Annotated in this window: 42 protein-coding genes, 1 tRNA gene and 1 pseudogene (1 of these 44 running past the window's edge); 13 read left to right on the top strand and 31 right to left on the bottom strand. The window is 43.0% G+C overall.

Annotated elements, in window-relative coordinates; genetic code table 11:
* Positions 1-1317 carry the end of a DUF7948 domain-containing protein gene (locus DN068_RS04985; protein ID WP_110997792.1) on the top strand. Its footprint begins 5823 nt before the window's first position, so only the last 1317 of its 7140 coding nucleotides appear in the window; its start codon lies off the left edge, out of view; its stop codon occupies positions 1315-1317.
* A 99-nt stretch (positions 1318-1416) separates the two neighbouring features.
* Here DN068_RS04985 and DN068_RS04980 read toward each other — a convergent pair whose 3' ends face one another.
* Both DN068_RS04980 and DN068_RS04975 read right to left on the bottom strand, forming a co-directional pair.
* Positions 1417-4149, bottom strand: coding sequence for an outer membrane beta-barrel protein (locus tag DN068_RS04980; RefSeq protein WP_110997791.1), 2733 nt, complete (start codon positions 4147-4149; stop codon positions 1417-1419).
* Between the two features lie 8 nt (positions 4150-4157).
* Positions 4158-4916, bottom strand: coding sequence for a GLPGLI family protein (locus DN068_RS04975; RefSeq protein ID WP_110997790.1), 759 nt, complete (start codon positions 4914-4916; stop codon positions 4158-4160).
* A 141-nt stretch (positions 4917-5057) separates the two neighbouring features.
* On the opposite strand from DN068_RS04975, the gene DN068_RS04970 reads away from it, so the two are divergent.
* Positions 5058-6500 carry a sensor histidine kinase gene (locus DN068_RS04970; protein ID WP_110997789.1) on the top strand — a complete coding sequence of 481 codons (1443 nt, stop codon included), beginning with the start codon at positions 5058-5060 and terminating at the stop codon, positions 6498-6500.
* Positions 6490-7188 (top strand): response regulator transcription factor, encoded by a 699-nt coding sequence (locus tag DN068_RS04965; protein ID WP_110997788.1) that lies wholly within the window; start codon positions 6490-6492, stop codon positions 7186-7188. Before DN068_RS04970 ends, DN068_RS04965 begins: the two co-directional genes overlap by 11 nt.
* A gap of 9 nt (positions 7189-7197) precedes the next feature.
* Here the strand turns inward: DN068_RS04965 and DN068_RS04960 are convergent, their stop codons facing one another.
* Positions 7198-8544 carry an MORN repeat-containing protein gene (locus tag DN068_RS04960; RefSeq protein WP_123985232.1) on the bottom strand — a complete coding sequence of 449 codons (1347 nt, stop codon included), beginning with the start codon at positions 8542-8544 and terminating at the stop codon, positions 7198-7200.
* 200 nt (positions 8545-8744) lie between these two features.
* Here DN068_RS04960 and DN068_RS04955 point away from each other — a divergent pair, with 200 nt between their 5' ends.
* From DN068_RS04955 to DN068_RS04945, 3 genes are all read left to right on the top strand, one after another.
* Positions 8745-10661: a WG repeat-containing protein gene (locus DN068_RS04955; protein ID WP_165836280.1), complete on the top strand. Its 1917-nt coding sequence runs from the start codon at positions 8745-8747 to the stop codon at positions 10659-10661.
* A gap of 128 nt (positions 10662-10789) precedes the next feature.
* Positions 10790-11365, top strand: coding sequence for a Crp/Fnr family transcriptional regulator (locus DN068_RS04950; RefSeq protein WP_110997785.1), 576 nt, complete (start codon positions 10790-10792; stop codon positions 11363-11365).
* 75 nt (positions 11366-11440) lie between these two features.
* On the top strand, positions 11441-12415 hold the full coding sequence (locus DN068_RS04945) for a quinone oxidoreductase family protein (protein ID WP_110997784.1): 975 nt from the start codon (positions 11441-11443) through the stop codon (positions 12413-12415).
* Between the two features lie 189 nt (positions 12416-12604).
* On the opposite strand, the gene DN068_RS04940 is transcribed toward DN068_RS04945, so the two are convergent.
* Positions 12605-12678 (bottom strand) — tRNA-Ala (locus DN068_RS04940).
* 81 nt (positions 12679-12759) lie between these two features.
* On the opposite strand from DN068_RS04940, the gene DN068_RS22045 reads away from it, so the two are divergent.
* The 3 genes from DN068_RS22045 to DN068_RS04930 all read left to right on the top strand — a co-directional run bounded on the left by DN068_RS22045 (position 12760) and on the right by DN068_RS04930 (position 15444).
* Positions 12760-12918 carry a DUF6728 family protein gene (locus tag DN068_RS22045; RefSeq protein ID WP_165836279.1) on the top strand — a complete coding sequence of 53 codons (159 nt, stop codon included), beginning with the start codon at positions 12760-12762 and terminating at the stop codon, positions 12916-12918.
* Positions 12919-13124: 206 nt separating this feature from the next.
* Entirely contained in the window at positions 13125-14162 is a 1038-nt protein-coding gene (locus tag DN068_RS04935; RefSeq protein ID WP_110997783.1) for a dioxygenase family protein, read from the top strand.
* Between the two features lie 400 nt (positions 14163-14562).
* Positions 14563-15444, top strand: a complete 882-nt coding sequence (locus DN068_RS04930; RefSeq protein WP_110997782.1) for an OmpW family outer membrane protein — start codon at positions 14563-14565, stop codon at positions 15442-15444.
* A 43-nt stretch (positions 15445-15487) separates the two neighbouring features.
* On the opposite strand, the gene DN068_RS04925 is transcribed toward DN068_RS04930, so the two are convergent.
* The 25 genes from DN068_RS04925 to DN068_RS04800 form a co-directional block, all read right to left on the bottom strand.
* Entirely contained in the window at positions 15488-15757 is a 270-nt protein-coding gene (locus tag DN068_RS04925; RefSeq protein ID WP_110997781.1) for a hypothetical protein, read from the bottom strand.
* Positions 15758-16067: 310 nt separating this feature from the next.
* A complete protein-coding gene (locus DN068_RS04920; protein ID WP_110997780.1) occupies positions 16068-17219 on the bottom strand; it encodes a DegT/DnrJ/EryC1/StrS family aminotransferase in 1152 nt (383 codons plus the stop codon).
* Positions 17220-17222: 3 nt separating this feature from the next.
* On the bottom strand, positions 17223-18254 hold the full coding sequence (locus DN068_RS04915) for a GNAT family N-acetyltransferase (RefSeq protein ID WP_110997779.1): 1032 nt from the start codon (positions 18252-18254) through the stop codon (positions 17223-17225).
* Between the two features lie 41 nt (positions 18255-18295).
* Positions 18296-19393, bottom strand: coding sequence for a hypothetical protein (locus DN068_RS04910; RefSeq protein ID WP_110997778.1), 1098 nt, complete (start codon positions 19391-19393; stop codon positions 18296-18298).
* Positions 19386-19949 (bottom strand): GNAT family N-acetyltransferase, encoded by a 564-nt coding sequence (locus DN068_RS04905; RefSeq protein ID WP_110997777.1) that lies wholly within the window; start codon positions 19947-19949, stop codon positions 19386-19388. Before DN068_RS04905 ends, DN068_RS04910 begins: the two co-directional genes overlap by 8 nt.
* Before the next feature lie 2 nt (positions 19950-19951).
* Positions 19952-20596 carry a sugar transferase gene (locus DN068_RS04900; RefSeq protein ID WP_317047133.1) on the bottom strand — a complete coding sequence of 215 codons (645 nt, stop codon included), beginning with the start codon at positions 20594-20596 and terminating at the stop codon, positions 19952-19954.
* Positions 20586-21809, bottom strand: a complete 1224-nt coding sequence (locus tag DN068_RS04895) for a glycosyltransferase family 4 protein (RefSeq protein ID WP_110997776.1) — start codon at positions 21807-21809, stop codon at positions 20586-20588. Before DN068_RS04895 ends, DN068_RS04900 begins: the two co-directional genes overlap by 11 nt.
* Positions 21810-21811: 2 nt before the next feature.
* Positions 21812-23065 carry an O-antigen ligase family protein gene (locus tag DN068_RS04890; RefSeq protein WP_110997775.1) on the bottom strand — a complete coding sequence of 418 codons (1254 nt, stop codon included), beginning with the start codon at positions 23063-23065 and terminating at the stop codon, positions 21812-21814.
* On the bottom strand, positions 23049-24266 hold the full coding sequence (locus DN068_RS04885) for a hypothetical protein (protein ID WP_110997774.1): 1218 nt from the start codon (positions 24264-24266) through the stop codon (positions 23049-23051). The genes DN068_RS04890 and DN068_RS04885 overlap by 17 nt, the downstream gene beginning before the upstream one ends.
* A 32-nt stretch (positions 24267-24298) precedes the next feature.
* On the bottom strand, positions 24299-26731 hold the full coding sequence (locus DN068_RS04880; RefSeq protein ID WP_110997773.1) for a GumC family protein: 2433 nt from the start codon (positions 26729-26731) through the stop codon (positions 24299-24301).
* Positions 26732-26770: 39 nt separating this feature from the next.
* On the bottom strand, positions 26771-27616 hold the full coding sequence (locus tag DN068_RS04875; protein WP_207798856.1) for a polysaccharide biosynthesis/export family protein: 846 nt from the start codon (positions 27614-27616) through the stop codon (positions 26771-26773).
* Positions 27617-27639: 23 nt separating this feature from the next.
* Positions 27640-29511 carry a polysaccharide biosynthesis protein gene (locus DN068_RS04870; RefSeq protein WP_243630106.1) on the bottom strand — a complete coding sequence of 624 codons (1872 nt, stop codon included), beginning with the start codon at positions 29509-29511 and terminating at the stop codon, positions 27640-27642.
* Between the two features lie 706 nt (positions 29512-30217).
* Positions 30218-31315, bottom strand: a complete 1098-nt coding sequence (locus DN068_RS04865) for a phytase (RefSeq protein WP_243630103.1) — start codon at positions 31313-31315, stop codon at positions 30218-30220.
* A gap of 55 nt (positions 31316-31370) precedes the next feature.
* Positions 31371-32624 (bottom strand): right-handed parallel beta-helix repeat-containing protein, encoded by a 1254-nt coding sequence (locus tag DN068_RS04860; protein ID WP_110997834.1) that lies wholly within the window; start codon positions 32622-32624, stop codon positions 31371-31373.
* A 34-nt stretch (positions 32625-32658) separates the two neighbouring features.
* Positions 32659-35412, bottom strand: coding sequence for a TonB-dependent receptor (locus DN068_RS04855; protein WP_110997771.1), 2754 nt, complete (start codon positions 35410-35412; stop codon positions 32659-32661).
* A 267-nt stretch (positions 35413-35679) separates the two neighbouring features.
* Positions 35680-37302 carry a tetratricopeptide repeat protein gene (locus DN068_RS04850; RefSeq protein ID WP_110997770.1) on the bottom strand — a complete coding sequence of 541 codons (1623 nt, stop codon included), beginning with the start codon at positions 37300-37302 and terminating at the stop codon, positions 35680-35682.
* Between the two features lie 282 nt (positions 37303-37584).
* Positions 37585-38373, bottom strand: coding sequence for a head GIN domain-containing protein (locus DN068_RS04845; RefSeq protein ID WP_110997769.1), 789 nt, complete (start codon positions 38371-38373; stop codon positions 37585-37587).
* On the bottom strand, positions 38373-39578 hold the full coding sequence (locus DN068_RS04840; RefSeq protein ID WP_110997768.1) for a hypothetical protein: 1206 nt from the start codon (positions 39576-39578) through the stop codon (positions 38373-38375). Before DN068_RS04840 ends, DN068_RS04845 begins: the two co-directional genes overlap by 1 nt.
* A gap of 54 nt (positions 39579-39632) precedes the next feature.
* Entirely contained in the window at positions 39633-41423 is a 1791-nt protein-coding gene (locus DN068_RS04835; protein WP_110997767.1) for an STN domain-containing protein, read from the bottom strand.
* Between the two features lie 22 nt (positions 41424-41445).
* Positions 41446-42414: a FecR domain-containing protein gene (locus tag DN068_RS04830; RefSeq protein ID WP_110997766.1), complete on the bottom strand. Its 969-nt coding sequence runs from the start codon at positions 42412-42414 to the stop codon at positions 41446-41448.
* Positions 42415-42424: 10 nt separating this feature from the next.
* Entirely contained in the window at positions 42425-43024 is a 600-nt protein-coding gene (locus DN068_RS04825) for an RNA polymerase sigma-70 factor (RefSeq protein WP_207798855.1), read from the bottom strand.
* Positions 43025-43303: 279 nt separating this feature from the next.
* Positions 43304-45070: a DUF885 domain-containing protein gene (locus tag DN068_RS04820; protein ID WP_110997764.1), complete on the bottom strand. Its 1767-nt coding sequence runs from the start codon at positions 45068-45070 to the stop codon at positions 43304-43306.
* 1149 nt (positions 45071-46219) lie between these two features.
* Positions 46220-47281: a transposase gene (locus DN068_RS04815; protein WP_110997763.1), complete on the bottom strand. Its 1062-nt coding sequence runs from the start codon at positions 47279-47281 to the stop codon at positions 46220-46222.
* A 477-nt stretch (positions 47282-47758) separates the two neighbouring features.
* The gene (locus DN068_RS04805) at positions 47759-49072 is read right to left on the bottom strand and encodes a T9SS type B sorting domain-containing protein (RefSeq protein WP_110997761.1); all 1314 of its coding nucleotides are present in this window, start codon (positions 49070-49072) and stop codon (positions 47759-47761) included.
* 127 nt (positions 49073-49199) lie between these two features.
* Positions 49200-52019 (bottom strand): DUF7948 domain-containing protein, encoded by a 2820-nt coding sequence (locus DN068_RS04800; protein ID WP_110997760.1) that lies wholly within the window; start codon positions 52017-52019, stop codon positions 49200-49202.
* Positions 52020-52252: 233 nt separating this feature from the next.
* On the opposite strand from DN068_RS04800, the gene DN068_RS04795 reads away from it, so the two are divergent.
* The 3 genes from DN068_RS04795 to DN068_RS04785 all read left to right on the top strand — a co-directional run bounded on the left by DN068_RS04795 (position 52253) and on the right by DN068_RS04785 (position 55679).
* Positions 52253-54298 carry a tetratricopeptide repeat-containing sensor histidine kinase gene (locus tag DN068_RS04795; protein WP_110997759.1) on the top strand — a complete coding sequence of 682 codons (2046 nt, stop codon included), beginning with the start codon at positions 52253-52255 and terminating at the stop codon, positions 54296-54298.
* Between the two features lie 32 nt (positions 54299-54330).
* Entirely contained in the window at positions 54331-54975 is a 645-nt protein-coding gene (locus tag DN068_RS04790) for a response regulator (protein WP_110997758.1), read from the top strand.
* A 113-nt stretch (positions 54976-55088) separates the two neighbouring features.
* Positions 55089-55679 (top strand): hypothetical protein, encoded by a 591-nt coding sequence (locus DN068_RS04785; RefSeq protein ID WP_110997757.1) that lies wholly within the window; start codon positions 55089-55091, stop codon positions 55677-55679.
* 25 nt (positions 55680-55704) lie between these two features.
* On the opposite strand, the gene DN068_RS04780 is transcribed toward DN068_RS04785, so the two are convergent.
* Together DN068_RS04780 and DN068_RS04775 are read right to left on the bottom strand one after the other, a co-directional pair.
* Entirely contained in the window at positions 55705-56268 is a 564-nt protein-coding gene (locus DN068_RS04780) for a DUF1990 family protein (protein ID WP_207798854.1), read from the bottom strand.
* A 260-nt stretch (positions 56269-56528) separates the two neighbouring features.
* A complete protein-coding gene (locus DN068_RS04775; RefSeq protein ID WP_123985231.1) occupies positions 56529-57233 on the bottom strand; it encodes a hypothetical protein in 705 nt (234 codons plus the stop codon).
* A gap of 203 nt (positions 57234-57436) precedes the next feature.
* On the opposite strand from DN068_RS04775, the pseudogene DN068_RS04770 reads away from it, so the two are divergent.
* Positions 57437-57625: pseudogene (locus tag DN068_RS04770) on the top strand (hypothetical protein); the annotation flags it as partial.
* Between the last annotated feature and the right edge of the window lie 46 nt (positions 57626-57671).

Here is a 57671-nt window from a genome sequence, read left to right as displayed (position 1 = left end):
TGGATCGACTTCAACCATGATGGCGACTTTAACGATGCGGGTGAACAATCTGCTGTACTTACAATCCCAAGCAGTACGACAGCAACGAGTCCATTGCTCCAATTTAACGGCTTTAATAATGGCTGTTCTGTTGTCGCGGGTACTTCTTATTTACGTGTACGTCTCACTACCGACACTACAAATGGATGGAATAAAACACCATTACCAACAGGCGTTCGCGCAGATGGTGAGGTAGAGGACTACTCTATTTTAATTACCGGCGCCGACTTTGGTGATGCACCTGCTATTTATCCTGCTGTAAGAGCGCTTGTTTATCCTGATCTCAATAATGACGGAAAACCAGATTCTACGGGTAGTGTGTGGTTAGGCAATCTTGTTGACTATGTGGGTTGTGAATATGTAGCTTCTGCAACAGCTGTTACCGATGATAATACCGGCTTACCGGATGAAGATGGCCTGGACGCAGGTACATTCATGAGTCCTAATGTTACACAAACCTGGAATCTTACGGTTAATAGTCAGGGTCCTGTAAACGGCGTACAATGGGGTATGTGGATTGACTGGGATGGTGATGGCACATTTGATGCATTCTACAATGACAGCGTCAATACTGCATCTCCTGTAGTTGTTCCGATATCTGTTATTTCACCGGCAAACAGCGCCAATTATGTGGTACGTGTTGGTGTAAGAGCAAACACTGCATTTACTGCGGCTGATTTTACAGCACCAATCACCAATGGCGAATGGGAAGATTATATCGCTCCGCTGAATCCGCTGGCTGTATACCTCACTTCATTCACTGCTACGAAAAATGGCAATACAGGTTTGTTGCAATGGACAACAGACAATAATACCGAGGGAGAATACTTCAAAGTGGAAAGAAGTATTGATGGTCAATACTGGGAAGAGCTGGGCCGTGTCAACGCAATTAAGACTGCCGGCGCTATGACTTATCATCTGACCGACAACGCACCGGTACAAGGCCGTAACTACTATCGTCTGCGCATCATTGCTACAGATGGCAGTTATAAACTGAGCCCTGTGCGTCAATTAAACTTTGGTAAGATTCCGGTAACGATCTCGGTATTGCCAAACCCGGCGCATGATATTGCTACTGTAGCATTCAGCGAACCAACAAGTGAAGATTTGTCTATTAATCTGGTAGACGGTCTCGGTCAATTGATTACTACTTACAAGATACCATCAGGTACTACACGCTACGCACTGCCTTCACTGGCCGGATTAGCAAGAGGCGTTTATTATCTCGATGTAAAAGGAAATACAACGCACGATCATTTCAAACTGATCCTGCAATAAATACCTTAGGGGTTGCTTTCGATTACAAAGGCCGTCTTCATTGTAAGACGGCCTTTTTCATAATTAAAATACAAGAAAAAATAGCGATGACGCTTACAACTAAAGGAGACCGGCGCCACCCTTTACTTTATTCAATTTATAACCCAGCGAAAACATTAAATAGCGCCCGATAATATTTGACCTTTGCTGCAACAGGTAGTTCAGCTGACTTGTCTGGTAAATAGCTCTGTTTTGATTCAAAATATCGAAACATCTCAGATTCAGACTGAGTCTGTCATTCTTCATCAGATACCGCGTTAATTCCGCGTTGCAAATAGGAATCGTTACTGCTTGATAAACGCCTTGAACTGTATAATGAGTAACATCGCATGCCAGGGAGATATTCCAGTGCGCCAATGGTCTGTAGTTGCATCTGATAAAACCCGTATAGTTGTAATAATTCGCGTTCTGCTCCTTATTGATCGAATAACTAGTATGGGTAATTTCTGCCCGCACACCCCATCTTACGTCTATCTTATCATTATTGAGATTATTGAAGCTCAACTTCCCGCTGTGTACAAAAGTGTTGTTAGTGTTGTTCACGTTGTTGATTGACGCTATAGACTGATCCCAGGTTTCGGTTAACCCAACAGAAACATTTAATCCTATTTTTTGCACAGGCCGGGCGTATTGCAGATCCAGCCGGGCATTGCAATCGTAACGATTATTTGCCATCACCATGTGCTGACTTAAATCGGGCATTACCGTCTGCGACCATCCAATCTTATCTTTCACATAACTCCCGTTGAGCATTGCGAAAAAAGAAGACATTGTAAACTGATCGAAAATAGTATAGCTGCCATTCAGGTTATGCGCATATTCTGGTTTTAGATTGACATTCCCCTGAGTTACCATCAACGGATTACTATAATCTGCCACAGGCAACATTTGTGCTGCTTGTGGAGCAGAAACGGAAGCATAATAATTCACCGATAACGAGCGGCCGTTTGTACTCTTCTGAAAAAATGCGGACGGTAGTAGATAATAATAATTCCGGTTATACAGTCCGCTGCCATTTAAGTACGGCGCTATCGATATATTTTCTGCCTTTAGCGAGATATAGCTCTGTATATTTTTCCTGTTTCTCTTCAGTTGCAAACCAGCATCTGCAGTCATTGCATTCCGATAGAAGCGTGGACTCAATGAATCTGTGGGACCTTCTGCACCATATAGCAATCCTTGTGTCCGATAATCACACTGCTTTTCAAACCTACCGGCAACAGATGGCACCAGAAAAAAGCCTTTGCCAAATGACCGTACCGCAGAAACTTCTGCCGATGTATTTATTGTCCGCTGTTCATTATTCAAATACTGCTGATCTGTTGCCTGCATGGCTGGCGAAAAGAATTGCGTGATATTGTTCCATTCACTCCTCTCATTCCAGTTAGCATATTTCGCGCTGATCCTTGTTTCAAAAACCGGCCAATGATCATTCACTTTCCGGATCCAATTGAGTGTACCGTCAGCAGATGTTTTGAGCGAGTTATTTTTGGTGTAGCTGCTCAAATAATTTTCTGGCATTCCACCCGCAAGTGTTTGTGTATAGGCTGTTCCAGCGGCATTCGCACTCCCGATCTGACCATGCACATCTAAAGTATACATGTTTTGAGAATCCAGCTGATTGCGCCAATGAAGCGATAGCCGGTTGACCAGATTATTATTGTTTTGCCAGGTATTAGTCACACGTTCGAAAGAACTCCCGGGCACATAATTTTGACTGATGGTCTGTTGATCCAGAAACTTCTTTATCCCATTGCCCATATAGCTAAACGTAAGCCTATTCTGACTTCGCGGCTCTATTGTATAATTAAATGCCGCAGCCCCAGAGGTAATTGCACCGCTTATCGGTTGACCATTATCGATCGGAACTTCATCGCCATTGATATTGATCTGCCCACCGCTTTGCATCATAGAACCCAATCCACCGTTAAAGTTCAGATAGTCTTTAATGCTAAAACCGAACTTATTGATATTATTAAACATGCCCATTGCCGCAAGCTGTTCTGTCTTCCGAAATCGGAATGCTTTTATTGCCCCCTCATATCTTCCATTACTGCCGGCACCGGCAGTCACGTCACCAAAACACCCGAGCTTTTTGTTTTTCTTCAATGTCAGATTGAGGGTTTGCTCACGTGAGCCATCGTCAATACCGGTAAAAAGACTTCCATCCGATCTCTTCTCAAATGCTTGTACTTTATCAATAGCATCGGCAGGCAAATTTTTAGTTGCGAGTAACGGATCATCGTTAAAAAATTCCTTCCCATCCACCAATACTTTCTTTACATCTTTACCCATTGACTTGATGTTTCCATCTTTATCTACCTGAATACCGGGCAGCTTACGCAGTAAATCCTCTACGACTCCGTCGGGCTTTACTTTAAACGAAGAAGCGTTATATTCCAACGTGTCACCTTTTACACGAACGGGCACTCTTTCACCAGAGATCACCACATCATTTAATACATGAGCCGCTTTATTCTCTTCAAGCTTAATGTCCCCCAGAGCGGCGTTCATCCCATCAGCCACAGTGATGGGGCGATATTCGGTATAGTAGCCGAGCGAGGCCACTTGCAGCAGATAAGATCCATTGTTTACATTGTTGATTTCAAACCGGCCTGCAAGATCAGTAATGCCAAACGCGACAAGTGTAGAATCGGCGGGAGCAAGCAGTGATACGGATACAGCGCTCAATGTTCCAACCGAATCTTTTACGACTCCATTAAGCCGATGCGTCCCTGCAATCGCGTTCGAAACCTGGAACAACAAAAAAGCGAAAACCAAAATAGCGCGCATACAAACCTTTAATTTCCAGCGGGCGAAAAAATGACTGTATTACCACTTCCACCACCACCATACTGCTTCCTCAGCTCATCTATTTTCTGTTCTGTAATCTTCTCAAATTCCTCTTCTGTCACTTTTTTCCCCTTAACCGGCGCTTTAATCTTTGCCAGGGTCTTATCATCTGCAGTGGTAACGCTAAGGGCAACGAAATGTACCTGATTCATGGTCATTTCCAGAATCATCCCCGGGAGACCAGCATATACCTGCGGACCAGCATTTACCGGTATAGAAGTAGTAAACCATACCATAACAGAGTCTTTCTTATCCAACGCCACAGCTTCCATGCACGGTAAACCAATAATCGTTTTCTGTCTTCCGGTAAATTTCCATTTCAACACGGGAATGTCCTTATCTATTAAAAATACACGACCCATCAAATCCTCCTGTTCTACTATTTTTTTCGCCTTCAGATCGGTGTAAACAATATGTTCTGCTTCCCCTCCGTTTGTTTGCATCATAACATTGGTGTTACCCTGCGTATATGACATGTTTTTATCCGCTTTCTGAGCACTTGCCTCATAAAGTGAGGCCGTTGGGCTGAAATACAAAATCTTCTCCGACTGTTGTTCCTTGGGCAGCATTGCTTTTAGCGATTCAGGAATATCCTGGCTTTCCAGATTCAGCGAAACCGTCTGTCTGTAAGTAATTATACCCGTGGTCTGCTGCGCCAAAGCTGGCATTGATAAGGCAAGTGCGAATGCCGAAAATATTTTTTTCATTGTGTCGTTTTTATGAAACAAAACTATTGGCTGGCCCTACAGACAAGGGTTAACAAGGCCCCAATTGTGGTTAATTAAGGTTAATGACTCGTATTTGGTACAACTACATTCCCTTTTTTTGCAGTACATTAATGAACACAAGTGGCAGCACGGAAGAAACATAACGGAAGAACAGGCCTGATCGCCGCACTGATGATAGCAAGCGAGTTGATGCTCCTTGTATTGACGATCATGTGGCTCAGATCACAATACGAAGCAACAAAAAAACAGCTCAACGCAGATATCCGGAATGTGTTTGATCGAACAGAAACGAAAATCACGGATAGCGTCGTAGGTAATATGGTAGCACATATTCTGAAAAGCATGCCTGCTTCGCAATTCACGAAGAATCCCACCGTGATGACGCTGCATAGCAACAGCACTATTATTCCGGATAGTGTGACCCACACACAAGAACAAGCCACTGGCTTTATAATTGCCCGGCAAGCTACAGACAGTGCAGCACTGCAAGCTACCGACAGTTTACATCCAGACGACCTGATCAATCAGACAATGCGCGTTGCATTCACAAAGCTGATGGGCGAGCATGGATCAGGCACCACTGAATTACTGGCTGGAGATACACAGCTGCTGAAAAAGAAATTTACTGAAGCATTAGCGCACACCTATCCGCATATCACTGCCGCGTGGCTTCCAGAAAAAAACAACAGCGAAAAAATCTTCAGATACAGATCCGCCAACAATCGTATGACTGTACAACTGACCGGTTACCATTATTATATTTTTCAACGAACCTGGCCGGCATTCGCTTTTGCAGCAGTGTTGGTAACGCTGACAATCGTCGCTTTCGTGCTGGCTTACCGAACTATAAAACATCAGATGAATTTCAGTGTTCAGAAAGATAGCTTCATCAGCAATGTTTCGCACGAGCTAAAAACACCTGTAGCCGCTACACAGGTGGCACTGGAAGCATTGAAAAGTTATGGTGCTCTGCACGATGTTACACGATCAGAAAAATATCTGAACATTGCGGCATGGGAAATGAACCGCTTACGGATACTCATAGATCGTGTAATCGATAACCTGCAAGCCGGAACCGGGCAATTGATATTAGAAAAGAAACCAACAGATGTTGGCATACTACTGCGCGAAGTCACGCAAGCATTGCAACCGGCATTCGCAGAAAAACAAATGGATATTACCTGGAATATCCCGGATATGCCGCTGATCGCAGCTATAGACAATGTCCATTTTACGAACGCTTTGTACAACTTACTCGACAATGCTGTTAAATATGGTGGCAACAAAATAGAAATAACCCTTCGCGGCACGAACGAAGAAATTCAACTAATGATCGCCGACAATGGCCCAGGCATAGCCAGGGAATATCAGCATAAAATATTCGAACAATTTTATCGTGTTCCGCAGGGCGATGTACATAATACCAAAGGGCACGGACTCGGACTCGCTTATGCAAAACATATTGTGCAAATGCACAATGGACAGATAATACTCAAAAGTATACAAGGAACAGGCACCACATTTATTATTTCCATTCCTAAATCAAATCCGAATGAGTTGTAGAGTGCTTTATATAGAAGATGAGGAGCACCTGGCCTGTATCGTTAAAGAAACGATGGAGCTGAAAGGATATGTAGTATTACATAAAAAAGACGGATTAAAAGTGCTGGATGCAATCAATGATTTTCAGCCGGATATCTGTGTGCTTGATGTGATGCTTCCGCATACAGATGGATTTACACTTGGCGCCTCTATCAGAGCAGCACACCCACAATTACCCATCATATTTCTTACCGCAAAAAGTCAGACTAAAGATGTGCTGGACGGCTTTACGGCAGGCGGTACAGACTATATGAAAAAACCATTCAGTATGGAAGAACTAATGGTACGGATCGACAATCAGATGCGGATAACGGGACAGCAGGAGAAGACCGGCAACTCGAAAAGCAAGCCACAAATGCAGCTGGGAAGTTTTATTTACACACCTGAAAAACTGGAACTAAAAGACGGTAATAATATTATCAGGCTATCCGCCAGAGAAGCCGAGATCCTCGATATCTTCTGTACGCATGTAAACACGATCCTCGACAGACATAAATTGATGAAGTTAGTTTGGGGTGACAACTCCTATTTTATCAGCAGAAACCTGGACGTCTATATTCGCAAGCTGCGCGATCATTTCATCACAGGGAGCGGCGTAGAAATCATTACCCTAAAGGGAAAAGGATATCAATTCTCCGTAAACAATTAGAAAAACGAATTAGCGACCAGCAATTCCCAGCATCCATTCCACGCAATCTTTCGGATCTACAATAGACCATGAATGCGGATGTCTTGTGCCATCTACCCTGAAACCCTTTCCCAGTGCAGGAATAAACTCTACTTGCTTATTTCCCTTTTTCATCAGGAAGCTCGTCATTGCTGAGAGATCTGCAGCATTCATATGGTAATAATCGCGGCCTTTGTATTTGAGCTGCCAGAGAATATCCGGGTCACAATACAGTCGCACGGGCACATGTATGAGGAATTTTGCGTTGCCACCGTCTTCCTGATCTCTGGAAAATTCAGAGCCGTCAATATATCGCTGCGGAAACTGCTCCGGAGAACCACCATAAAGTTTATGGAACTCATCTATCAGAAAGCGGTCTTCGGCCAGGGCCACTTTCTTGCTTTCCGCAAGGCTATCACCTTCGCGCTCATATTCTTCCTTCATCGATTTTGCATTGTGGTATAAATTATTCATATCCACCGGCGGATCTACGCCAATTACAGCAATCGGCTTCACATAAGTATCATACCGGTTATTCCTCGATAATTCTGTATAATGCAAAGCATTTTCACCGCCGAGTGAAAGCCCTGATAAAATAAATTTGTCTCGTGGCAATTTATATTTGGTTACCAGCGCCACAAATACCGTTTCAAAAAATCGCATTGCCTGTGCGTCGCTGTCCAAACTATTGTTATAATTAGCACTCACGACCGCTGTCGCAATATGAGCATTATACGAAAGCTGCATCAGTTCTCGGTTACAGCTGATTACATTTTCTACAGACTCACCAGTAGAAGGGAATAGAATTAAAACTGCTTTCACCGTTCCCTCTGGCTTCAATAAATAATAAAATAGCTCGGTGCCAGGATTACCGGCATCATAAATTCTGGTACTATCCTTTAATGCAACTATTTCCTTCTTTAATAGCGGTAAATATTTAGCATCTAAATTCAGAAACTGCCCATTCACAAAATTGCCTACGGTCTTCCCCCCATTTTCAAAATACATGGCGCCCTGTCCATTCAGCGAACCATCCAGAAAATTTCCCTGCATCGTTGCATATCCGGGAATGAGCAGCTTCCCGTTCCCTTCCACATTACCGGCTTTCATCTGACCATTATAAGTCGCGAGCACCTTTCCCTGCTGAGACCAGACCAACGTTCCATTTCCCGATGCAAGGCCATCTTTACAAGCCCCCGACCAGCGAATACTCATGCCAGGCGCATCTTCGTCTGTAACTATCTTACAGCGGGTAACAGAATCCATTAAATACGTCACTTTCTGTGCTATGCAATCTGAAGATATGAGGAGTAAAAAGGAGAAGAGGAGCTTTTTCATAATTCCCATTTAACGGTTGAGGGTATTATTTCAAATTTAGGCGGAAATACGGGGTTTTTAAATAGACACTAAAAAACGGTTCTGTAAAATTTCTATCATAAAAACGGTACAAGCTACGTTATCCGTATCTTTTTGTTTTCCTTCGCAGTAGAATGTTTCGAACGCTTATTCGTTATTTACTGAACCGAAAACCTGACTGTATGCAACACTTATTTTGGGCACTGACTTTTCTTTTGATCACAATCCAATCATCAGCACAAACAAAAAAGCTATTCAAAATAGTGGAGCATGGAAAACTTGGATTTATAGACCAAACCGGCAGGACTGTGATTCCCCCAAAGTATAAAAACGGGGATGACTTTTCGGAAAATCTGGCGAGCGTGCGAATTAATGGAAACTATGGCTTTATCGACACGAACGGTAATTTCGCTATTCCACCGCAATATGATTTCGCAACAGATTTCAAGAATGGAATTGCCCGTGTTTATTCCGAAGGACAACCGATTTTCATTGACAAAAACAACAAACGAATTTTACCTCCCGTTTATAAATCCATTGTATTTATTAGTCCCGAAAAAGCTATCGTACAGACTTCAACAGGGAACAAAGGAATTATAAATTTGAAAACCGGGCAGTTAATTGCGGATACTATTTATTCCCGGCTCGGACCATTTACCAACGGTATTTCGGTTGTAGAAAAAGTAGATAAAAAGGATGAAGACCGGGCACCAGGTTACGCTGTAATCGACACAAACGGAAAATTGATTGTGCCCTTTGACAAATACAGGGACATCAGAAACTTCACAAACGGATATGCCCGGGTAGAAATAAAACACGAAACAGACGATGACTCCGAAAATGGATTTATTGATGCACGGGGCAATTTCATTTTTCAATGTACCCGCAAAAACAAAAGCTATGTTTCCGGCAGTTTCTATGATGGCCTCGCCGTTATATCACTTTACAAATACTGGATTCCTGAAGAAAAAGGTGTTTACATGTCTTCCGACAAAAGCTATCAAGGCTACATAAATCTGAAAGGAGACGTTGTTTTGAACGATGTTTCCAACCGATATGTGTACGATTTCTCTAACGCCCGTGCATTTGTTGAAGATGATAGCAGAAACTTCCGTTTGATTGATACCAAATTTAATACTATTGGGAAGGATACATTTGACGGCGTACAAAACAAAGGCTTTAGAAATGGCTATGCTATTGTAGAAAAAGAAAATGGCTGGGGTATAATTGACACTAATGGAAATTTTGTTGTTGCACCACAATTTCAACGCATCGCGGAATGTGGGATTACCGATAGCTGCTTTTTTTATGCCGTTAGAAAAAAAGATGACGACTTCATGTATGGGATTGCAAACATGGCCGGCAAAATCATCACACAACCTATCATCACAGAATTTGACCATTCAGGTTTTCAAAATGGATTGCTATTGACTACTGTTAATAACAGGCTCACTTATTTTGACAAAGAAGGAAACATCATCTGGCAGGAAAAAAAATATCCTCGGAACACACTCGACACACTGGATATAGACTTTATGAACAGAGGTTATTTCTACGCACATTCCGAGAATTACAAAACAGATATTGGTGGATTCGGCGGTTCCGGCAACAATCCCCACACAGTCTCAACTGAAGACCTGCCAGATGGTTTAAGCATTACCGTAGACACCAAAAAAACGGATACTTTTCAGCATCTCTATGCCGGATTTCATGTAATTCTAGCCAACCGGACAAAAAAGAAAATCCTTTTTAGCGCACAAGACAGCAGACTCTACATGAGGGTACAGGCCAAAGACAAGGACGGAATCTGGAAAGACATCGAATATTTGCCAAGCAGCTGGTGCGGCAATAGCTACCACACTTTAACATTAGCGCCTGATAAATATTGGGAGTTTAGAACGCCGGTGTATTCGGGCGAGTACAAAACAAAAATGAGGATCGCACTTAATTTTAAAAATCCTCGAAGTACATTACTAAGCCCGCGCAAACAGCAAAAAGCCATATATAGTAATGAATATGATGGCAGCATTAATCCCGGGCAGTTTTCTAATAAACGTGCTTACTATCCCGGCGGTCTTATGGACCCTTACAACGACTAATATTTCAACAAAAAATGCCGCTTCGTAAGCGGCATTTTTAATTTCCTGGGACGAATTAATCAAAAACAATCCTGAACGCTTTCAGAAGAACAGCGTTAAATTGCATATGCGGCAAAAGTCCACCGAACATGTTCGAACAATTCAAAGACAAATTCAACCTGGATGAAAGAAAATGGAACGAATACCTAAGCTGTTTCCACAGGATGGAGGTTGCCTCGAAAACAACTTTGCTGGCCGAAGGCAAGGTTTCGAAAAAAATGTTCGTCATTGAAAAAGGTTGTATCCGCGCATGGCTCAACAATAACGGAAAAGATATTACCGCGCAGTTTTTCTTCGAAGGAGAATCAGTTGGCTCTATCGAAAGTTTTATGAAAAACATTCCAAGTCCGATCACTATAGAAACCATTGAACCGAGTATTTTATGGATGATCAACAAAACTGACTTAGACAGAATGCTCAGCGAAATCAAAGAGATTCCTCATCTGCGGGATATGTTCATAAACAAGATCTTCGAGCGGACATTCGATTACATGAAATACTTCTTTTCGTCGATCAGAGACACGCCGCAGCAACGTTACCTTGATCTTATAAAGGATCGTCCGCAAATTGTAAAACGAGTGCCGCAGCATTATATTGCTTCTTATCTGGGCATTACAACTGTGCATTTAAGCCGTATCAAGAGTAAACTGGCTAAAGGCGATTAAGCCGACTTAATTTGATAACAAATGTTATCGTCATCAAGAAAAACACAACATAGCTTTGCTGAAAATTCTATAAAAATGAAGGCAGCTGTTGTATTTCATAAAGGTGAATTGCCAAAGTATGTAGTTGATTTTCCCGCACCGGTCGCACAAAACGAAAACGAGGTACTGATTTCGGTAAAAGCATCCGCCGTAAAAAATCTTGATAAAATGCGCGCCAGCGGCAAGCACTATTCTACGGCTCACGAAGAGTGGACGGCGAAAGTAGTGGGCGGCGATGGTGTTGGTTTACTCGAGGATGGTACACGAATCTATGGAATTGGTGTAACTGGCATGGTAGCAGAAAAAGCGGTGATAGAGAAAGACAGAATGGTGAAACTTCCAGAGGAAATTGATGATGCAACCGCAGCTGCATTACCGAATGCCGTTATGGGATCTGCACTGGCCCTACATTTCAGAGCTGCGCTGAAAAATGGAGAAACCGTTTTAATCAACGGAGCAACTGGAGTAACCGGAAAAATCGCGGTACAGCTCGCGAAACATTATGGCGCTAAAAAGGTAATTGCAACGGGCAGGAATGAACAATCGCTGCAAGACCTTTTGTCAATGGGTGCCGATGAAATTATTTCCCTGAAGCAGGATGATGAAACCTTTATCGCCCGGATCAAAAATGCGCACAAACAAAATCCCATCGATGTTGTAATTGACTACCTCTGGGGACACAGTGCAGAAATGATCTTATCTTCTCTAAAAGGCAATGGCGGATTTTCACATCGCACACGTTACGTAACTGTGGGCGGAATGATGGGTGATAATATCACACTCTCCTCTTCCATTCTGCGCAGTACCGATATTCAGATTTCCGGTTCAGGCATAGGCAGCTGGTCGCGGGATGAAGTAAAAGTGTTAATTACTGATATCCTTCCGGATATGTTCCAGCTAGCTGCTGATGGCAAATTAAAAATTGAAACGGTATTAGTTCCTTTAACAGAAGTGGAACAAATCTGGGATGCTAACATTGATGGAGGAAAGCGATTGGTTATTTTGATTTAGACCTAAAAACATAAGGCTTAAAGCTTTCTCTTATGTAAACTTGAGTAAAGTCTGGAGACTATGCCTGAACTTCTTGTTGAGCGAAGTCTCCGGACTTCGTTCAGCCAGATGCAGTCTCATGGCCGCCACAACAAAAGCTGCAAATTTGTTGTAAAAAGAAAAAGTCACCCGAAGGTGACTTAAAGCTTGTGGAGGATAACGGAGTCGAACCGATGACCTCTTGCATGCCATGCAAGCGCTCTAGCCAGCTGAGCTAATCCCCCCTAGAGTGGGTGCAAATATAATGTTCCTTATTTATAATCTCCAAATTTCTTGGTAACTTTAGTGAAAGGAGATTAAAGATCATGTGGCGTCAGATTCTCACATATTTCTACATTCGCAAACGCGATCCCAACGAACCGACAAATATGAATATCAAGTTTATGCACGGCATGAACCGCATTTCATTATTTATGTTTCTGATTGCGATCATCGTGATGATTATCCGCTTGCTGAGACGCTAGTCTGTTCCTGCATATTTTCAGGCAACATGGATCAGGATCCTTCCGTCAGGCCAAGGATTTCAAGGCCTGCGTTTTCCCTTTTTATCTACTTCCTTCGACCGCTTATCGCAACACATAAAATATACATATATCTGTTGCGTAACTTAGGAAAATACCCCTTGCCACATACAACGGGTCATTCCTTTTTTACCTAAAACAATAATAAGATGGAAAGAAAAGATTTTCTCAAAGGCGTCGGACTACTCGGCATCGGCTCGTTTTTGCCATTCAGCAAATCAAGAGCCGCAGGCACAACCGGCAATGTCCCCACAGGCACCTGCGTGCTTATTCCGCAAGAGACGGAAGGGCCATATCCATTTGATCTCAGCGGCAACAGCGCTATGTACCGGCAAGACATTACAGAAGGAAATTCGGGCACGCCACTTCATCTTACACTTACTATTGTCAACACAAATGATAATTGCAGTCCGGTTACAAATGCCCGTGTAGATATCTGGCATTGCAATAAAGACGGCTACTATTCCGAATACGCCAACCAACCTGGTTATCTGGGCACTCAAAGCCATGTGGGTGAAACATTCTTTCGAGGCATACAGATTACAGACAATAATGGACAGGTGAACTTCACTACCATTTATCCGGGCTGGTACACTGGCCGTACTACGCATATACACTTCCAGATATTTCTCAATTCTGTACTGAGTGCTACGAGTCAGGCCGCATTTCCAGACAGTCTGAACACAACAGTTTATAGCACATCGCTCTATTCTGCACACGGACAAAATACTTCGGTTGCCGCCAATTCAGCCGACAATGTTTTCAGCGACATGACCAACACGCAATATGAGTTGCTTACTGTTACGTCCAATAACAGCACAGGTGGCTATGATGCTTCACTCACAGTTGGTATAGCTGTTCCAACATCTGGCGTCATTAACCTGGAGCCTGAAACCGGCGGTCAGTTCAAGTTATCACAAAACTACCCGAATCCATTCGCAGGGAGCACCTCCATTCCTTTTACGCTCGCCAATACATCTGATGTTTTAATTGAAGTATTTGATCTGGCAGGAAAACGTTTATTGGGCATCATTCGTAAAAGCCTTGGTGCTGGCGATCAGACCATCACATTAGACGCATCGAGTGGAATTAATGCATTAGCCGCAGGAAACTATCTGTATCAATTTTCGGTAACAAATAGTAATGGCACATTCCGACAATGTAAGATGATGGCAGTAACTCGCTGATTTATTCCGTGTTGTTGTATTGCTTAAGTGGTACAGCAGCACGTTTTTTATTTAGGTTTCCGCAAAGAGCATGAAAAGCGGAGATGCTAAGATCTTTTGAATACAAACATCTGATGTTTTACAAACCGTTGTACTAACGCGTTTCTTTTCTCACAGTGCACAACGACGTTGTTTTTAAAAGAACCCACACTACGCGAGATTCTTCCTTCGGCACAGTGATAAACACGACAAACCCCTTTTCAACGTATAAACCCATCTGATGTTTCACCCAAAAACATCTTTCTGTTTCTAGCTTTTAATTTTATTTATCTACGCATAATAATTTCATCACAATAATTTTTACTCTATGTCTATTGAACTTTTACAGGTAGAGTAGTATCTTGTTCTCCAAATCATCACAATGAGAAAGAGCACATTACTAACAATGGCGTTGGCCATGGTTGTGGGGACAACTATGGGTCAAAAAGCCGGCCAGATCAAGGCCCAGAAAAAAGACAAGCGGAGCTACTACATTGAGGCTCCCAAAAAATGGTTTGTAAAAGCGGGGTTGGGTTACAACTTTGCTGCCGAAAGAACACAGCTGGCTGTCAGCGGTATCGCCTATGGAGACGGCGTTTCTACCAAAGTAGTCACTTCCCAGCCTCGTCGCGCTGCCGTAAACGCGGGCCTGCAGGGAACAGTTGGTGTCGGCTACATGTTCAACAAGTACATCGGCGTTTGTGTAAACGTCAATGCGGGCATTGCCAGCAAAAAGTACACGTATGAAAACTCAAGCAGCCTGGCACAACCATTTGGCAATTCAATCTCCCAGACACAGCAGGCGCAAATGCCTGTGCTGGTGACACCATCCTTCTATTTCCAGACAACCAACAAAGACTTTAATCTGTACTCGCGCGTAGGACTTGCATTGCCAGTTTATCAAAAGATCAAAATCACCAGCGAATCAAGTGTAGGAACTACTGAGTACGCTGGAACCACGACGATGAAAACAGATTTTTGTCCTGGCTTCAATGGAGCAGTAGGTGTCGATTACAAGATCAACGACAATTTTCATTTCTGGTCTGAAGTGAGCATGTTGTCGCTTTCACTGTACACGAAAGAATCTACGATTACTTCTTATTCAGTGAACGGCGCCGACCAATTGTCTGCCATCCCGGAAAACAAACGTACAACTAAGTACACCGAGGGTCAGACTACAGCAACCGGACCAAACTACCAGGCAAAATACACAATCCCATTCTCTACGATTGGACTCTTTGCCGGTATTTCATACCATTTCTAAACTTTGATAACAGCGCCTCTGCAACGGGGCGCTTTTTACTGTATTATTTCTTCATCTGTTTCATGCGTTCTATCGCATGACGTACAGAAGCTATTCTGCGTACTTCTCTTTCCTTTTCGTCATCCGAAAGGGTCGCCCATGCTTTTTTATCTGCGATCGATGCAGAAAGCTTTTTGATACGTGCATCAATGGCACGGTTACGGAATATGGCGAAAACCTGCTCTTTCAGGCTATCAAATACTGTTTTCGTTTTGTAGGTCATGGTCGATGAAGATGACATACGGTCCTCGTAGGGAGTTGCAATTTCGATCATAGTGTGCAGTTTTTTACGTCCGTATTTATGATACAATATTATTTTCTTCTTTTGGTTTGGGTAGTTAAGCAGTTGCTAATGATCCAAAATGGCGGAAAATAATTAACTCCATAATCACATGTACGGCAATATGATAGTTTTGGTTTTGACGGAACAGCACTTTTCTTTCGCTTCTTTTATAAATTTAACCACATTTTTATATTAATATTTCATCAATTATATCATACCAAAAATCATGCCAACAAAAAAAGCCGGGACCAAAAAATAGTCCCGGCCCTAGCCATATTTGCAAATCTGCTGATATGCCCCTCTAAATCAAAGCAGGTTCCTGCATCAGTACATTATCCAGTACCACGCTAATTCTTCCCAGATCTTCTGTCGTAAGATTCGATCCCGACGGCAGACAAAGACCCTGATTAAATAATTTTTCAGAAGTACCATCTCCGTAAAATGGTGCTCCGGCAAATACCGGCTGCATATGCATCGGTTTCCACAATGGTCTTGATTCAATATTCTCTTTATCAAAAGCCGCCCAGAGCACCTCACGAGTCAACCCGCCGGCCTGCTCCGTATCGATAAGAATTGTAGTCAGCCAGCGGTTGCTAAAAAATCCTTCCGGCTCTGCGACCAGAGTAATTCCTTTTTTATCAGCAAAATACTTTTGATAGAATGCGTATACTTTTCTACGTTCTGATACACGTTGTGGCAAAACTTCCATTTGTCCCCGACCAATGCCCGCACAAATATTGCTCATGCGATAGTTATACCCAACCTGAGAATGCTGATAGTGTGGCGCTGCATCGCGCGCCTGCGTTGCAAGAAAAGTTGCCTTGTCTGCATATTCCTTGTTTCCAGAAACTAAAGCCCCGCCACCAGAAGTTGTAATAATCTTATTTCCATTAAACGAAAGAATAGCAATATCACCAAAAGTACCACAACGACGGCCGGCGATTGAAGAACCCAACGCTTCTGCCGCATCTTCCAGCACCGGAATTTCATAACGGCGCGCAATCTCCATCACTGCAAACATATTCACAGGCATACCATAAAGGTGAACCGGAATAATTGCCTTTGGCTTCTTCCCTTTGGCCAAACGATCCTTGATTGCTTCCTCCAGCCAGTATGGAGACATATTCCAGGTGCCTGGTTCGCTATCTACAAAAACCGGTATGGCCCCAAGATATTTGATTGGATTAGCAGAAGCGGAAAAGGTCATGCTCTGACAAATTACTTCATCGCCGGCCTGCACACCTAATAAAATAAGTCCCAGATGCAGTGCTGCAGTACCGGAGCTCAATGCAGCCACAGACACATCATTGCCGAGGTATGCTGCCAAATCAGCTTCCATACCATTTACATTCGGACCTAAAGGCGCTACCCAGTTTGTATCAAAAGCTTCTTTTACAAAAGTTTGTTCTTTACCGCCCATGTGCGGAGACGACAACCATATTTTTGAATTCATGTGTTAACCTCTGTAGAGTGGAAAATAATTAGGATTGAGTGTTTTCTCTTTTTGCTTTTGGGCAACCAGCTCTTCATACACTGGTTGATTGGCAACAAGCTGCCAGACTCTGTATGTAAAATTCAAATCGGAAAAACCTGCTTTGAAAAGGAATAAAGAATCGTCATCGCTACCGCCAACACCACCACCCAGATGCAGATATTGCAGACCCATCTCAGATCCTATCAGACGGGCCTCGTCAATCACGAGCTTCATCGGGGCATCCAGAATATAGGTCTCACTCGTGCCGGCGAGATGATATTGCATAATATTGCGCGTGGCCGTAAAAATAGCACCGGCGGCAACTTCACCATCTTTATATGCTAACAGCAAAAACGATGTGAAGTCTTCAGAGTTCAGAAAATTCCGGAAATAATCTTCATCGAAATAATAAGACTCTTGCGCATTTACACGATCCATTGTCTGTGTATAAATGTCCACAAAGGCTTTTATTTCAGAAGCGGTATCTGCTTTTTTAACTGTGTATCCACTGCGACGCAACACGTTCAGTCTATACTTAAATGCTTTACGATATTGCTGCCGCTGCAAATCTACCGGCAATGAAAGATCGATTGCAACAGTCTTGTTCAGCTGGATCACTTTTCCTAACGGATCCAGGAAACTATCCTGCTCAATAATAGGATGCATGCGCGTAAACGCTGCAACAATCTTTTCTTTACTCACAAACACTTTCAGCTCTTCCTGAAAGTCGATCAAAAGCTGTGGCGGCAATGACTCTGGTGGCTTACTACTAATAGGTCCAGCATATCCATACACCGATGTGCAGTCATAATATTGCGTTCCGGGAATCGGTCGCTTTACCAATGGGAATGCGATAAAATCATCCGCTTCATTGGCAACGACAAACAAAAAAGGTGTTCCCGAATGTTCTAATTCATGATAAGAATGGCAGTGATGGAAATCATAGCTGATAGAACGATCAACAAGCTCCTTCCATTTTGCTTTATCCGTTAATTGAATCGTGTAACTACTCATAATTAAATTCGTTTTTCAGGATGTATAATATCATGATGTCCCTAAAGACTGATAGTGGCATTTTGTATTTCTGATTTAAAAAGATCCGATTGAGCCCAGTGCTGTAATGTCTTTGCCATATACGCTATATCATTTGCATCATAGCGTATATCAACATGCAACAGCAACATGCTATCAGAAAAGTCCCGCCCCTGTGCGGTTGGTTGATTGGGCCACAAGACTGCCGTATAAATATTCCGTGCTGCGAGATAGGCCCTCAACCGATCTCTGATTTCCTTTGATTCGTTTAGAATAATCAAGCCCAATGGCACCTCATCAATTTGATATCCCTGCACGGTTTCAAAATCTACATCGATCAGTTCCTGAAGCAATTTCAAATTCCTGGTTTTAGTTTCGATCAAACTATTTACAGGAACGTAATTGATCATCCGAAAACCAAATTCAGGCAATGGTCCCTGGATCCTGATGTCGGAATACATCGATTCGGATTCGATAAATAAATCTCTAAAATCTTGTTTAGCCACATTCCCGCCATTTAAATATTCCGCCTTCAATACCATTGCTGACAGATTCATGAAAAAACAGGAATTGACAAATGAACGTTCATCGCCCACGTTGACGGGCAACTGCTTTCTTTTTGGAGACCACAACAAACCGCCGGCAGGAATCGGCATCGTCTTTCTTAGTGAAGCGATACAAAAATCTGCGCTGCTTCGTAATGCCCATGCTGAAACAGGATTGTGTGTATGATCTTCTATCACCACTGCTTTCTCAACATTCAATACTTTGGTTTTTTGACACCCGAAATAATTAACGATGAAAATAGCGGTATCTGCAGTATCGAACGCGGCAAACTGGCTAGAATCGAATTCAGCAACATACGGCCCGTCGTTGTAGTATAACACATCAATATCCAAACGTCTGATGTAATCAATCACACCATGACAGAAATATTCGGGAAAACAGATGCGTTTCCATCCTAGATTTTCGATCCCGTTTTTGATAAGGCTATACAACGCTGTCCTTCCTGAGAAATGAAGCTGATAATCCTTGCCCAGATAGTCTTCGAGAAACTTTTTGCCTTTGATTTCCGGGCACTCAGCTAAATAGTGGAAGTCCGAACCGTACTCTTTAATCATTTTCCCAGTAGTTATTTTCCTTCAGCAGATTGAAATAATCATCTCTGGTAATCCCTACCACTACCTGATCCCACCATTGGTTTCTTCTGAAGTAATGATTCTTCTTCACACCTTCTACCTGCCAGCCGCATTTTTTTGTATATACACCAATTGAAGCTTCGTTATACGAAATCATCGATCCGTTCATTCTCATCAAACCCATTTCTTCAAAAGCAAATCTGCTCACTGCCATGATGGTATCAACGCCATATCCTTTTCCTCTCATGTCCTTGTCGCCTAACAACATCCCATGAAATGCATTCCGGTCTTTCCAGTTTACATCTACGAGATTTGCCATACCAATCAAACCCAGGTCGGGAGTATGAATTGCAAAACGCTGATTGTTGCTGCTAAGAGATAGCGACTGAAACCACTTATCCTGGTCCTGCATGCCAGAAGGAAAATGCCATCCTGCCAGCATATAGTTGATCTCAGGATCGTTTGACCATTTGTTCAGTAACTCCAGATCTTCTTTCTCAATCGCTCTTAACACAACTTTTTTCCCTTTGATATTCATGTCTATTTCTTTTTAAAATGATTGGCGCTTAAATTTTTACTGATTCCGATATCATCAACATCGTCTACCGTTTGTCCGTTTACGATTGTGCTTGACTTAAAAAGGACAGATTTAATTGTCATCAAAATGATTTTCATATCTAGCTGCAATGAGATATTGTCTACGTAATACACATCATTTATAAACCGTTCGCTAAACTTCATTGTGTTTCTTCCCTTCACTTGCGCAAGGCCCGTAATACCCGGCCTTACTTTATGCCTGCGTTTTTGTTCTACGCTGTATAAAGGCAGATACTCCGGTAATAACGGACGAGGCCCTATCAGACTCATGTCACCTTTCAGCACATTGATCAATTGAGGGATTTCATCTAAAGAAGTTTTACGTACTAGACTGCCGATTCTGGTCAACCGCTCTACGTCCGGCAACAGAACCCCTTGTGCATCTTTGCGGTCTGTCATCGTTTTAAACTTAATCACCTTAAAGATGGTCTCCCCTTTTCCCGGTCTCCGTTGTGTAAAAAATGGTTTCCCATCGTTTACAAAAAACAGCAGTATCGTCAGCACAAGGAATACCGGCGATAACAGCAGGAATGCTACGATGGCTACAAAAAAATCCAACAGTCGTTTGAAGAGATTTTTATACAACATGCTCCAGTATTTTCAAATATTGTTGCGCAGCTACATCAAGCGAATATTTTTCTGCGGCTACTTGTCGCGCATTTTTACCGTGCAATTCCAGCAAAGTCGTGTCATTGATATATTTCCCAAATCGCATAGCTTCTTTGCCAATATTTTCTTCTCTGTAGTCAAATACAAAGCCCATGTTCCGTTCACGGATTACATTTGCCTGCCATCCTTCATAATTGACCAATACCGGGCGTCCCGCAGCAAGACAATCAAAAAACTTATTTGCAGAATTTGCCCAAAGTTCTTTTATCGGTACATAGAACGAAGAGGCCACCGTCACTTCCGAATACAATTGCGGCAACATCGCTTTAGGTATCGGGTCCAGGAAGAAAAGATTTTTTCCCAACACGCCTTTCTCTGCTGCATACTGTTTCAGACCCGCCTTCTCGTTACCATCGCCCAGCAAGAGGAACATAATATCCTCATCGATTGATTGTGCACGAATGGCGATGTCAATCATAAATTTCAAACCATTAGCACTGCCGAGCGTACCAGCATACAACAATGATTTCTTCGGTTGAAAGCCTATCAGGGACTTGATAAATTCTTTACCCGGCTCAAAGTTTTCAAACCGGCGCAACTCCGATATATTCGGAATAACGGTTACTTTATCTGTCGGTGTATCGGTATTTCGAAGAATGGAAGTTTTCATATCATCAGACAACGCGACAACATGTTTAGATTTCCGGTAAGTATGCTGTTCAAATTTCTCGAGTAAAGAAATAACTGCTTTATTTTTTAAGGCTCCGATGGCAACAGGTGCTTCGGGCCAAACATCTCTTACCTCAAAAATAAATGGCTTCTTGTGGCGCATCGCTTTGTACAAAGCAGGCACCGCAATGGTCAGCGGCGTTGAGGTAGCGAGCACTACATCAGCGTCCAGCTTCGCGACGTACTTTGAAGCCTCGTACATGAAGCCCATAAAGGCTTTGACGCGTTGTTTAAAATTTTGTTTCTGATCATAATGAAGATCGAGAATGTGTACGTTTATTCCGTTGCATTCCTTTACGGTCCATTTTTGTGTGTACGGTGCAAAATTTTTCAGATAGGCGCTGCTCGTGATCATGGTCACTTTGTGCCCTGCTTCTACAAACCGTGTCGCAAGATCATACGAACGGGTACCGCCGGCATTGCTCGGCAACGTAAAGTACTGGTGTATGTAAATGATATGCATAGTTATATTGTTTGTGATAACTCGGTGATTGAATAGATATCGACGTTTTGATGCTGAACAGGCGATGTATTTCTGCCAGCGCGTTTGAGCAATTGACCAACGGTAAAAAGCAACAACGAATAAAGCAGGAAGAAGCGCAGATCACCCAGATCACCACTTACCAGTGAATTCATAAAAGTGTACATGGTGATCAACATTAAAAACAGATAGATAGGATCGCGTACCATTTTTCTTGTCCTTAGAATTCTGCCGAATAAAACAAGGATGAACACAATACAAAGTACACCTGTTACCAAACCCTCCTCTACAAACATCTCTACAATAAAATTGTGCGGATAGTCAGCTCCATGATCTGCACTCGGAGCATATCTTGCATAGTTCCCAAATCCAATGCCCAGTATATTCTCCGAAAAAATCTTTTGTGATTCTACGTATTTCATCTGGCGGCTTTCCGAAGATGATCCACTGGTAAGGCTCGCAGCATCCGAACCACCCATAATACGAGAAATAGCCGCATTCTCTGAAAATGATTCTAATCCTACCAAAGCTGCAATACCGATCACGCCGAGAATGACTATTGATTTTTTGAAACCGTACCGGATAAAATAGTAAGTACAAAGCACTGGTACCAGGGTAAACAACGGACCACGACTCCCTGATAAAAGGATCAGCACTGTACCGACACACAAAATGATTAGTCTTCGCTTTTGGGAAAACGGAAATACCAGCGTGTAGAGGATCGAGTAAGAAACCCAGCGTGCAAATACTATGGGACCACCACCCATTACCGACAAACGGCTGTTTTCTTCGTCTCCGCCACCAGCACCACCTCTGAGCAGGGCTACGATTCCTCCCAGAAACAAAAAAACAGAAACGAAGAAAACCACCCGTAAAAATTTATCGATGTTATCATACTTAAACGATCGCAACACAAAAGATGGCAGAAATATGATCAGCAAAAGCGCCGACATTTTATCCATCGAATAGTCGAACGTATCGTTGAGGCCGTTTTTGATATTACCCATTAAACCGAATATGGCTACCGAACTAAGCAATATAAAGTAAGTGATGCTCTCCTTGTCTTTGAAAGAACGGAACCCGTTCTTTCCACAGAAGATCAGCAAAGACAGCAGATATAACCCAAAGAAAAACTCAGATATAGGCAGGCCGAAGAAGTCAAGCCGGTCATCATACAGCTTTCCGATGGAAAAAATAAATGCGAGCGGTATGTAGGCTAAGCTATTTTTTAATGACATAACCCAACGTAATAATCAAAAACACAGTTAATATCCAACTGAACCAGGTCTCGAGATTCGCGATGTGGAACAATGGAATGAGCGCCAGAAATACAAGCAATACAGCCAATATGACCAATACAATTTTCCGGCCAAGTTTCAGCGTGCTGCCATCATTATCAACACCGCGCAGATAGTTATAGTATAACTGCAGCAATGAGGTTGATAACAACATCGGCACATAAGCGTGAAACAGGTAGCTGGTGCGCGAAATATCCTTTACATGATAACGATGCAATACTTCGTTGATATGGCCAAACACCAGTGGTGAGGTTACGAGATAAACACCGGCATACATGATAATCACTAGTCCAAAAACTCTGAAAATGGATTTCTTAGTCGGATTGGCTTCGATGAAAACAGTTGAAATAGATTTAGTCACCAACGTGTCTGCAGCAATAATAAAAATGCTGGCGAGATTGAAAAAATAAATATCATCATGATAGTAAATACTGTAGAGTACTTTCAAAAAGATGACGATGAAATAAGTGAGATTACCAATCACAAATACCGAAAAATCGAAGTCGGAAAAACGAATCAGATTTTCGTTGGGCGCAGCTGCAATTTCCTTCGGGCTAATGGTTTTACCATTCCAGGTATAGCGCGAATGACTAAACACAGAGATCAGACGATTCATCAGCACACCGACAATACCGAGTGCATAGCTTAGCGGTACTACAAACATCACCAATGTTGTGTTTGATACCAGCACTCCCCTGTTAAAGCGCTTGTAATTACCATTTGCCAGATTGATAATATAGCCGATATTAAAGAAGAACAAACCGGAAAGCAGCAACGCAAAGAACATACTGTAACCAATACTCTCCCAGGATTTACGTCCGAGAATGGCGAAATAACAGATGTCGAGCACAAGAAAGGTGACCATAAATGAAGTGGCCGCGATCTTATATGCCTGCTTTTTCAGCACCGGAACCTTTTCCTGATTATCGCTCAGCAATCGCTTGAACTTGGGCAGCAAATTTGTTATCAGGCTCTGTGGATTGAAAAATATATTGGTCAGCTCCGCAAAAGAGGAGTACTTGAGGTACACCAGAAATTTGGCGGATGAACCGAAAAAATAAAAGATAAACAGCTCTCTCAGGATGCCCAGGATCTTGGCAACAAACTGGGTACGGATGAGATGCAGAATTTTCTTTTTCATTGTAGTCTGGTATGATTGTATGTTTACCGGCTTTAGTTAAGTCCTCCCTTCTGGGCCATCAATTTCAGGCGCGCGATCAAACCTTGTTTGTCTTCAACATCATCATCGCCTTCGTAATAGCTGTCGTATCCGTAGTATCCGGCATAACTGTAACCGTAGTTGTAATCATAATATCCGTTGCCAGCTTTCACATCGTTGACAACAAGACTCAGCTGCGGCATTTTACGACCGGTATAGAGCTCGTTTACGAAATTGAGCTGTTGTTTATAAGTGTAGCCCTGACGAACTACATAAAGCGTTGCATCCACTTGCTGATCGAGCAACTGCGCATCTGTAACCAGCCCAATCGGTGCCGTATCTACCACGATATAATCGAAATGTTCGCGGAGTTCTTCGAAGAACGTATTTACCGCCGGCATCATAAGCAACTCTGCAGGATTTGGTGGTACAGGGCCGGAGGTAACAACGGTGAGGTTTTCATTTGAATCAGCAACCTGCAAAATATCTTCCAGTTTCGCCTGACCAACAATATAATTCGTAAACCCGCGGCTTCTTTCCAGGCGGAGTTTCTTCGCAATTTTTGGTTTGCGCAGATCGAGGTCCACCAATACCACTTTCTTTCCAGTCAGTGCCAAAGCGCTTGCCAGATTGATTGCCACAAACGATTTACCTTCACCGCTCATCGTTGACGTAAGCGCAATGGTTTTATGATTGCCGGCCTTGAGTAAGAACTGAACATTGGTACGTAATACACGGAATTGTTCTGAAAGTTTGTCGCGGCTTGCACGCTCTACAACGATTGCTGCCTCTTCTGTATTATGTCCGATTTCTCCAACAATAGCCACCTTCGTTTTATCGGTGATATCGTCCTTGGTTTCAATTCTTGTATTGACCAGATTTTTGATATAAATAGCTGATCCTGGAATGAGCAAACCGAGCAGGATTGCAGTCAGGAACACAACAGCCTTCTTAGGTTTGTACGGATCATTTTCACTTTTTGCAGGATCTATAATTCGTACGTTCGCCAGCGTAGAAGACTTCTGCACTGCGGTTTCTTCGCGCTTCTGCAGTAAGAAGAGATATAACTCCTGCTTTATATTCTGCTGACGCGAATATTCAAGAAACACTCTTTCCTTCGTTGGCACTTGTTTAATTTTTTCATCAAGTCCTCCCGTTCGGGCCTGCAATTCACGAATGCCCGTCTGCAATTCGCGCTTTAACGAAGCCAGACTATTATTGATATCTCCACGCAGATTGTCAGACTGCTGATCCATATTGCGCACCATCGGATTTTCTTCGGTGGTAGACATCAACATACGTTCGCGCTCCAGCTGGACACCATTGTATTTATCAATCAATGCCACAAACGTCGGATCCTGCAATACCAGTGACGATGGCACAACGCGACGGTTGTTTACATTTTCATGCAGATATTTTTGCAGTGACTCTACGATACTGAGCTGCACTTCGCTCTGCGTGAGCTGCTTCATATAATCGCTCGTACTACCCAAAAGGATTTTAGACTCTTCACCAATATCTGTCAGTTCATTTTCCTTTTTAAATGCTTCAATTTTCTTCTCGATTCCTGTCAACTCCTCTCCTACTAATGCTACACGGTCATCAATAAAACGCATCGTGCTGTCTGCAATTTTATTTTTATCATCCACATTTGCCTGCAGATAAACATTGATCAGTTTATTCAAAGCATCTTCACCCTGATGTGGAATGTTTGATTGCAATGACAGATTGATAAGCGTTACCTGCTTATTGACAACATTCGCCGTCAGTGCTTTTCTATAATCTTCCACTGCTTCATCGGTGCTCTGCACATCCACACGATATTCCTCTTCGTCTGCCTTTACGAGCGGATTTTTAATCACTTGCAATTTCCCGATTGGCAAACTAACGGTCTGTCCGAATTTACCTTTCCAGTCTACATTATTACATTTCTTGCCGCTGCATTTAAGTGCTATGTTGTCCCCATTTATCTTGACTGAAAACGTGTACATATCCTTGCTTACAGAATCTTCGTAGAGCGGGATAAACACAAAATGAAACGGAACATCTTCATACAGCGGTGTTTTTTTGACACGGCCGGAAGAAAAATAATTAACGTTAAGCTGCATATCTCTTACTACAGACTCCATCAGGCTGCGGCTTTTAAAGATTTCAACTTCGTTGTCCACATTACCCTTACCTGATAAGAAACCAAGATCTTCCAGTAATTGCTTACCATCCATGTTTCCGGCCTTCTGATCATCGTTGATCAAAACGGTCGCGTTTATTTTATAAGCAGGTGTGCTGTAGCGTAGTAAAACGAAGGATAAAATGAGCGTCAGAAAAAGACTCACAGCAAACCATACCCAATGGCTCATGACTATGCCGATCAGTTTGTGTACGTTCAAACTGCCCTCTTCCTGCTGCTCCGCTGCTACGATATGATTCGTATAATTCTTGTCTTGCATCGATTCTCTTGCTTAATGATCTTTATTTAAAACGCTGGCTTAAAAATTCACTCTGGTCAACAATACTATGAGCACGGTAAGACCCGATGCTATAAGCGTTACATTGCGTGTACGCACGGCATCTGTAGATGCTGCTTTTGATTTTGCCGGCTCTACATATACCATATCCCCCTGGCGGAGATAGAAATAAGGAGAGGCAAAAATTTCACTGGAATTGATATTGAAACGAACAAATTTCTTATCGCCGTTTTCTTCACGAATCAGCAACACGTTTTCTCTTTTACCGAAAATGGTAAGATCACCGGCCATGCCCAAGGCATCGAGAATACTTACTTTCTCGTTGGGAACAACATAGGTGGAAGGGCGCGCCACCTCACCAAGAACCGTGATTGTAAAATTGGCAAAGCGCACATTCACCACCGGATCTTTATAATATTTCGCAGCCTTTGATGAAATAAGATCACGGGCTTCCGCGGTCGTAAGACCCGCCACTTTTATCATACCCACAAGCGGCAATTGAAGCTGACCATCCTTATCTACCATGTATCCCGGAGCAGTAACAGTAGCTTGTCCGGCAGACGACATTACATTTTGTGGCGTAACATTCGAAGGATTGTTAGCGGCAAGAATAGTGTTTGTCTGAGGATCGAGCGTTTGTACCGTCACCTGAAGAATATCCTTCGGCTGAATTCTCGGATCAGAATAATAAGTAGGCAGAGAAGCCACTGGCACATTATGCACACTGTCTTTGATGTCTTTCAGATAGCTGATGTTTTTGTAATTATTGCAAGCTGAAAAAACAGTTAATACGCACAGCAATAGCAGTGCCAGGCAAGGTTTTATGCCTTTCATCAATTTGGTCATTTCTTCTGGTGGTTTCTTCAATAGTTAATACAAACTGACTTTCGTCAGGCGCGCACATCGAGTTTTTCGTACACAGAATTGTTGCTGATAAACTCCGGAACGATCTCCTTCATGTAGCGTACTGTATCGATGGTGTAGTGCATGCGGGCAGAGTTAATCAGTCTTTCAATTTTCTGACTGATCTCTACGAAATCATACTCACGCACTTTTGCGATCATAATTTTCTCGTGATAGGTGGCTACGGTATTCTCTGCGTTATTTAAAAGCTCTTCATACAATTTTTCACCTGGTCTCAGACCGGTAAATGCAATCTTGATATCAAGATCAGGTTCTTTACCGGCGAGGCTGATCATTTTGCGCGCGAGGTCTACAATCTTCACTGGTTTACCCATGTCGAAGACGAAAATCTCGCCACCGTTACCCATGGTGCCAGCCTCAATTACCAGCTGGCAGGCCTCCGGAATGGTCATGAAATAACGGGTAATCTCTGGATGTGTCACGGTGATAGGGCCACCCTTCGAAAGTTGTTCTTTAAATCTTGGAATCACTGAGCCATTTGAGCCGAGTACATTGCCAAAACGGGTGGTTACAAAACGAGTTGGATATAAGCCTAATGATTTGTCCTGATGATTTTGCTGCACATGATGGAAATAGCTCTGGGCATATATTTCAGCAATGCGCTTTGATGCCCCCATAATATTTGTCGGATTTACCGCCTTATCGGTAGACACCATCACAAACTTCTCCACGTTGTGCGCTACAGAAAGTTCTACGAGGTTTTTGGTACCTAATATATTATTCAGTACAGCCAATGAAGGATTATCTTCCATCAACGGTACGTGCTTGTAGGCAGCTGCGTGGAAGACAACATCCGGATGATACACTTCAAAGATCTGCTCCATGCGCATACGATCACAGATATCCCCCATCATGGATTTTACCGGTACGTCTTTGAAACGTTCATTCAGTTCCAATCCCAGGTCATGCATCGGCGTTTCAGCTTTATCACAAAGTATCAGCAACGATGGATTGTACCGTGTCAACTGCCTTACAAGCTCGCTGCCGATAGAACCTGCAGCACCGGTAATCAAAATCTTTTTGCCACTATATTCCTCTTTTACGCGTGCGTTCTCAATCTGAATCACATCACGTTCCAGCAAATCTTCGATACGAATATCTTTCAGTTGATCTGGCTTCAGTTTACCATCTATCCATTGCTGAATCGGCGGTACCTGCTGTACGTGAATACCATAATCAAGACAGGTATCAACGAGATAATTCAGTTTTTCTTTCGCTATATTTCTACTCGCAATAACTAACAATTCAACACCTGCGTTGGATAGTTTTTTTATGCCAGTCTCTGTAGACGTATAAATAGGAATGCCTTCCAGCGCCTTATTCGACAATCTATATTCATCATCGAGGAATGCGACAACTTCCATGTTACTCTTCGGATACTCGTTGAGTACACGTTTCGCCAACAGCCCATGCTCGTCTGTATTATATACTGCAGCTTTGATTTTAATGCTGCTGTCCATCTTCAGGCTTTGCGAATAACTGTTGAAAAGCTGTTTTACAATCAGTCGATACCCGATCACACAACAGTTTACGATAAAGAAATTAATCAGAATAACAGATGCAGGGATCTGCGTTTGATCTGTAAGTACAGACAACGTAAAATCAAGTCCAACGTATGTTACAGACACGATGAGGTTAATGAGCAGAAAACGCCCCGTGTCTTCAAGTGTCGTATGACGTACAACTCCCGAAAAACTTTTAAATGCACCGAACACGATCGCATTTATGACCAGCACCAGGTTTACAACCAGCAACAGCTGATAATTCCCAAGTGCAGAGACATTAAAGTTAAACCTCAGCAGGTAGGACAATAGCAGGGACGCGGCAACACATGCCATGTCCAGCAGGAATATGATCCACCTGGGCAAAAACTTCAAACGTACCAACATAAGCGTTTGTATAAGTATAGTTATCCCATTAGCAGGTTTGGCCTGCTTTAAAAACTCCAGTAAGTAATCTTAAGTGCGGTGATTATCTCTTTCTCAAATAATCAGATTGTAACAACAGCTCTCTCCTTCTGTTGCGAACCCAAATATAGTAATTGAATGATAAATCCTATACAATGAAAAATAAATTTTTGATTAACTCCATTTGTGATAAGGCTCTTCTGTAGGCCTTTAAAACGAAATAAGCGTAATGGAGATGTGCTGCCTCTTACATGAGCAATAGCATTCAGCGTACGGTTTTTCATAATGAGTTGTTATTAAAGATGAGCTTCAAACATCTTTTAAACAACAACCGTGCCAAATCAATTTTCATCACTTTTTTTGCGAAACACAGGATTAACTAAACGTCGAAATTCAACTCGCAATTTTTTATTACCAACAATTTGCGAGGGTTCGACATCAGAAAAATCGGACATATATTTTGTAACAGTGGCGGCTTATATCTACCCAAATCCGAAGTACACAAATTGGGACTGTCGAATTTTTCAACACCACAAAAATGAAAAAAGGCTTTCAACACAATCGTGCCAAAAGCCTTTCCATAAAGGATTACATAAGATAAAACATCGCAGTAATGCGATTAAAAATTGTGTCCTTTCTATTTTATCTGTTGCAATTCTTTGCCCGCAATATCTTCCCAACGATACAAATGAAATGTCCTGTCATTGCTCATCGCAACAAACAAGCCATGTGGAAACCCGCTACCCAAAGGCATTGCAACCGTCTCTGATCCATCGCTCTGCGTCGCACTCACGTTTACTACCTTGAGCAATTTGTGTTCGTACGGATCTGTTTCTGTTCCTTCTCTGTTAAACACATGAAAGCGATTAGCACCTTGATCAGAGACAAGAATATAGCCAGTTGTGTTTGTCAGCTGGTAGATAGATATGCCTTCATGATCTTCTGTGAAACCGGAAGTAGCGAACAATGCGAGCTCATTATTACCTTTGTCCGCATCTGCATAGTACTGACGTACGCCAACGCCTTCATCCGAATAATAAATATAACCGAGCGCGTCGTCGACCGCAATCGCTTCAATTTCTTTCTTGCCGCTGTATTTACCGAATTTGCGTACCAGCGTAGCTTTCACGTTTCCCGTACCATCATCTTCGAGCAAATACTGTCCAAGATATCCTTCGGAAGGACCATTCTTTCTGCCCACGATCGCAAATATTTTTCCTTCTTTATTTTTATACATGGAGATGCCCATCAAATCACGATAGCCAGCTCCGTTATCGCCCACAAACATTTCCAGGCCACCGTTATCAACTGGCTTCATATCAGGCAGGGAATAAATGCGCAACTTGTGCGTGAGCCGCTCCGTAGCCACAGCAATATCTGTTGGCTGACCGTTGAGCATTAGACCATATTCTACATCTACATTGTTCGGGCGTTTTAACCCATGTACCACTTTATCTGTTTTGATTTTACCATCAAGACCAAAAACATAAAGCGCACCATCTTCTTCTTTATCGGTTCCAATGATCAGACTTTGTCCGGGATCCTTTGGGTTAATCCATACGGCAGGATCGTCTGAATCATGCTTCACTGGCTCTGTTACAGCAACAGGCTTTACTACTCCATCTGTTACCACTGTATTTTTAGGCAAAGCCGCTTCCTGTTTGCAAGCCGCGAAAGCAATCGCACTAAGCAAAATATAATTCGTGTATTTCAACATCTGATTTTTATTAGGCATAACAAAGGCAGGCTTAGAAGTTCTTAAACCATAAACCTGCCTTTGAAAAAAGAAATTAGTTAGTACCGTAAGCACCTATATAAGTAGCGGGCTCAGGTGAAGTATAAGCCATGCCGTTCATCGTAATTGCTGTAGAAAAATGACGCGAGAAACCAGTTTTACCTGCGTTCAGTGCTGGAGAACCAGCCTGCAGATGGAAATCCCATGCAGTATTGAATGTCCCGTTTGCCATATCTGTGCTCGTAGGATAGTTGACAAATTTAGGATCATTGTCTCCGACAGTTGTACTGACCATATCGTTTACACCTGTAAGGATCTCATCGGAAGGCTGAAACTGATCAACGCAAGTTTGATTCGCGCCGAAATATAAAGTGTAGCCAACGATAGAACGTGAATCTTCCGGATTGCCTTTATCGCGCTTCACACCATAACGGTCGTTGGCAAGCAGGTTGTTGTACAGATCAACATGTACTGTTTTTTCCAACCAGATAGAACCGCCTTTAGTAGTTGGTCTTCTCCAGCCGGCATTTACTACTGTGTTATTGTAACCGATTACGTAAGCTTGCGGCGTACGGTCTCCAGAATTTGAAAGTTTCAGACCATTTGTATTCGGGCTGTACACAAAATTATAAGCTACATCTGCAAGCACACCAGACTTGATATTGATAGCATCACCATTATCCAAACCTGTTGTGTAAAATTTATTGTGATCCAGAATTACCGAACCGCCTTCTATGTAAAAACCATCTTCTCTGAAATTATGTACCGCACAATTTTGCACAACCAGTTTACCGCTTACATTTGAAACATACAATGCAGGAACGTGTTCACCAGCTGCAGCCTTGTACAGGCCAGCCTTTACAGAAGCAGACTCTTCGGTTGTAACCGCACCGCCGTAGTCCATTTCTGTGTATTCAAGCAGCAACTCAGCGCATGTAGGCGCTGCGATGATGCCACCCCACAGGCCACCCCATTGATTACCACCTTTCATTTCTTCAGGAATCGTCAGATGAATTGGATTAGCTGCGGTACCGGTACAATAAAGATTGCCTTTTACAATAATCTCAGGCTTTGCATTTGAATCCACCATAATTACAGTCGCACCTTCTTCAATGGTCAGTGATTTACCTTCCGGAATGATAATAGAACCTGATACTTTGTAGGTACCGTTTTTAGCCCATGTACCGGAAACTTCACCCGATATATTTTCTTGTACAACTGGCGCCGGATCTGAGCTTTTGTCTTTCTTACAGCTCGCGAATACAGCTGAAAGCAATACTGTACTGAGTAATAATTTTCTTGTGTTCATTTTTTTGATTTTGAATATTGGAATGGAAGTTTTTTTACAATTTAAAACGCACACCAAGCAAATAAGACCGCTGGTAATAATCGCTCTGAATCAACGTTTGACCGGCCTTATCCTGATTTGGAACGCCGTCGTTTCTACTGCTGCTGTTTTTGATATATACTTTAGAAGGTGTGTTGAGAATATTGTTGACTTTCGCGAAAACAGAGAAGCGTTTATGGAATGTTTTTTCGACGGAGCAATCAAGTGTTACGAAACCTGTCTGCCAGAGATCATCGCCGTAAAACTGTGAAACCGTATTGATACGCGGCCCCACGTAAGAGCAAGCCAGTTGTGCATCCCAGCCTTTTTTACCATCAGTGTAAAGCAAGGAAAGATTTGCCACATGCGCTGCTTGTCCGTACAGCGGTCTGGTTTCATCAACTGTTATCGTCTGCAGATCACCCTGTTCATTGCGGATGCGTTGTGATTTGGGAGTGGTGATGCTGGAATGCGTATAAGTATAATTTGCTTTGATACCGAACTTGCTGAAGTACTTGATAAAGTCGATTTCCAAACCATAGTTGGTCGCTGTTCCAAAATTGCCCGGTGCATAGTAAATATCTTGTCCACGTACAGCGTCTGGCTGTAATGTAAACTCAATCGGGTTTTGAATGCGTTTATAAAATGTGCCGACCATAAACTGTTCAGAAGCGCGCGGAAACAACTCGTAACGCAGATCAATATTATCCGCTATCGCACGTTTTAAATCCGGATTACCTCGTTCCTGATAATCTTCGTTCACAACTTTGTAGGGAACAATCTCAAAGAAGCCCGGCCTGTTTACCGATCTGAAATAGGATGCACGGATATTGGTTTTCCCATTCGGCATATACTTGAAATGCAGGCTCGGCAAAACATCCGTCGTTATCTGATTACCCGTCGGACGATCTTCTCCGATCGGAAATTGCATCGAATAACCCTGATTATTGTTTTCTACTCGTACACCACCTACTACTTCGAGTTTGCGTTGCTGTACTTTAAATTGTAAATAACCAGCCGCTGTTTGTTCGGTTGCGTCATAGTTCAAAGACGTAGCCACAGAGCCTCTTGGGTTTTCTACACGCCACTGTATCTGTGTATAATCTGTAAAGTCAACGCCGTACATCGCATTCTGATTGACCGGCATCAATTGATAATTATTGTAGAAATTGGTGCGTGCCTTATCACGGTACAAACCACCGAGTTTCCATTCTACGGGCAATCCTAGCAAAGCTTTATTGTAGGTAAAATTGAAATACCCTGCAAGATCACGATCGCTATTATGGTCCCAGCGACGTGTTTCATTGTTGACCATCGTTTTGGTCTGTACGAAATTTTGCTCCGTTCCGTAAAGTGAAATCGTCGTATTGTCGGGTGCGTCATTGCTTGCTTTAGAAGCTACTGCCGACCAATCAAGTTTTAAGTTTGAACGCAACAAATGTTCGCCTTTCAACGTACTGTTTAAAATCTTCTGCGTCGTGATTCTTGAGCGGGTTGAATAATTGAGCGTAGCATTTCCCAGCTCCGGATCGTAACCTCCGATGGTAAGTTGCGTAGACGTCACATCACGTACTTGTATATTGGTAAAACTCAGGTAAGCATTATACCATTGCAATTTGTTGCGGTCGTTAAAATGATAATCCATTTTAGCGTGCACACCGTATCGCTTCTGCTGGTCTGAATAATAACGCTCACTCATATTGGTAAGCGTCACGCCTTTAAAAGTGTCTACTTTATCGTAACTATAAAAAAGGCTGTTGCTGCCGCGATAGGTATGCTGCATACTTCCGGCGACAATCACGCCAAAACGGTTGTTGAAAAAACGATTGCCGATTGCTACGCTTGCCAGCAGATTTGGCGAAGGCTTGCTTTGATTATAATCAACCGTAGAACTAGGAAAATCAGAAGCACTCGCGCTGTATTTATTACCAAACTGTTCGTAAGGAGATTGTTTATTGACACCGTGATAATCATAACTCATAAAGTCACGATCCATAAACAACTGGTTGTAGCCCGATGCCACGTTGCCCGTTACATACAAATGATCAGGTGCGTCTTTCATCACAATATTTACGGCCCCGCCTATTGCATCACCCTCCATACTCGGCGTTAATGCTTTGTACACTTCGAGGCGCTCTATCAGGTCGGAAGGAAAGATATCGAGCGGCACATAACGGTATTTATCATCCGGGCTCGGAATCTTCACGCCATTGACAAGTGTATAATTATAACGCTTGTCCATACCGCGTACCAGGGCATATTGTCCGTCACCGTTACTATTACGTTCGATAGTAATACCTGAAATACGCTGCATGGCATTTGCCACGGTGAGGTCAGGGGAGATCTGAATCGCGTGACCGGAAAGGATGTTTAAAACCTGGTCGGCATCATGCTCCATAGTGCGTGCTGTTTTGTCGCTGGCGCCATTTTTCTTCGCGGCAATGGTCACATTTTTCAGTACCGATTTTGCGTCGGGCATCAAAACCGTATTCACTACTACCGATTCATCGCCAGAGATTTTTACCGTTTGCGTGAAGGTCTTATAGGAGACATAACTAATTTTAAGTGTGTAACTCCCATCCGAAATATGCTCCAGTTTGAAGGATCCATCGAGTCCGGTTACGTCACTTACGTTTCCATTTTCGAGCACAACGATGGCACCCGTCACTGGCTCTCCAGTTTGCTGATCCGTAATATGCCCTTTCACCGTTCCGGCCAAAAGACGGATTGAGGCGATCAGAAAAAGGAAAATTAAACCTGTTTGCTTCATAAGTTTCGTGTCTTAAAAATCTCCCTGCAGTGCCGTGAAATTTTTGATGAGACAAATGTGCAATCAGGTGAAAGGGATTTGCAAATTTTGACCGTGAACAAAAAGGAAACATCGTTACAAACCACATAAACAACAAGGCAACAACGTTAACAACAACCGCACAAAACACTCATTATCAATACTGGTAACCGAAACAAAAACAGCCATTAAGGAATTGTTGCCGTAACATTACCGAATTATTAAGCCCGCCTTTTCAGGCGATTCCGACTACAACTGCTGCAAAAAAGCAGATAGATTTTCACCTTGTTCGAGCCCTAATTTCTTCCGGAGACGATAACGGGACACACGTAAACTATCCTGGGAAATGCCCAGCAACGTGGCAATGTTATCTGAACTTAAATTCATCTTTAAAAGTGCTACCAAACGGAAATCATTTGCAGTGAGATCTGCGCAATACCGCTTCAGATTATCGAAGAATTTCTGATGCACCTGCTCAAAAATATTATGGAATTCTTTCCAGTATTGTTCATGATTGAAACTTTGGTTGATTTGCTGGAGCAAAGATTTGAGTTGCTTTTTCTGATCCCGTTTTTCATCGTTCACCATTTCTTCCAACTTATTCCGGAGATCATCAAGTAGCTGATTTTTTTGAATGATGTGTAAGGTATGTGTGGTAAGCTCCTTAGATTTCTGTTCCAGATCTTGCGTCAATTGTTCTTCCTGCAATTTCTTATTGACCAGTTCTGCCTGCATCAGACCGTGTTTGGCATCGTATATCCGTTTGTTTTGCTCGTTCTGCGCCTGTTCTATCCTGATTTTCATTCGCTGCCGGCTGATAACAAGCATACCCAGCACGACTAATAATAGTATGACCACTATTACAGCAATCGTAATGAACGTAGTCGCCCGTCGTTGAATCTGCAGCTTTTCGATCTCATGATTTTTCCGCTCCATATCATAAAGCACCTGCAGAAAAGCCACTTGTTTATTGTTTTCTTTGGAATAAATCTCCTGTTGCAATTTGCGCCCCAGCTCCAGATAGTGATACGCGCTGTCATTCATGCCCATCAAATTGTAAGTCTTACCTAAATCGCGATAAGCGCTACTGGTCTGATACGTCTCATGCAATGCCAGCGAGGCCCTGAGCGCAAGTTGTGTTTGTTCCAGACCTTCACGATAATGGCCGGTTTTCCGGTACACATCACCCAGATTGTTCAACACTTCGATACCGGCCAAACGGTTTTTCGTTTGCTGGTAAATAAATAATGCCTTCTGAAAATAATGAAGTGCGGAATCGTATCGCTCCAGATCTTCATACACGCTGCCCAGGTTTTCAAATATTTTAGCAATGCCGGTTGTGTCTTTTGCGAGGCGGAATTGTTGGACAGCCTGCCGCTGAAAATGGAAGGAACTATCATACGCTCCCTGCTTTTCGTACAAATGGCCGATCTCCCCGTAGGTCTGTGCAATACCGATGGTATCGTTAAGTTTCCTGTAAATACCGAGCGCCTCCTCGTATTGTTTTCGCGACAAATCTGCCCGACGCGTATAATAATATAAGATACCCGTCTGACTCATATTATCAGCAAGCAGTTTCTGTTTGCCGGTCTCCTGAAAAATATCGCCGGCCTGCAAATGATAATCGAGCGCCTGCGAATAATGACCAAGGTGGTAACAAAGCTGCCCCATCTGCTGCAGGCAAATAGCGGCGGTCACTTCATCATGCTGCTTTACTGCCTGACTATGCTTCTGCTTTAATACCAGGAAAAGAGAATCCGGAGCGGCTGTTTCCGAAAAATAAATTTCATCGGTAGCCCGACTGTAATAAGAGGAAAGAAGGATCAACAAAAACAACTTTGCTTTCGCTGCAAAAAAATACCGTTTCTTCATAAGCTCGATCACTAAATAAAGTGCAAAGAACTGGTTTCAATATTATGTAATTGTTACGGGACAGTTGACAGCTACTGGCTGGCGCGAGACAGCCGACAAAGCACCGGCACAAAAACACAAGGCTCACGCCAGTAAAACAAAAAAAGCGCCTTTCGGCGCTTTCCTTTCATAACAAACCAACAAACCCTATCAAACAATTTTACAATAGACGATTACTAATAAACAATTGGGATAAATATTCGCGTTGAGCGTTCTCTTCCTTCGGAGGAGTTAAAGGAGGCCTTACATCTTTACCACTTTCCCTGAACCCGAAACATTACTGTTAATCTGCCCATTTCCTGTATAGTATATAGTCCCGCTGCCAGAGATACTTGCGTTGAGCACTTTCTGGATGTTCACTTTAGAAGCGCCCGAGCCACTCAGATTAACATCCGCATTTTGCGAAGCGATTCCTGCTAAATCCAATAGACCGCTACCATTAATATTAATCTGCTCGCTATAGGCAGAACCATCCAGAACCGTGATATTCCCGCTACCCGCTATTGTTCCCGAAACCTTATTTCCGGCTAAGGAACTCAGCGAAATATTTCCCGACCCTGCTATTTTCAATTCTACATCATCAGCTTCTATCGGTTGCAATGCACTCAGTAAACCAGAACCGCTAACCGCAAGACTCCGGACGGCAGGCATAGTAATATAAACTTTGATCCGGTCATGTGGACCGATCCGTACACTCGACTTAAAACCAATATTAAGTACGCCGTTGTCAACAGATGATTCAATAGCATCAAGAATATTTTGCTGCGCCAGTAATTCTACTTTATAAACACTATCCTGATACACGTACACATCACCTTCTATAGATGTATTGATACCAGTAAAATTATTAATCGTCCGGACTTCAGTCACTACAGGTCCTTGCCCTGAAATCTTTTCGCACGAAGACAAACCACAACTGCTGCATAAAACCAGCACTAACCAAACAAGATTCCGCATGGGCATTGATTTTCTGAAAGTAGAAATAAACGTGTCTTTATCGTATTTATTGTACATCATTTTATTATTACGCATTAACGATTGATTCTGCACTGTATGCCTACAATTCCGCCGATGTACAGTCCGTTGAAATGACCTGATTCCTGGTCGCTCCAGATATAATCGGTCTTAGGAACATCGTCTTTATGAAGGGTGGTATAAACATGATTGAAACTAACACCACCAAAGAGATCAAAACGATCTGCAAAATGCAGCGTAGGAAGTATACGGATAGAGGAACGCAGATAAGCGCCGTTTTTGAAATCTGTCAACGATGTCAGCACCGTTTCAGCATTAAGCTGAAAATGTTTAATAGTGAAAAGATGCGCACCTAAACCAGCTTCACCTGCATAAAGGTCTGATGTTTCCTGAAAGTTATAGCCGGCACCGAGTATGCCATATAAGTATTTACCGCCGGAACGAAATGCTACTAATGTTGTCGCACTTTCATCTACCGTAATACCGATCGACTGTGTGCCATTTTTGATAATATTCACCAGCGCAATCGGATAGTCGCTACTGTCCGCAACATTGATAAAACCAGCGACCTGCGCACCTTTCACTTTCCTCGCCTTATTGACGAAGCCCGCCACTTGCGCGCCGTTTACATCGGTAGCAACATTGCAAAAACCTGCAGCCTGCGCACCATTTATATTCTTACCAATGTTGACAAAGCCTGCAGCTTGCACACCATTTACATTTCTGCCCAGATTGAAAAAACCAGCAGCCTGTGTAGCGTTCACATCTCTTCCAACATTTCCGAAACCCGCTGCCTGCACCGCACAGATATCTCTTCCCATATTCAGAAAACCAGCGGTTTGCACCATTGCGTCGGTAGCATGATTAAAAAATCCGGAAACCTGTATGCCTGATTCCTGTTTCGTAATGTTTGAAAATCCCGCGACTTGCACACCATTTACACTACCGGCTGTATTTAGAAAACCCGCCAGCTGCATGCCTTGCACATGGCCTTTTACATGATTGGAAAATCCGGCCAATTCCATTCCCGACGCTTCTTGCAAAATAACATTAGTAATACCGGAGAGCGCAAAACCGGTTTCTTTCGCAGAAACGCCGGAAATCAAATGGAGGGATAAATGATTGGTATCATTAGGTGCATGAACACCATTTGTACTAAACGGGTAAATGATGCCGAAATTTGCGTTAAGGACTTTTACCTTTTGTGCGGTTGCTGTAATGCTTGCTGCAAGCAGCAAATAGAGGAATAATATTCTCTTCATAATCTCTGTCTTTCGTATGTATTGACAACAAACAGAGCGGATACCCCTACGCTTTTAGAAAAAACTGATGCCTATATTCCAGCCAAACCAGCCATTGACATGCTCGCTAAAAGAATGGGTCTGATAAAGCGCACTGGGCACTTCGTTCATATACCTCTCAGTGCCAACTACCGGACTATGGTAATAAACAGAATAAGCAGGACCGCCAAATACGGTGATCAGCTTTGAAATTTTATAATTAAAAACAGGCTGTATGCGGTTTAGCAGAGAGCGCTGCTCCCAGTCTCCGAGAAAAAGATATTGAGTAGTCAGTTCCGCGGCAATCGTCAGACGTTTGGTAATTTTCATCTCACTGCCGAACCCATACCCCATGAGATATCCTTTATTTGCGGCGTCCGGAGAAAGACCACCGGTAAGGATTGTATAAAAATGTGTGTTACCTGTTTTCAGTGCAAAATTGATCGGAAGCACCTCATTATTATACACACATAGCTTATGATAACCGTTCTTTACCAGATTCAAGAACCCGATACTGTACCCCTCAGAAGAATCTGCAACATTGATCAGCGCTACCTGAACACCTTTCACTTTTCGCGCTACGTTTACAAATACGCTGGCCTGCACACCTTCTACTTCTCTCCTGCAAACATTGATGTACGCACTCACCTGAGTACCTTCTACATTCTTATTCGTATAATTGCCTATTACCGATGCCTGCACACCTTTCACATTGCCCAGCGCCACATTAAACGCTCCTGCGACCTGCACTCCTTCCACATTACCTGACGTCTGATTATAAAGACCACTTACCTGCGTTCCTTTCAGATCGCCTTTGATAAAACCGCCGGCACCAGCCACTGATGCACCTTCCACCGAGTCTAGCACAAGATTGAGTATACCTGCCACCTGTCCGCCGCGCATATTTCCCCCAACGGCATTAAAAACACCAGCTACCTGTGCGTACTGCACATCCTTTTTGTCGATATTGAAAAGGCCCGCCAATTCGAACCCATTTACGCCTGCAGTATAACCGCCAATAAGATTGAAGGAAAATTTATTAACGACCTGTCCGCTCATCCTTCCGTGTGTACCGGCACCTGGAATAGCAGAGAACTGATAAGGCTTGTCTACAAAATATTTGCGGAGATTGACGCTTTGTACTTTTTGTCTGGAAGAAAGAAACAGTTTGCCAAACCAGGTTTCGTCTACATCATTTGGCTTTTGCTGATCGTTCGCAGAGACAGTTACCTCGGGCAGCGGCACGTTGCGGATCGGCATCATCGTAATCTGCAACTCCTGATCCATACCCGGTGTGATCGTAATCGATGTGTCTTTATACCACTCTTTACTGATGGACACAACCGCTTCCGGATATTTACTCTTCAGGCGCATCTTAAAATAGCCTTGCTCATTGGTCAATGATGAGGCCAGTTGTTGTTTCTCATAAACACTAGTGTTACCAATACGCGTGCCCGTAGCACCATCAACAATATAACCGCTGAGTGTGTAAACTTTTTCCTTGCCCTGTGGCTGCAAAATAATGTGATTGCCATCTTCGCGGTACTGGCAATTGCCTTGCAACAACTGATCCAGAACCTGTTTAACCGGCACTTGCTGTACGCTGATCGTAACGAGCTGATCTCCGTTTACCAGTTTGCTATTATAGGAAAAATAAAATCCGCCCTGTTTACTGATATCATTTAAAACAGACCGCAATGGCTGATTACTAGCATTCAGGCTGACCGGTTTATCCAATAAATTCTGTGCCCACGCCGGAAATGCGGCTATGAGTAAAATAAAAATGGTGAAGATTATTTCTTTGGCTCGGCGGGGGCGAAAGGTCATCCGGCAATATTACTATATATAGTTATTTCAAAACAATACCGCCTTGCGTTTTTTCAACGGTAACACCTAAAGTTTCGCCAACAACAGTCAAAATATGATCCAGCGACTCGTCGTGAAATGTAGTATTGATCTGTTTGTTTCTGATATTTTCATTTTCAATGCTGATAGGTACACCATAGGCTTCCTGCAGAATATCTGCCAATCGCCACAGCGGTGTGTCATTACAGACAAATTCTTTGGTACGATAATAATTATAGAGCTCATCAGTGTTTGATTCTTTCTCCGGCTTCTGGTTTTTCAGCACCACTGCTTTTTCATGCGGTTTAACATTGATGGTATTATCCTTTTTCGTCACCGCAACCACACCCGTTTCTACAATTACTTCTGTTTTATCAACAGCCGTTTTCACGTTGAATGAAGTGCCCACCACTCTGATGGAAACACCGTTGGCCTTAATAATAAATGGCTTCGCTTTATTCGGAGTAATGGTAAAAAATGCTTCGCCGTTCAATTCCACTTCACGGGTATTGCCCGTAAAATCTTCAGGATAAGAAAGCGATGCATTTTTATTGAGAACTACCACAGATCCATCTGAAAGGGTATCTGTTACTACTCTGTCTGTTGATTTTACCGCAATCATTTCATTATGATTGCCTCTCAAAAAATAAACCAGTGCACCGGACACAACAATCAATGTCAATACAGCAGCAACTTTTGACCAGCCAAATGCCGGACGCAATGGTATCGTCTTCGGTCGCTCCTCTTCTTCCGCCACCAGCGTTTTAAATCTTTCCCAGGCTGCATTTTCGTCTACTGTACTTTGTGCAGCCAGCGTGCGGCTCTCTTCCCAGATGATCCGGAAGTGCTCATAATATCTTTGATTTTCCGCATCAGCTTCTAACCAGTCCTGTACTTGTTGTTGTTCCTGCCTTGAAGCCTCGCCCAGCAAATACTTAACCAGCAAATCGTCTATTGTAAAATTTTCTTTCAAAGGTTCAGTTTTAGAGGGTCAGCAAAATCAACAATACAGGTAAAAAATCTACCAGCTTCACACGCAGCAATTTCAATGCTTTGCCCATCTGGTTTTCCACTGTCTTCGCAGAAAGCCCCAACCGCGTCGCTATTTCCATATACTTCAGTTCTTCAAAACGACTCATCTGAAAGATCGTGCGACATTGTTGCGGCAATTCATTGATAGCCTTATCCAGCCGTTGCTGCAGTTCTTTGAGATTCGCCCGGTACGCGGCACTGTCATTCTGTTCCATACGATTCTTCGCAAAGTTTTGGTAAGCCTGTTTCACTTTCTGATGCTTCAGAAAGTTCAGACATTCGTTGTAAACAGCTTTGTACAGATAAGCAGCAACCGAATCAAGCTTATGCAATTCATTTTTCTTCCAGAGCTTTAAAAACGTATTCTGTACTATGTCTTCCGCATCATTTTCATCTTTCACAATGGTACAGGCATACGCGTGCAAACCCTTGAAATGGGATTTAAAAACGGTTTCAAAATCTCTGGTGCTCACCGCAACTGGCGAGTAGATGGTTTCATTTGTCATGAGCCGGGCCGGATAGCTTATATCAAAAATAGCTGCTTCTTTCAACGCTTGGCATTTGATTAAAGACAACTCACCTTGTTTTTACCCCTATTTCGTTGGAAATTGTTTTTGGTAACACTACTAAGTACTTGCTTGTTAGGCGCTAACGCCTCTCTTTATAGTCGGACGACCTCGAGTCGTCTGACTGTAAAAAGGTCGACTACCTAAGTTTTAAAGAAAAAACGGTCAGACGACTTGGAGTCGTCCGACCGTTTGGAGTAGTCCCCCTTCGACTGCGCTCAGGGTGACAAAAAAATCAGACATCAGCGATCAGAAAATCAGCAATTACTTAAGGTCCCGCAGCATCATTTCACGAATGTATTTTACCGGAGCACTTCCATAACTCAGGAATTTTTCGTGGAATTTTTTCAGGTTGAAATTGCTGCCCATTTTTTGTTTCAGTTCTTCACGCAGGTCGTAGATTTCTGTATAACCAGTGAAGTAAGAACAAAGCTGCACCTGCGTTACAGAAACACGACGCCATTTGCCTTCAGCTTCTGCCTGTTGCTGAAATGCTTCATCTACGAGCAAGTGCATGGCAGCTTCTTTTGTCATTTCTTTAGTATGCACACTGTAGTCCAGAATCATATTACAAGTACTGCGGAGATTCCATTTATAGTACATCAACCACATTTCAGGCGATGCTTCATTTGATCCGGAATCTGCACCGTAGCCGTTTTCCAGCATCATGCGCTCCGTATAAACTGCCCAGCCTTCTATCATAGCACCGTTGCCTAAAATAGATTTGATGATACTCGGCGATTGGTTCGAATAAACCAGCTGCGTATAGTGCCCAGGAATGGCTTCATGAATATTGAGGATTTGCAGTGTGTAATAGTTGTACTCACGCAAATAGCTTTCTGCTTTTTCTTTCGGCCAGCCATTCATACCACCCACATTGTAGTAAGTGTTACCATTTTTATCGTACGGACCAGGCGCATTGATGGAAGCGCCTGCAACGCCCGCCATATATTCTGGCTCACGACGCACTACCAGTGGTTTTGACGGATCGATATAGATCAGGTCCTTTTTCTTGATGAAATCAATCAGCACCGGAATTTGTTTTTCGATCGTTGCCTGGAATGAGTCTGGCGTCGTATGCTTCAATGAAATTTTATCGATCACCTGACGAATCAGCTGCAGTGTATCGGCTGGTTTAGCGGCATTGCCCATATACTTAGGCCACAGGTCTGTGGCGATTTTAGCCATTTTTTCGTGCAACTCTTTTTTGTGTGCAAGGGCTTTATCATACACCTGATCTACGGTGTAACCTGATTGAATATCGAACTCAAATTTCTTCGCGTACAGTTCTTTGCCCAGGCGGAAACTGCGTGGCGTCGGATTGTTGAGTTTTTTCAACCACTCGGCATAGGCTTTTATTGCAACTACTGATTCCTTGGCACGCGCCAGTATTTTTTCTTTTTCACCAGCATCGAGATGCGATTTTGCAACAGCATCTACCAGATCCTTTTCAAATACGGAAACGCCGCCGAGATTTTGCTCGGCACCTAATGCTGTATGCTCTACGGTTGGATTTTTGATGTTCGCTTTAGCAGCTTCATAATAAGCCGGAATGTTTGCCATGCGCAGATAAATATTACGCAGACGGTTTTCCAGCGAGTCATAATTGCCATTTAGCATTTCTGCAAAACGCTCGCTGACATTATAATTAGACGGATTCCACTCGAAGGATTTTTCTTCTTCAATGCCCCAAATAGCTGACTTCAACTGGTTTTCGATCATGTGATAATCGGTCTGGTTGTTGTCTGACAATCTTTTCAGATCATATTTCCGCAATGAATCAATATTAGTAATTGCGAATGCCATCTCTTTCTCTCTTGATGCCGCATCGGGAATCACCAATACACTGTCGTATTTATGATAGCCTTGTGAGCTGGCCCATCCCGGATAAGTCTTCCAGAGCCCTTCGACAAAATGCTCTTTGTAAGCATCGAACTGTGTATCCTGTTGTTCCACTTTTCCTGTATTTTGAGGATTACCGCAGGAAGCAAGCAAAGCGCCGGCCGCCACGATGGTTATAAGCTGTTTCATTCTTGAAAATTAAAAAGTAAAAATTCAAAATTCAAAACAAAAAGCGGAAAGCCAAAAGCGCAAAGCCAAAAGCGCAAAGCTTAATACTTGCTCGCGTTCGTCATCCTAACAACGGAGGGATCCCCCAAAACATAAGCGCATACTACTTACTTCTACAACTGCAAATCATGCGGTCCACATAACGCGGGACCCTTCCTTCGTCAGGGTGACAAACGCGAGTATATAATCCCAATGTCATCTCGACAACGGAGGGATTACAAACGCGAGTGAAATTATATAACAAAATGGTCATGTCGACGAAGGAGACATCCCGCAAAATAAGAGCACCGCATAACACGAGATCCTTCCTTCGTACCAATGACACATTTAAAATTGAGTTCAATTTCAAGGCTTTTAGTTTGGCAGCACAGTAGCAATGAAACTCAATCGAGCGACCGTCTAAGCCACGGAGTGATCTGGCTTAGACTGCCCTTTTTTGCCTACTTTTTTACTCGCGTTCATATCATCTCGGGTCGCTCATGAGGGCTTCGCCGTTTGGCATAAAAAAGTAGGAGAATGATGGCTCGAAGCCAGATTTGAAGGACTATTGCTAATCAAAGTGTCATCCCTTTTGATTGCGGGCACCATATAATTAGTCAGGGTGATAAACGCGAGTATATAACCCCACTGTCATCCTGCGGAGTCAAAGTATAAATGAAAACGGAAAACTTTTATCTTCGTTTTTACTATAAATAGTATCGAAAAACAAACGCGATCAACAATCTTCAACACCAATGGAAAGACCCTACTATTCACGAAGTATTGTCTCAGATGATGGTGATCGCCTGCAAATTCAAAGTCCTGTATTATGCAAGATTCCTCATTCTTCGATTGTTTTTCCTGCTTAAAGCTGCAATTTGCACCTTTGAGCTAGCTTTTTTCACCTTAGAGCAGCAATGTTTCAGCTTCAGGCTACCTTTTTCAAGCCCTGAGCAGCAATGTTCCTCCTCCGAGCTCCATTTTTTCACCTTAAGGCAGCAATGTTTCAGCTCTGAGCTCCATTGTTTCAGCTTTGAGCTGCAATATTCCACCTCAGAGCTAGCTTTTCCTTGCTTAAAGCTGCAATTAGTTGCAAAATAACTCGCTCAACTATCCGTTGAATCAACGAAATCAACGTACCACCCACTGTTCTATCAACTCATCGATGTTATCGAGATTTTCCACGCCCGACTCCGGTAGTTGCGACTTGACCATCGCATCCCATTTCTCGAATTCCGCCTGATTTTCAGATTTATTGGCGGAAAGCGTATGCAATACTACTTTTTGTTCCCATGCCCAACGGGTAATCTCGCGATCGTTGAATGGCGGCTGGCCCGGAATGCGCAATTTCTGCGGACGTCCGTTTTCGGAAGCAGCTAATGTGAGGAATCCTTCAATATCCGTTGCTGCTGCTTTGCCCGAGCCTGCCGAAGCATTGAGCATTTCAGTGGTGTCAGTATCTATGATATAAGCAATCCAGAAAGGAGTGCCCGATTGTGTAGTAGCATTAAGAATACCCAGCGTCCAGATGCTGCCCGGACGATAAAGACGGGTTGCCGCCGGAATAACAGACCCATCTTCGCTGGTACGTACTTTTCTTACTCTTTTGCGAAGCTGAAAAACACGACGTTCCTTATAAACTCTGCGGATTTGTTTACGCGTCCAGGAAGGCTTGCGCGCAATGAGCAATTCATAACATTCGGTGAAACCACGGGTACGGTCTTCAAGAATTAAACCGACCAAAGCCTCGTACACCGCCATATCATCAACTTCCGGTTTACGCGGTTTATATCCGTATACCTCTTCATCGATGCCTACTATGTCACAGGCTTGTGCCACGGTTAGTGTAAAACGTTTGACGAGGACTGCCACAATTTTCCGGGCTATCGTCTTGTCTCCATCTACAACGCCGAGCGCACTTTGCAACATCCGGTACCGGCTGCTTCCTTCAATTTCTGCAGGAACGGCCTGCAATGTTTCTACCAGTTCATTGGCATGCTTCACTTCAGGAAAAGGCAGTTCAATTCCTGCGCCTTTACCGACGACATCTTCAGGAAATTCGTTGATCCAGTTATAAAGTGTTGCTCGTGAAATACCGGCCTCCCGGCATATCTGTTTGACGGTTTTAGCTCTGCTGTATTTGTATTGTACCCAAATGCGTCGCTGCTCCTCGTCGTATAGATAGGTTTTCATTGGGGTGAATTTAGACAAATTTGTCTAATTATAACTACTCTTAAGAAAACTCCCCAATTTTTGTTAGTAAATGGAAGAGAGAACGTTAGCCTCCGCTCATTCCTCCAAAGGAGGAGGGCGAAGCTGCGAAATGATTGTCTCCTTCGACTCCGCTCAGGATGACAACGAAAAACGGTTGACCATTCACCATTGACCATTGACAATCTTCTCCTTCGACTCTACCGAGGATGACAACGAAACACGATTGACCATTCACCATTGACGGTCTTCTCTTTCGACTACGCTCAGGATGGCCGCGGGGTGTTTTTTCCATGTCCTCGACCTAAGGAGACGTCCCGCAAAATGTAGATACGCATTTCGCGGGATCCCTCTTTCATCGGGATGACAACGAAACACGATTGACCATTCACGATTGACCATTGACCATCTTCTCCTTCAACTACGCTCAGGATGACAAAGTTTTCAGAAAATCAACGATCAGCGGATCAAACTCACATCGCCTTTTTGCTCGATTGCATGTGCGTAGTTTGTAGCGAGCTTCAGTATGTAGTAGTACGTATCTACTGGCGCGGGCTTGCCGTTGAAATTGCCATCCCAGCCAAATTCCGCTTCGCCACCTTGTTGTTTCCACATGCATTGTCCCCAGCGATTGTAAACAGCGAAATATTCAATCAGAACAGGTTCGCCCCATTTTTTAAAATGAAACAGATCGTTCATTCCATCTCCGTTCGGACTAAAAGCTGAAGGAACAAAAACAACGGGATTGACCGGAACAAACAGATTCGCCGTGTCGATGCAGCCAAATTCAGACTGAGCGATTACTGTGAAAATATGACTGGTATCGGGAAAAATTGTTTGCTGTTTGGCGTGTTGACTCGGAAAAAAATTGACAGGACTCCAGCCACTCACATTAAATGGTACCGATGCATTTGCCTGGAGCGTAACAGAAGTACCACGATCAAAGCCAGGATCACTGGCGGTGAGTTTCAATTTAAAATCCTGGACAGTTATAGATTTTGATATCGAGCCAGAACAATATTCGTTCTGTGCCTGCAAAACGATTGTATAATTACCGGCAGCCTCATAAGTATGTGTTACGTTTGTGCCTGTAGCGGTAGCGCCCATTTCAAATTGCCAGGTATAGCTTGCACCTGATTCCGGGTTGACCGCCAATAGTTGTAGCGGACGTCGTGCACAAACGGTGTCTGTAGCCGTAACCATTTGCAGATTCGGCTGTCTGTTGACAATGGTAACTGTATCAAATCCCATACACCCGCTGCTCACATCCTGCGCCGAAACTATATAAGTGGTAGTGGTGGTTATAGAACCTTTGGTTGTTTGTGCCGTTGGCGAGAAAAGTCCGGCGGAAGGCGTCCAATCGTAATTATAAGCACCCGCGTACAGTGTTTTTACCGATAGACTAAATGTGTCTTTGTTGCAGGTAATCTGATCAGGACCTACATCAGGAACAACCGGTTTATAGACCAGCATATTCTGACTTACCGAACCAGAGGCTGTAGTATATATAAGAGAACACTGTGTTGGAAAAACCGTAATACCGGTTGTGGCAGTTGCCGGATTAAAATACCAATTGCCATTCTGCTGAAAAACACCGCAGCCCGAAAAAGTACCACCTGAAGGTGTACCAACAATCAGATAACTGCTGTCTACATCGCACCATTTTGTTTTAAGCGGTGCACCGTTTGCATCTTGAATAGTCTGGGCCCGGGTGGCCCAGGAGATTGTCAGCAGGCTGCTGCACAGAATTAAGTAACAACAAGAACGTAACATAATCTAAAATTTTAAGTGATGGGATTTACAGTAATTGAAATATCCTGTCCGTACTGCCAGACAGGATATTTTCAATAAGGTTCATAGCGGTATTTTTCATTCTGAGTATGCAATCATGATGCGGTGGTTATTTCAATTTGGTGAGCTTTTCTGTCTTCACCGAAACATTGTTCTGGTCTGTGATGTGCAGCAGGTACAAGCCTGAAGCCAATGGAGAGATATTGATTTCAGTAGCTTTTTCCTGATGCAGTATTTCCTTACCGTCGATACCAGTGATGGTTACGTTTACAGGTTGCGGTGCCAGAATGTGCACCACATCGCTGGCCGGGTTTGGATATACGATCACTGCTTTCGCCAATTGACTTACTTCGTTTACTGAAACATTATTTACCGTATAAGCTGCCGAAGAATCCATACAGCCACCGGTGTTCGTTACTTTAACGGTATAATCTCCATTTTGTGTTACGGTATAAGTACTGCCCGTCGCACCTGGAATGAGGATACCATTCAGATACCATTGGTAGGTATTATGCGTATTGACAGTACCGAGCTGAAAACCATTTACCGTAATGATTGCAGGCTCTGCAGGACGCACATAAACATTAAGCACATGCGCAGCGCTGGTATCATTACATTTCACCACTTTCACACTGATGACACCATTATTTGTACCTGCTGTCGCAGTAATAGTGCGCGTATTACCTGTTGCTGTCCATCCTGAAGGGAGTGACCAGATATACGCAGTAGCGTCTGTAACGGAATCAACACTATAAACGTTTGTTGAATTAGCACAAATTGAATCCAGGCCATGTACGGTATCTGCAAGCGGAATATCTGCAGTACAGAATTTAGCGAGGAAGACGGATAAGAGGAAGTGGTAAGTAGTATCATGTGCATTTGGCGTAGCAATGCCTGTTCCACTCGTAGTTGCACCTGTCACATAAATATTGCCGCCCGTAGTGGTCGTTACAGCGTACCCTTCATCTGCGCCGGTATTACCGTAATAAGTTGCCCATTGACGATTACCAGCTGTATCAAATCGTGCGAGAAATACATCATCATAACCACCAAAAGTAGTAGAATATGCGTTTGGTGTCGCGATGCCAGAGCTGCTAAATGTCAAGCCTGTCCATACAACATTATTGGATTCATCAAACGCAACGCACTGACCGTTTTCATCACCAGTACTGCCGAAGTAAGTACCCCATTTACGATTGCCAAGACTGTCGAATTTAGCGAGGAATGCATCCCATCCGCCAGCAAGGGTTGTCTGAAAAGCATTTGCAGAAGCGATGCCCGCGGTGCTTTGGGTGCGCGCATTGATATACACATTACCTAAGCGATCGCAAGCTACACCCGCCTGACCTCCGCCGAGATCGTCAGTAGTACCACCATAATAAGTAGACCATCTCAACGCGCCCGACGGACTGAATTTAGTCAGGAAGATATCGTATCCGCCACCTAATGTTGTTTGGAAAGCACCCGGCGTAGCAATATTTACGATACTTTTTGTTTGCCCTGTTATATAAACGTTTCCTTGCGGATCGCAGGCAATACCTTGTGTCGCATCTTCGAGCGTATCACCATAATAAGTTGCCCATTGACGCATACCTGCTGTATCAAATTTTACAAGGAATGCATCGCTGAGCCCACCCGCATAGGTATTTTTATAACCGTTGCTAGCGATCTGTGTACTACTTGTAGTAACGCCTGTCAGATATACGTGACCCTGTTTATCTAACGCGCAATAGCCGCCATTTTCTACATCAGGACCACCATAATAAGTAACCCATACGCGGTTGCCCGAGCTATCAAATTTACCCAGCATCAGATCAAAATACAGTGTGTTAAGTGTATCCTGAAAACTGCCCGGTGTAGCGATCGCAGAATCACTGTTGGTAATGCCCGAAAAATAAACCTGGCCAGCGTCGTCAGAAACTATATTACTGATATTATCATCACCCTGATCTCCGTAGAAGGTTCCCCAAGTGAGGTTTCCGGCCGGGTTAAACTTAGCGATAAAGCCATCAAAATCTCCAGAAGGAGTAGTTTGATAAGCGCCCGTTGTAGCAATGTTACCGCTCATAAAACTGGAACCGCCCACGTAAACATTACCTGCTTTATCGGACGTCATGCTCACACAAAAATCATAACCAAGACCACCGAGATATGTAGCCCAGACGATACCCGGATCGATTGTAAGCGTACCGCTGTGTGGTGCTACATTAAAACTGATGGTATTTTTTTGCAGGTTGAAAGAAGAAGCAACACGAGTTGCAGGTCCTTCGTTTTGACTTACGAATGAAGTCGGTGTTTCCTCGGTGATAGCGCCCGCCGGTGTTTGTGCGGTAAGACTTCCGTTTGCATTCAGCGCAAGATTTGTAGCGCCGCCATATTGCAATTTGATATCAGCGACATTTCCCCCAGGACGAACTACGAAATCATATTTCACTGGCGAACTGCCGGATTCATTTATATAAAGTACCCAGTCAATGTTGGGATAAATATTCTGGTAAGTGATTTTTTTATATGAAGAAGCATGCATGCCTTCTTTGGATGCATAACTCTTATAATAAGTTTCGGTATAGTCCAGTTTGTCTTCGGCAATAATTTTCGCATTCGTATTGGCACCAACGAGTGTTACATCCATACGATAGCTTTCTATCTTATGGTCGACGTGCTGCATTCTTTGCGACAGCGGAACCGATTTATCGTTGCTGATCGGATTGATCTTATTCCACTGATAATGGAGCTGACCATTTCCGACAAAAAGATTAACCCCGTGGCTTTGCATTTTAAACTGCACATCCGTACGCGGCTTTCGGTACTGATCGGTAACCTGACCTTTATTTTCAATAAATCCCTTTTGATCAGGCCATCCTGCAGTTTTTGCAGAAGTTGTTTGGGCGATTGAAAAACCCAGCGCAAGTAGACAAATGAATTTCATTTTAATAGTTTAATTCTGTGAATAAAACTTTTTCAGATACTGCAAACACCTTGCGGAGCTTGTATTCTCTGCGAAAACAAAAGGGTTTTTAATATTGTCTTCACATTCCTCTAAAATACAGTTAACACGGGCATAACGTTGGAAGGGAAAACCCGTAATTATGGAAAAATCAGTATTTTCCCGTAGTCTTGTATAATGGCCCGTTTCGCGTTATTTTCTTTAGATTTTCTGTTATGAGCACCTGGATAAAAATGAGTTGTGTGGTTTGCTGGCTGCTGCTAACAGTACATCTTGTAAAAGCACAGGAGCGACCTGCCACCATCCGCTATAATCTACCCGATACGCCCAGCAGCCTCAAAAATCTTACACAGGCTGACACCACGAAAATCAGCAACCAGATCAATTATGCGCTTACGGTAGTCCTGCACGATATGGACAGTGCCGTTTGGCTGATGGAAGATGCATTATACAAAAGTGAATACCTGCATTTTGATGTAGGCATTGCAGCTGCATTTTGCGATCTCGGCTATTTCAACAATCGAAAAGGAAACTACGCGGCGAGCATTAAATTTTATCAGAGCGGGCTGCCTTATGCCGAAAGAGCGTTTCGCGGCAGTACATCACTCGCGATGTACTATACCAGCATGTGTACACCTTACTACTATGCTTCCGACTTCGATTCCATTTCGCACTATGTTTATAAAGCAGAAACATTAGTCAATGGCAGGCAGATAAAAAAAACCTCCGAAGCAATTGATGTATCCAGTGTATACACCAACATTGGTATGCTTTGGAACAGCCTGGGAAATTACAATAAAGCATTGTCCTACCTGCAAAAAGCAGAAAGCACGCTGAAAGCATTCGAACAGAAACCGAAGAAAAAAGAATTTGAAGAGCTGTATAAATCTACATTGGCTATCATCTATTCCGATATCGGGATGGTGTACATGGGCAAGAAAAATACAGATAGCGCGTTCCATTTTTTCAGCCATTCACTCGAGTACAACTCAATGATGCCCGCCGCAATAACAGGCACAGCGGCTATTTACGCGCAGCGGAAAGAAAATGACAAAGCATTGGAATGGTACAATCATGCACTGAAAGTAACAGAAGAAACCAAAGACTATTCCGACAACATGCATGCCAAAGTAGGACTCGGTCAGTTGTATTATGAAATGAAAGATTATCGCAAAGCAGAAGCGATGCTGCTTTCTGTACTTAATGATATGAAGCTGCGCGCCGGAATCGACGTACCAAAGCTTTACGAAACCTATCATACGCTCTCTCAGGTTTACGCAGCCAATAGCGATTACAGAAGAGCATTCCGTTATAGCGAAACCAGCCTGACGATGCTTGACTCCGCTTTTCGCCAGGAAAAACTGCAATCAGTTTATGAACTGGAGCTTAAAGCAAAAACTGCGGAGAAAGACAAAGCGCTAGCACGAAAACAGCTGCAGCTCTCACAAACGGAAGCGAAGGTGCGCGAGAAAAATATGTGGATGGGCATTATAGGCAGTGGATCTGTTTTATTACTGCTCACTTTTGTATCGCTGTACTCCAACAATAAAAACAAACAACGACTGCAGGCCAAACAAATTCAAGCATTACAACAAGAGCAGGAGATCAACAATCTGAAATCGGCCATACAGGGTGAAGAAAAAGAAAGAGCAAGAATGGCGCGTGAATTGCACGACGGCATTATGGTGCGACTTTCTACGGTGAAGATGAATATTAAAACACTGCCGGAGCAGTTTAAACATTTGAATTCTACAGACTACGTCAATACCAATTACTATCAGCAGATCATTGAGCAAATGGAAGAGGCCACAAAAGAGCTTCGTGCTACCGCGCACAATCTGATGCCCGATATGCTGCTCCAGGGCGGACTTCCGGATGCCGTATACTATTTCTGCAATTCACTGCAAAAAAATACGAACCTGATTTTTTCTTATCAACAGTACGATGAAATCAATCGAATGCTGCCCGAATTTGAACTATCTGTATACCGTATTATTCAGGAATTTTTGCAGAATGTGATCAAACATGCGAAAGCCACAAAGGTGCTGGTACAGCTTTCAAGACCGCAGGAAGACACGCTTGCTATTACGATTGAAGACGATGGTATCGGCTTTGATATTCAAGCTGCAGGAAAGAATGGAATGGGACTAAAAAGCATTCGCAACCGCATTCAGGCAATGAACGGGATTATCGATATCAGCAGCGAACCAGGAGCCGGAACTATGGTGCATCTTGAGTTTGATATTCCCAAAAACGTTTAACGATTAATAACTATTTTACTACCCAGAAACGCATGCCAATTAAAGTAGCCATAACAGACGATCATCTTATTGCCATCAATGGTATTCGCACGATGCTGGCCGATTTTCCAGAAATCGAGGTAACAGCCACTTATACCACAGGCGCTGCATTGCTCGAAGGCTTGCAAAAAGAACAGCCTGATGTTTTACTGTTAGACATTTTACTCCCTGATCAATCCGGCCATGAACTGGCGCCGATTATTACGCGCTTATATCCGGATGTACGTATTGTAGTCATCACGAGTCTGGATGCACCGGCTATTGTAAAAAGTATGCTGCATTACGGCTGTAAAGGTTATCTGCTAAAAGGTGCAGATCAGGCAACTTTATTTAAAGCTGTAGAAGCGGCGTACAACAACGAGCAATTTATTGAACCAAGTCTGAAGGATATGCTCCTGCAAAATGCACTCGGCAATCAGAAACGTGCTTCAAGTGTGCCACTTGAATTAACACGCCGCGAAAAGGAAGTGCTGCAGCTGATTGTAGCAGGTGATACAACGCAGGAGATTGCAGATAAATTATTCATCAGTCCGCGTACTGCAGAAACACATCGTTTGACGTTACTCAAAAAATTAGATGTGAAAAATACTGCCGGTTTGGTGAGAATGGCGATTACATTGGGTTTGGTGGATGGATAGATCACTGTATCATCCAGAGCGGAGCCAAAGAATTGATCGCGCGTAAACGCGCACTCATTATTCAACCTACAAAAACCACGAACTAACGTTTAATTTTTTAACTAGAGCGCCCTATGAAAAAAATAGCCCTTCTTATAATAGCAGCTTGTTGCATTTTCACCGCTTATTGCGGCATTCCTAAAGCCTATCGGAAATACTTTGTAAACTGCTGTAATGCAGGTAAAACGACGATAAGAGAAAGGCTGGATATTGATGGTTATTTTACTTGCCAGATCATAAGTGGCGGGCTTCCTTTGAATGTCAATATAATATTCTACGATAACGGTGTTTGTGTTGAAAGTTGGGGCGGAGCAACCAGACCAACTCCGAGTGAAGAGTTAAACGATGTCATAAAAAAGGGCTCAAAATCATATTTCTATCACGATTGTAACTGGGGATTTTATGAATTAAAAGGTGATACGCTTCTATCAAGAACTATTCAAAGATCTTCTATAATGCGTCCCGACGCGATCTTTTCGGAAACTTATTATAAAATAAAAAGCCGCACTTCAATTGTACGTCTTAACATGCGCGAAGGAAAAGAAGAAGAGACAAGAAACTTTCTGCCTCACCCACTGCCCAATTCAGATTATTCCTGGATTAAAAAAAGAAAATGCAAACCGTGCGATAATTTGAAGTTACCTGCACAAACAGAATACGAATAAGCGGAGCGAAGCCGATAAATACTAATCACACAATTTGCCTCCACACATTTTCTAGCGCAGCCTTCGTGCAAAATGCCTGATATGGCACCGAAAACACAGGCGCTAAAACTTTAGACAGCAAATTCCCTGGGCCTGAAAATGTGTGAATTTTAAACAGAAGACCAGCTTCGTTTTCTTCTACGGTAAAAGTTGAAATACCTTTCTCGACGTGGCCTGCAAGTGTTTCATAACTGAAGCCTTTTCGTGTTGGTTCATCAATTATCTCATTGACGCGAACGCCGAAAATAACTTTCTGTGAGAACGTTTTTATTGGCGGAAGAAATACTTGCTGCACAATGGTGTCGCCAACCTTCATCGTTCGGCTTTCCGCATGCCACTGTGTATAAAACGACATAATGTTCGGAGGGAAAATCCGATAATCGAACAGGAAACGGAGATCTAATTCTGATAGTCGCTTATTAATTTTCAAGGCAATTGTGCTGACAGTTTCTTTTAGCTGCGTGCGATTGTAATGCATGACAGATGCTGACTTCAGCAAGTCGATGTGCTTTGCAAAATGTTTCTGTTGGTCGACAAGGTAAATCTTCAACGGATATGGTTTAATGTCGTAAATGAAAATAAGCAGTCTGTTTCCTGTATTCACCGCAGATTGCTTCGTGCCCCACAATGACGCGAAAAACGAAAACCTGCGTCGTTGTGGCGCCGCGAGAAAAATCCTTCCTTACTTTCCAATACAAAAAGTAAGAATCCGCTACTGCACAGCATTTAATTAAAATGAGGTACAAATAAGGTACGATTTACTTGCCTGAGAGGTTGTTCTTTTTGATGAAGTTTTAGAATAAGGCCCACCTACAGCTCTCCCAATTTTTTTCTCTTTTCTTCATCCTGCCTCTTTTTTTGCTTTTCCCGTTCTGCTCTATCGCAGTCCATGATTACAGACGTTATGCCGCTAACGCCAACATTAACGTAGCTTAAGTATTGTTTTTCACAATTATGATCCCAATAATAGCCTATGGACGCGATACATTTAATGCCTTCGTTTTTCCATGTATAATAATAAGATTTCGCTGTAAGTGACATATCAGCTTTTGTTGCAGGCAGGGTACAATTGTTTTCAGAACTAAGTTCTTGTGCTGGAACTTCACCATATTTCAACATCAAAGCGTTTTTAAGCTCTGCACTATAGTCCGTGCTAATGTCAACAAGTACGTCGTGATAAAATGTTAGGTAAATATTCTCAATCGTGATACCTGCGATTTCCATAAACGGAATAAAGAAGGTTCGGACACCATTACATCGGTGGGTATGAGGAGAGTTGTAGAGCTTTGTAGAGTCAGGCATCAATTCGGCAATTGCCTTTTCCTTGAGACCGCGAACTGTTGATTGTGGGTCTGCTGTCTTTACCGTTATTTTCTTGTATCCGTCATTAACCAAAGTGTCAACGTAAGCAGTTGTCGTCCGGTTTATTTTAAAAGGGCCTATTCCTTCGATTTTATCTTGAGCAAAAATAAGGTTGCTTATAAGTAAGGCGGCTATCAACAATACGGGTTTCATCGTTAAATGCATTTTATTCAATTTAAAATATTGAATGTTCGAAAATAACAAAACCTCGGTAAATCACTAACGTGTGTCAATCCAGTTTCTTAAAAACCTTAATCGGACAAAAAAAGGGAGCGGACTCTATCGTCCACTCCCTTTCAGTATGATTAAAACTGCCTCGTCCTAAAAAAGGTTGACACAAAAACAGTGTAGCCATAATGAACAAAGGACAATTCAGAGTACCTAAGCGGACTCAGAAAGATTACAGTTTAGCCTTCAAACTGCAGTTAGTTGATGAGATAGAAAAAGGGGCTCTTAGTCAAAGCGAAGCCCAACTGAAGTATGGCATCCAGGGCAATAGCACAATTTTGATATGGTTGAGAAAGCATGGTATCTTAGACTGGAACTGCTAGCAGTCGATGGCAAAACAATCAACACCATACCAAAAGTGCC

This window comes from Taibaiella soli, from assembly GCF_003236175.1.
Lineage (GTDB): Bacteria > Bacteroidota > Bacteroidia > Chitinophagales > Chitinophagaceae > QKTW01.
This window is presented reverse-complemented; position numbering and strand designations above follow the sequence as displayed.

Coding starts and splice junctions, on each gene's coding strand:
- DN068_RS04920 (WP_110997780.1), bottom strand. CDS start 17,219: ATGAATTCAAAAATATGGTTGTCGTCTCCGCACATGGGCGGTAAAGAA.
- DN068_RS22045 (WP_165836279.1), top strand. CDS start 12,760: ATGTGGCGTCAGATTCTCACATATTTCTACATTCGCAAACGCGATCCC.
- DN068_RS04910 (WP_110997778.1), bottom strand. CDS start 19,393: ATGATTAAAGAGTACGGTTCGGACTTCCACTATTTAGCTGAGTGCCCG.
- DN068_RS04775 (WP_123985231.1), bottom strand. CDS start 57,233: ATGAAACCCGTATTGTTGATAGCCGCCTTACTTATAAGCAACCTTATT.
- DN068_RS04790 (WP_110997758.1), top strand. CDS start 54,331: ATGCCAATTAAAGTAGCCATAACAGACGATCATCTTATTGCCATCAAT.
- DN068_RS04865 (WP_243630103.1), bottom strand. CDS start 31,315: ATGCCTAATAAAAATCAGATGTTGAAATACACGAATTATATTTTGCTT.
- DN068_RS04960 (WP_123985232.1), bottom strand. CDS start 8,544: ATGAAAAAGCTCCTCTTCTCCTTTTTACTCCTCATATCTTCAGATTGC.
- DN068_RS04975 (WP_110997790.1), bottom strand. CDS start 4,916: ATGAAAAAAATATTTTCGGCATTCGCACTTGCCTTATCAATGCCAGCT.
- DN068_RS04895 (WP_110997776.1), bottom strand. CDS start 21,809: ATGCATATCATTTACATACACCAGTACTTTACGTTGCCGAGCAATGCC.
- DN068_RS04840 (WP_110997768.1), bottom strand. CDS start 39,578: ATGAAGAGAATATTATTCCTCTATTTGCTGCTTGCAGCAAGCATTACA.
- DN068_RS04905 (WP_110997777.1), bottom strand. CDS start 19,949: ATGAATATCAAAGGGAAAAAAGTTGTGTTAAGAGCGATTGAGAAAGAA.
- DN068_RS04925 (WP_110997781.1), bottom strand. CDS start 15,757: ATGATCGAAATTGCAACTCCCTACGAGGACCGTATGTCATCTTCATCG.
- DN068_RS04855 (WP_110997771.1), bottom strand. CDS start 35,412: ATGAAGCAAACAGGTTTAATTTTCCTTTTTCTGATCGCCTCAATCCGT.
- DN068_RS04805 (WP_110997761.1), bottom strand. CDS start 49,072: ATGTTACGTTCTTGTTGTTACTTAATTCTGTGCAGCAGCCTGCTGACA.
- DN068_RS04935 (WP_110997783.1), top strand. CDS start 13,125: ATGGAAAGAAAAGATTTTCTCAAAGGCGTCGGACTACTCGGCATCGGC.
- DN068_RS04835 (WP_110997767.1), bottom strand. CDS start 41,423: ATGACCTTTCGCCCCCGCCGAGCCAAAGAAATAATCTTCACCATTTTT.
- DN068_RS04955 (WP_165836280.1), top strand. CDS start 8,745: ATGCAACACTTATTTTGGGCACTGACTTTTCTTTTGATCACAATCCAA.
- DN068_RS04860 (WP_110997834.1), bottom strand. CDS start 32,624: ATGAACACAAGAAAATTATTACTCAGTACAGTATTGCTTTCAGCTGTA.
- DN068_RS04820 (WP_110997764.1), bottom strand. CDS start 45,070: ATGAAACAGCTTATAACCATCGTGGCGGCCGGCGCTTTGCTTGCTTCC.
- DN068_RS04890 (WP_110997775.1), bottom strand. CDS start 23,065: ATGTCATTAAAAAATAGCTTAGCCTACATACCGCTCGCATTTATTTTT.
- DN068_RS04950 (WP_110997785.1), top strand. CDS start 10,790: ATGTTCGAACAATTCAAAGACAAATTCAACCTGGATGAAAGAAAATGG.
- DN068_RS04880 (WP_110997773.1), bottom strand. CDS start 26,731: ATGCAAGACAAGAATTATACGAATCATATCGTAGCAGCGGAGCAGCAG.
- DN068_RS04885 (WP_110997774.1), bottom strand. CDS start 24,266: ATGAAAAAGAAAATTCTGCATCTCATCCGTACCCAGTTTGTTGCCAAG.
- DN068_RS04930 (WP_110997782.1), top strand. CDS start 14,563: ATGAGAAAGAGCACATTACTAACAATGGCGTTGGCCATGGTTGTGGGG.
- DN068_RS04945 (WP_110997784.1), top strand. CDS start 11,441: ATGAAGGCAGCTGTTGTATTTCATAAAGGTGAATTGCCAAAGTATGTA.
- DN068_RS04800 (WP_110997760.1), bottom strand. CDS start 52,019: ATGAAATTCATTTGTCTACTTGCGCTGGGTTTTTCAATCGCCCAAACA.
- DN068_RS04900 (WP_317047133.1), bottom strand. CDS start 20,596: ATGTTGTATAAAAATCTCTTCAAACGACTGTTGGATTTTTTTGTAGCC.
- DN068_RS04915 (WP_110997779.1), bottom strand. CDS start 18,254: ATGAGTAGTTACACGATTCAATTAACGGATAAAGCAAAATGGAAGGAG.
- DN068_RS04785 (WP_110997757.1), top strand. CDS start 55,089: ATGAAAAAAATAGCCCTTCTTATAATAGCAGCTTGTTGCATTTTCACC.
- DN068_RS04845 (WP_110997769.1), bottom strand. CDS start 38,373: ATGCGTAATAATAAAATGATGTACAATAAATACGATAAAGACACGTTT.
- DN068_RS04980 (WP_110997791.1), bottom strand. CDS start 4,149: ATGCGCGCTATTTTGGTTTTCGCTTTTTTGTTGTTCCAGGTTTCGAAC.
- DN068_RS04795 (WP_110997759.1), top strand. CDS start 52,253: ATGAGCACCTGGATAAAAATGAGTTGTGTGGTTTGCTGGCTGCTGCTA.
- DN068_RS04965 (WP_110997788.1), top strand. CDS start 6,490: ATGAGTTGTAGAGTGCTTTATATAGAAGATGAGGAGCACCTGGCCTGT.
- DN068_RS04870 (WP_243630106.1), bottom strand. CDS start 29,511: ATGGCATGTGTTGCCGCGTCCCTGCTATTGTCCTACCTGCTGAGGTTT.
- DN068_RS04815 (WP_110997763.1), bottom strand. CDS start 47,281: ATGAAAACCTATCTATACGACGAGGAGCAGCGACGCATTTGGGTACAA.
- DN068_RS04850 (WP_110997770.1), bottom strand. CDS start 37,302: ATGAAGAAACGGTATTTTTTTGCAGCGAAAGCAAAGTTGTTTTTGTTG.